We start from the raw sequence: 57364 nt of genomic DNA, 5'->3' as shown, positions 1-57364 counted from the left end.
GAGGAGAAGCCGCTGACGACAACCCGGGCGGGGTCGACGTTGTGCCGCTGCTTGGCGTAGTTGACCATGGAGATGATGCCGTCGGAGTCGCTCCCGCCCCCGCGCCGCAGCCCCTGCGGGGAGTAGACGTCGAAGCACTTGCTGCTGCGCGTGACCTCGGGCAGCACGATGATGTAGCCGTACCGGTCGGCGGCGGTGACGTAGTCGCGGCCGTTGCCGTTGAAGATCGCCGGCCCGGAGCCGCCGCAGTAGTGGATCAGCACCAGCAGCGCCGGCCTGGGCGCGACGTTGTCGGGCACGTAGAGGTACATGTTGAGGCCGCTGGGGTTGTTGCCGAAGTTGGTGACCTGGGTCAGGGCCGCCGCCGAGGCCGGCTGCGCCGCCATCAGCACCGTCATGGCGAGCAGCGGCACGGCCGCGAGGGCCGCCACCGCCCTGAGAAGACGTTTCACGGACATGGGCTCCGATCTGGTGGGACGGGGATGGTGGTGGGTGGGGCTAGCTGCCGAGGGTCACCTTGAGGATCCGCTCGTTGCTGTTGTTCGGGACGCTGTCCTTGTCGCCGCCGGTGCTCGTGGTCAGCCACAGGTTCCCGTCGATGGTCGGCTCGACGGTGCGCAGGCGGCTGTAGGTGCCGACGAAGTACTGCTGCACGTCGGTGAGGGTGTCGCCGCTGATCACCTCCCGGTACATCCGGTTGCCGCGCAGGCAGGCGAGGTACACCACGTCGCGGACGATGGCGAGGCCGCTGCACGAGGCGTCGGCGACCGGGTACGTCCGTACCGGCGCGAGGTAGTTGGGGTTGGCGCAGTCGCCGACCGTGCCCTCGCAGGCCGGCCACCCGTAGTTGCCGCCCCGGACGATGATGTTGGTCTCGTCCATGACGTTGTTGCCGAACTCCTGCTCGAAGAGCCGGCCCCGGGAGTCGAAGGCCAGCCCCTGCGGGTTGCGGTGGCCGTAGCTCCACACCTGGTTGCCGAACGGGTTGTCCGTCGGCACGGTGCCGTCGGGGCGGATCCGCAGCACCTTGCCGGCCAGGTCGTTGACGTCCTGGGCGCGGTCCGGGGTCTGCCCGTCGCCGGTGGCGGCGTAGAGCATCCCGTCGGGGCCGAAGCGCAGCCGGCCGCCGTTGTGGTACTTGTTGCGCGGGATGCCGGTCACCAGCACCTGGAGGCTGCTCGTCTGGAGCGTGCCGTCGTAGCGCATCCGGACGATCCGGTTGTCGGTCGCCGTGGTGTGGTAGATGTACAGCCACCGGTCGGTGGCGAAGGTCGACGCCACGGCCAGCCCGAGGACGCCGCCCTCGCCGTTGGTGCCGGCGGCGTTCGGCACCGTGCCGATGCTGCGCTTGTTGGTGCCGTCGGGGTTCATGGCGACGACGTCGAACAGGTCGCGTCGCCCGTACAGGACGGTGCCGTCGGAGAGCTGCACCAGCCCCCACGGCAGGTCCCGCTCGGTGGTGACCACCGTCGTGCCGCAGACCGCGCTCGTGCAGGCCGAGCCGGTGCGTACGCTCACCGCGGCGCTGGCCGCCGAGGCGTTGCCCTGCGCGTCGCGGGCGACGACCGTGTAGCTGAACTGGGTGTTCGCGGCCAACCCGGTGTCGGTGAACGTGGTGGCGGGCGGGTTGGCGGCCGTGCCGGTGACGGAGCCGACCGTCGTGCCGCCGCGCAGGACGTCGTACCGGGTGACGGCGACGTTGTCGGTGGCGGCCGACCAGGTCAGGCGCACGTCGGTGCCGTTGACGGTGGCGGCGAGGTTGGTCGGCGTGCTGGGCCGCTGGGTGTCGACCTGGCAGAACGGCGGCGTGACGGTGAGGGTGGCGCTGGCCTGCGACACGTTGCCGGCGGCGTCCCGGGCGTTGACGTACCAGCCCCAGGTGACGCCCTGCGCGACGGTGAGCGTGGCGGTCAGCGTGCTGCCGCCGACGGAGGTGACGAGCTGACCGTCGTGGTAGACGTCGTAGTTCGTGACGCCGACGTCGTCACGGGACGCGGACCAGGTGAGCGTGACGGACTGGCAGGTCAGCCTGCTGCTGCGCAGGTTGGTCGGCGGGGTGGGCGGCCTGGTGTCGGCGGCGGGCCGGACGGCTGCGGCCGTCGACCCGCCGGCCGGCGGTGGCGCGGCGGCGGCGGGCGCGGCGGCCAGGACGGCGCAGGCGCCGGCCAGCAGGGCGAGGGTGGCGCGGGAGCGGGTTGGCACGTTGTTCGTCCCTTCCGGGGGGGGTGGAGCCTGGCGGTCAGTACGGGTAGCCGGGCACGTTGAGCCGCACGCTGTAGAGCCCGGAGTCGTTGGTCGGGCCCGAGGTGACGTAGAGGGTCCGCCGGTCGGAGCCGCCGAACGCCACGTTGGTGGTGCCCGAGGCGCCGGAGCGGACGGTGCCGAGCTGGACGCCCGTGGGCGAGTAGACGTGGACCAGGCCGTCGAAGCCCGACGCCCAGTACACGTTGCCGGCGCAGTCGACGGTCGCGCCGTCCGGGCCGCCGACGTAGTTGACGAAGACGCTGCGGGGGCCGGTGCTGCCGTCGGCCGCGACGGCGTACTTGTAGATCTTGTTCTCGCCGTAGGCGCCCACGTAGAGCGTCGCGCCGTCCGGGGAGAGCGCGATGCCGTTGGGCTGGCGCAGCGCGTCGTCGACCAGCGACACCTGGCCGCCCGAGACGCGGAAGACGCTGGTGCGTCCGCCCATCTGGTCGGCGCGGGCCCCGCGCTGGAAGTTGGGGTCGGTGAAGTAGACGACGCCGTCGGAGCGGACCGCCACGTCGTTCGGGGAGTTGAACGCCCGGCCCTGGTAGTTGGCGGCGACCACGCCGCGGGTCAGGTCGTCGATCCGGTACGACGAGACGCTGCGCTGGTCGTGCGTCGCGGCGACGAGCTGCCGCCCGTCGGGGCTGAGCGCGAGCCCGTTGCTGCCGGAGTTGGCCAGGAACGTGTCGAAGGTCGCCGGCGGGGTGAACCGGCGGATGGTCGACGGCTGGACCCGTTCCGGCCCGGTGGCCGCGCCCATGTCGGACACCAGCAGGTAGCCCCGGTCGGCGAGCCAGACCGGCCCTTCGAGGAACGAGAAGCCGCCCCGGATCTTCGCCGCCGTGACCGAGGTCGCCGGCAGCGGCGGGCCGTAGCTGGCGTCGGCCGGGCAGACACCGGGCGGCGCCCCGGGTGGCCCGGCCAGCGCGGTCGTGGTGTGAGCGCTCACATGGCCGGCGCGAAGAATCTGCGGGGGCGCGGCGGCGGCGCCCACCGGGACGGCGGCGGGCAGGGCGAGGCAGAGGCTGGCCAGCGCGGCGAGTGTGGGAGTCGGGACCATCGGGGACTCCGATCGGCGAGGGCCCGCCGCCGTTGGCGGGCGCGGGGTGGCGCGGCGACGGATCCGCCGAGTGGCTCCGGTGGTGGCGGGCGAGCCCGTCGGGCGCGATGGGGACATCGGGCAGCATAAGTCCTAATCCATCGATCCGCATGATTTGGTTGCCGCCAACTTCCCATGTGGGGCGGGGTGGGCCGCGGCGCTTGAGTTCGGTGAAATGACCCGGTAACATCGCCACACTTCAATGGATAGCCGTCGAGGTGGGCAACTTCCGTGTCCCGGCCGCCCGGACTGTCGTGGGTGGAATCGACGTTTCGGGGTTGCTCATCTACCCTCAGGGCACATCCGGTCCCATCTTTCGTGGGCCGGCGTCGGTTCGGCAGCCATGGGTGTCGTGTGTGGTCTCCCCGCCAGTGTGTGAGCGACCATGGCCGTGTACGGAGGGGTCGAAGCGTTGACCAGCGAAAAGGTGGCGCCTCCGGGCGTCGACACCACCCGGCCCAGCATTGCCCGGGTATACGACTACTACCTCGGCGGCAAGGACAACTTCGCGGTCGACCGGCAGGCCGCCCACATGGCCATGCAGGTCACGCCGGACGGTCCCGAGGCGGGGCGGGCCTGCCGGGCCTTCCTCCGACGTTCGGTCAGATTCCTGGCGGCCGAGGCCGGCATCCGGCAGTTCCTCGACATCGGCTCCGGGCTGCCCACCCAGGGCAACGTGCACGAGATCGCCCACGAGGTCGACCCGGACGCCCGGGTGGTCTACGTGGACAACGACCCGATGGCCCTCGCCCACGGCCGGGCCCTGCTCGCCGACGCCCGGACCACCACTGTGCTCGGGGGTGACGCCCGCCGGCCCGACGAGCTCTTGGCGCAGCTCACCGAACGCAAGCTGATCGACTTCGACCAGCCGGTCGGCCTGCTGCTGCTGGCGATCCTGCACCACCTCAACGACGATGACGACCCGGCCGGCGTCGCCCGGCGGCTCGTCGCCGCCCTGCCTCCCGGCAGCTACCTGGCCATCTCCCACTTCCACGACCCGGGCGAGGCCCAGCCGGAGGTCTCGGAGCGGGCGCGGGCGGTGGAGAAGGTGTTCAACGAGACCCTCGGCACCGGCCGGTGGCGCACCCGGGCGGAGATCATGGGCTTCTTCGGCGATCTGGAGCTGCTGCCGCCCGGGCTGGTCCCGCTGGCGGAATGGCGTCCGGACGGCGAGGAGGACCGCCAGCAGACCGCCACCTACCACACCATCGTCGGTGGGGTGGCCCGCAAGCTCTGAGCCCGTCCGGCGCCGCCGCGCGCCGGAAGTTCGTTCACGGTCCCGGCGGATGCCGACAGGGGCCGCCGACCCGCGCCGCGAACCGTGGGTCGGCGGCTTGCCGGAGCCCGTCCTGGACGTGTGGCCGCAGCTCGAACCGTCGCCAGATGCGCCCCACCGTCGAGGCGGACAGCCCGCTGTGCGCGGCCATCGACGCCCGGGACCAGCGGGCCGCCCGCTCCGGCCGCGCGCCCAGGGTGGCGGCCACCACCTGCTCCACCCGGACCGGCCCGATCGTCGGGGGCCGGCCGGCGCGCGGCGCGTCGGCGAGGCCCGGCAGCCCGCGCGCCACGAACCGGGACCGCCACTTGCCCACGGTCGGCGGTGACACGCCGAACCGGGCCGCGACCTCCGCGTTGCTCGCCCCGTCGGCGCAGGCCAGCACGATCCGGCAGCGCAGCGCGTACGCCTGCGTCGAGCGGGCCGCCCGGGCGCCCCGCGCCAGCCGTGCCCGCTCCTCGTCGCTCAGCATCAGTTCGGCCTTAGGCCGGCCTCTTCCCCCCATGCGGCCGATCGTACATATATGTAAACGAATTTGTGGCGCAGATATCCGGACGTCGCAGGTGGTGGGACGAATCGATGTCCCTTCTGGACAGCGTCAGCCCCCCTGGGTATGGTCCCGACGAGTTCCCAAGCGTGGGATTCGCTCGCTGCTGCAAGGTCGCGGTGGCCCGTGGAATCACATTGACATGGAGGCCGCTTCAGTGACTATGACCGATTTGCAACTGAAGATGACATCCATCTGCGCCGACGTGCTGAACCGTTCCACCCTCGGCCCGGACGAGGACCTCGTCGCGCTGGGCATGGACTCGGTCGCGGCGGTGGAGATCGTGACCCGCGTCGAGACGGCCTACGGGGTCGACGTCGTCGACGTCATCTTCGACAACCCCACGGTGAACCGCCTCTGTGACCTGGTGGGGGCCGCCGCCGGCAGCGACAGCACACATGCCTAGTCCGCTCGACGAGCCGGATCTCGCGGTCACCACGAACCTGCTCGACCTCGTCCGCGCCGCCGCCGAGCGGCACGGCGACCGCCCTTACCTGGTCCCCGCCGAGCCGGGCGGCCGGACGGCGAGCTTCGCCGACGTCCTGACCTTCACCCGGGGCTGCGCCGCCCTGCTCGACGAGCACGGCGTGCCGCCGGGCGGCCGGGTGGCGGTCGTCATGCACAACACCTCGCTGACGGCGCTGCTGTTCATCGGCGTCATCGCCGCGCAGCGCGTGCTCGTGCCGCTCAACCCGAAGTCGGGTCCCGGCGAGCTGGACGCGCTGCTCGGGCACTGCGCGCCCGCGCTGGTGCTCGCCCCCACGCCGGTCCTCACGAAGATCGGCCCGGGGCCGCGCCGGGGCGCCGTGGACGACGCCGAGGCGCTCCTGGCCGACGTGCTGGCGCGCGGCGCGGCGTACCGGGGGGAGCTGACCGCCCCCCGCGACGGCGGGACGGGCGACGCGGAGATCGTCTACACCTCCGGCTCGACCGGGGTCCCCAAGGGCGTCGTGCTGTCGCACCGCAGCCTGCTCGCCAACTCCCTGGCCATGGTGAGGTGGGCCGACGCGGGCCCCGACGACGTCTTCCTCAACGTCGTCCCGTTGTTCCACGCCGGTGGGCAGGGGTTCCCGACGCTCACCCCGCTGTGGAGCGGCGGCCGGTCGGTCTGCGTGCGGTCCGAGACGGCGCTGGTGCGGTTCTGGCACTACGTCGACCGGCACCGCCCGACATGGACGCTGGTCGTCAACGCCTACCTGGCCAACCTGGTGGAGCGGCCGGAGCGGCCGGCGGCCGGCAGCCTCAAGGGCGTCCTCGCCGGTGGCTCGGCGCTCGGCCCGGAGCTGATCCACCGCTTCGAGGACACCTTCGGCATCCGCGTCCACCAGGTCTACGGCATGACGGAGATGACCTCCCTGACGACGGTGGAGCCGCGCGACCGCCGGCCGGGGGAGCGCCGCAGCGCCGGGCTGCCGGTGCCGTTCGCCCGGGTGCGCGTGGTCGGCCCGGACGGGCGGGACGCCCCGCCGGGCGAGAACGGCGAGGTCCTGCTCAGCGGCCCGAGCATCTTCACCCGCTACGAGGCCGCGCCGGAGCTCACCGCGAAGCGGCTCGACGACGGCTGGGTGCGCAGCGGCGACCTGGGGCACCTCGACGAGCGCGGCGAGCTGTCCATCGTCGACCGGATCGACAGCATGGTCATCGTCAGCGGCGAGAACGTCTACCCCGCCGAGATCGAGAACGCCGTGCCCCACCTGGCGGGCGTCGAGGACGCCGTCGTCGCGGCGCTGCCGCACCCGGTCACGGGTGTGGAGCTGATCCTCGTCTACACGCTGCTGCCCGGCGCCGTCGCCGACGACGACGCCTGGCGCGCGACGCTGCTGCGGTTCCTGAGCCCGTTCAAGGTGCCGCGCAGGTTCGTCGCGCTCAAGGAGATCGGCGTCGACGCCTTTCCGCGTACCCCGCTCGGGAAGATCCAGCGGCCGGAAGTGCAGCGGCTGGCGGTCGACAGCCTCGCACCGATCCGGACCTGATTCGGGCCACCAGAACTCCACGCGATTCGGCGGGAATGCCGTAACGGTGCGGCAGATCCCATTATTTCCGGCCGGCACCATTCGGGCTTTAGTCGACAGGAGGTGGTTTGTCATGTCAGTCGAGATCCTCGACGACGAGGAAGTCGTGGTGCGCACCCCCGAAGAGTTCAAGCGCATGCCCCGGGCGTACCAGAAGGCGCTCATCAGCCAGGTCATGATCAATACGGAGGGCGAGCTCTCCGGCGGCGACGACTACACCATGATGTTCATCCCGCTGGCCCCCAACGCCGAGGAGCGCCAGGTGTGCGCCGAGCGGGCGGCGGAGGAGTACGACCACTACAAGATCGGCAAGCGGGTCCTCGCCGAGATCGGCATCGACACGACCTACATGGAGGAGCAGACGATCGAGGAGCGGCGGCTCTTCTCCGACAAGCGCCTGCACCAGTGCACCACGTGGGCCGAGCGCGGGATCTACTCCTACATCGGCGAGGAGAGCGCCCTGCTGATGATCAGGGAGTTCGCCGAGAGCAGCTACAAGCCCTGGGCCGACGCCGTCCGCACGATCATCCTCGACGAGAAGATCCACATCGCCCACGGCGCGCGCGTCTGCCGCAACCTGGCCACCACCGACGAGGGCCGCGAGCAGCTCCAGGCGGGCCTCAACCGCCTGTGGCCGGTGTTCCAGGGCCTCTTCGGCACGCCGGACTCCGAGCGCTCCAAGCGGGCGGTCCGGTTCGGCCTGCGCCGGACGACCAACCGCGAGGCCCTGGAGAAGTGGTTGCAGACGGTCACGCCCCGCATCCACTCCCTCGGGCTCGTCGTACCGGACTGACGGAAGGGACGACCGCGTCATGCCCACCCCTGTCGCCATCAATCCACGCCCGCCGTCCCGCAAGGAGGCCAAGGCCCGGCTCCAGGCGCTGCTCGCCGGCCGCCCCGACCTGGCCGCGCGGCTCGCCGCCGTCCGGGACATGGGCCTGCGGGTCACCGCGTCCGAGGTCCACCTGACCACCACGTGCAACATCCGGTGCAAGGGCTGCTGGTACTTCGAGGGAGGCTTCGACGCGGCCGTCCCGGAGACGTCGGACCCCGTCGTCATCTCCGACTTCGTCGACTCGCTCGCCGCCCGGGGCGTCACCCAGGCGACGCTCATCGGCGGCGAGCCCACGCTCGTGCTCAACCGGGTCGTGCCGTTCGTCGAGCGGCTCCCGTACGTCACGATCTCCACCAACGGGATCCGGCCGCTGCCGCGCGCCGGGTTCGAGGGCGTCGCGGTGGCGATCAGCCTGTTCGGCGGCGGCCCGCTCGACGACTCCCTGCGCGGCTACCGCCCGAACGGGTCGGCGTTCACCGGGCTCTTCGAGACCGCCCTCGGGCACTACCGCAACGACCCGCGCGTCATCTTCGTGTACGCGCTGTCGGAGGAGGGCCTGCGGTACGTCGAGCCGACGGTGCGGGCCATCCAGGACAACGGCAACCAGGTCACCTTCAACTTCTACTCCGACCACGGCAGCGACCACGCCCTGCGGATCGACAACGAGCAGCGCACCCTCGCCGAGGCGCTGCGGATCAAGGAGAAGTACCCGGAGACGGTGGTCAGCCACCCGTACTTCATCGAGACGCTGATCACCGGGCGCAGCCACTGGGGCGGCCAGTTCGGCTACGACGTCTGCCCGAGCATCAGCGTCGAGCACCCCGACCACGCCGACCGGATCGCCAACGGCAACCCCGTCCTGGACGGCTTCGCCGTCTACGGCGCCGACTACCAGACCCTCCAGTTCTGCTGCACGTCCGGCAACTGCGCCGACTGCCGCGACAGCCAGGGCGTCTACAGCTGGCTCCTGGTCAGCGCCAACCGGTTCCTCGACGACGTCGGCCGGCTGGAGACCTGGCTCGCCCTGGCGGAGAGCTACTGGCGGCAGTGGTACTGGGCGCAGCGGCACCACGCCAACTTCGCCCGCCGCGCGCCGCTGGCCGCGTAGCCGAGAACATCGACCGAAGGAGTGCCCCGCATGTCTTCCCCCTCTGCCCCGATCACCGAGTCCGTCGTCGCCGACCGGCTCCGCGTCGAGCTGATCGACCTCGGCGTCGACGAGGAGGCGATCACCCCGGACGCCAAGTTCGACCAGCTCGACATCGACTCGCTGGACGTCGCCGACCTGATGGCCATGGTCGTCAAGGAGTTCAAGGTGGAGATCCCGCGCAGCGAGCTGGCCGACGTCACCATCGGGCAACTCGTCACGCGGATCGTCGCGGGCGCGTCACATTGACCTCCCTGCTCAGCCTGGACAAGCGCCGCTACCTCGTCACCGGCGTCCTCAACAACGAGTCGATCGCCTGGCACGTGGCGGCGGCCCTGCAACGGGAGGGCTGCGAGGTCGTCCTGACCTCGTTCGGTCGGGTGGCCCGCATCACCCGCAAGGTGGCCGACCTGCTGCCGTCCCCGGCCGAGGTGCTCGACCTGGACGTCATGTCCGACGAGAGCGTCGCGTCCCTGGCCGAGCAGATCGAGAGCCGGTGGGGGCAGCTCGACGGCGTGCTGCACAGCATCGCCGCCGCGCCGCCCGACGCGCTGGGCCCGGGCTTCGTCAGCGCGCCGGCCAGCGGCGTGCTCGACGGGTTCCGGGCGTCGGCGTACTCCTTCCAGCAGCTCACCACCGCGCTCGCGCCGCTGCTCGCGCGCGCGCCGGGCGGCGGCGCGGCGGTCGGCCTGACCGTCGACTCCACCCGCGCCCTGCCCGGCTACGGCTGGATGGGGGTCTACAAGTCGGCGCTGGAGGCCGTCGCCCGCTACCTCGCGCTGCACCTCGGGCCGTCCGGCATCCGGGTCAACCTGGTCGCCGCCGGCCCGGTCGAGACCGTGTCGGCGCGCGGGGTGCGCACCTTCGCCGAGCTGGCCGACCAGTACGAGCGGTGGGCCCCGCTGGGCTGGGACCGCGCCGACCCGGCGCGCGTCGTCGGCGCGGTCCTGTTCCTGCTGTCGGACCTGTCCCGGCACACCACGGGGCAGGTGGTGCACGCCGACGGCGGCATGCACGCCGTCTTCGGCGGGGTCGGCGTGTCGCCGGCGACGGGCACCGGCGTGCCCCCCGCCGCGACGGCACCGGCGGGCGGGACGACGGCGTCGCGCGGCGAGACCGCGACCGGCTGACACACACTGCGGGGAGCGACCGTGCGTCTTGTCATCAAGGGGACCAGCGAACCCCTCGTGGGGGAACTCGACATACCGGCATCGAAATACCATGCCCACCGCGCGCTGATGCTGGCGTCGCTCGCCGACGGCACGAGCCGCATCCACGGCGCCTGCGGCGCCGGCCACGTGCGCCACACCATCGCCGCCCTGCGGGACCTCGGCACCTCGATCACCGTCGACGACGACACGTTCGTGGTGCGGGGCGGCCCCTACCGGCCGGTCCGCCCGGAGGTCTCGGTCGGCAGCTCCGGCACGACGCTCTACTTCCTGACCGGGCTCGCCGCGCTGGCCGGGTCGCCGGTCACGATCACCGGCCAGAAGTACTTCCGGCGGCGGCCCATCGGTCCGCTGCTCGACGCGCTGGCCGGCATCGGCGTGGAGATCGGGTCCACCGGCGGGCTCCTGCCGATCCGGGTCCCGGCCCGCCCGCCGACCGGGGGCCGGGTGGAGATCCCGGGCACCCTCTCGCAGTGGATCTCCAGCCTGCTGCTGGTCGGCCCGTTCGCCACGGGCCCGACCGTGGTCGACGTCGTCGGGCCGTTCAACGAGCGCTCCTACGTCGACCTGACCATCGCGATGATGCGGCGGTTCGGCCTGCACGTGAGCGTCGGCGCGGACGGGCGGCGGTTCGAGATCGAGCCGGGGCAGCGGGCCACCCCCGCCGAGATCCACCTGCCGCCCGACGTCGGCGCGGCGGCCTTCGGCCTGGCGGCGGCGGCCCTGCACCCGTCCGACGTCCTCTTCCGGGGGTTGCCGGCCGGCCCGTCGGGCGAGGTCGACCACCCCGAGGCCGACCTGCTGGACCACCTGCGCGAGATGGGCCTGCCGCTGCTGCGCGACCCGGCCACCGGCTGGACCCGGGTGCGGCACGACGGGTCCCGGCTGACCGGCGTACGCGTCGACTGCCGCGCCGTGCCCGACATGCTCCCGGTGCTCAGCGTGCTGGGGGCCCACGCCCGGGGCAGCACCGTCCTGGAGAACGTGGCGCACGTCCGGCTCAAGGAGTCCGACCGGGTGGCCGCGATGCTCCAGCTCAACCGGATGGGCGGGCGGGTGCGGCTGGACGCCGACCGGCTCGTCTGCGACGGTGTGGACCGGCTGCGGGAGGCCGACCTGTCGTCGTTCAACGACCACCGGGTGCTGATGGCCCTGGCCGTGGCCGCGTCCCGGGCCTCCGGCGAGAGCCGGCTCACCTACCCCAACGCCCACCGGATCTCCTACCCGCAGTTCCTCGACCAGATGAACGCGGTCGGCCTGAACATGTCCGTCGACCGGGCCCCGGTCGACAGGCCGCCGGCCGACCGGGAGCCGGCCCGCCCGGCGGCGCTGCCGTCCCCGGCCCGGCTGGCCGCCACCGGCCCCGCCGACCTGGTGCGCCGGCACGCCCACGCCCGCCCCGACGCCGCCGCCGTGATCGAGGCCGCCTCGCCGGGGCGGCCGGGCGGCGTACTCACCTGGGGGGAGCTGGACCGGCGCGCGGACGCCGCGGCGGCGCTGCTGCTGGAGCTGGGCGTCGCCCCGGGCGAGGTCGTCGCCTGGCAGCTGCCCAACTGGCACGAGTTCGTCGTGCTCACCCTCGCCACCCTGCGGATCGGCGCGGTCTGCTGCCCGATGATGCCGTTCTTCCGCGAGCGGGAGGTCGACGACCTGCTGCGCCGCTCGCGGGCGCGGGTGTTCGTGGTGCCCGCCGCCTTCCGGGGGCGCGACCACGTCGCCGAGACCGCAGCGGTGCTGGCCGCGCCCGGCGCGCCGGCCGTGGCGCACGTCCTCGTCGTCGGCGGCGACGGCCCGCTGCCGGCGGGGGGCGCGCTGTCCCCGGGTGCGGCGTCCCCGGGCCCGGAGCTGGCGGGCCCGGCGTCGCCCGGTGCGGCACCGGAGGCCGGCCCGGCCGCGCGGTGGCAGCGGTTCGGCGCGGCCCTCGCCCGGCAGCGCCCCGGCGCGGCGGCCCTTTCCGCCCGCCGGCCCGCCCCGGACGCCCTCGCCCAGCTCATGTTCACCTCGGGCACGTCGGGCCAGCCCAAGGGCGTGCTGCACCGCGCCGACACGCTGACCCGCGCGGCGGCCATGCAGGCCCGCCACCTCGGGCTCACGGCGGCCGACCGGTTGTACGTGCCGTCGCCCCTGGCGCACCAGACCGGCTTCCTCTACGGCATGTGGGTCGGCTTCGTCCTCGGCGCGCCGGTCGTGCTGGAGCCGGTCTGGAGCGGGCCCGCCGCCCTGGCCACGCTGCACCGCACCGGCGCGACCTTCGTCCAGGCCGCCACGCCGTTCCTCGCCGACCTGGTGGACGCCGTCGAGGCCGGCGGCGGGCCGCCCGAGGCGCTGCGCGTCTTCGTCGCCACCGGCGCGGCGGTGCCCCGCGCCCTCGCCGAGCGGGCCACCCGCACCCTGGGGGCGGCGGTGTGCGGCGCGTGGGGCTCCACCGAGTCCTGCCTCGGCACGCTCGCCGCGCCGACCGACGAGCCGGCCCGCGCCTGGGGCACGGACGGCCGCGCGCTGCGCGGCGTGCGGATCCGGGTCACCGGCGACGACGGCAGCGTCCTGCCCGCCGGCACCGAGGGCAACTTCGAGGTCGGCGGCGACTGCCTCTTCGCCGGCTACCTCGACCATCCCGAGTGGACGGCCGCCGCCCTGACGCCCGACGGCTGGTACCGCAGCGGGGACCTGGCGGTCATCGACGCGGCCGGGTTCGTGCGGATCACCGGCCGGGTGCGCGACGTCATCAACCGGGGCGGGGAGAAGATCCCGGTGGCCGAGGTGGAGCAGCTCCTGCACACCCACCCGGCCGTCCGCGACGTGGCGATCGTCGCGATGCCGGACCCGCGCCTGGGCGAGCGGGCCTGCGCCTTCGTCGTGCCGCAGCCGGCACCGGAGGCAACCGGACCGGCGGAGGCGGGACCGGTGGCCGGGCCGGCGGCGGCCGGGCCGGTGGCCGGGCCGGGGAGTGCGCCGGAACCGCTCACGCTCGACGGGATGCGGCGGTTCCTGGACGGGCGCAAGGTCGCCAAGCAGTACTGGCCCGAGCGGCTGGAGACCGTGCCCGAGCTGCCCCGCAACGTGGTCGGCAAGGTGCAGAAGTTCGTGCTGCGAGACCAGCTCAAGCAGATCATCAGCGAGGAGGCCACGTGACCGACGACGACGGCGAGGCGTTCGCGACGCTCGCCCACGAGGTCGAGGCGTTCGTCCGCGGGCCCGGCGAGGAATACGCCGAGACCATCGAGCGCACCCGGGCGGTGCCGCCGCAGCTCTGGGACGACCTGCGCGACCGTGGCTACCTGCGGCTGGCCGCCCCGGCCGAGTACGGCGGCGCCGGGCTCTCCTTCACGCAGTACCTGCGGCTGCTCGAACTGTTCTCCATGTCCCACGCGTCGCTGCGGATGATCGTGCACGTCTGCAACGGCGTCTGGCGGGCCATGGACCAGTTCGCCACCGACGAGCAGCGCAAGCGGTTCGTGCTTCCGCAGGTGGCCGGCGACCTGCGGGTGGCGTTCACCCTCACCGAACCCACCGCCGGCACCGGGGCCGACCTGCGCGCCAGCGTGGTCCGCGACGGCGACACCTATCTCCTCTCCGGCGAGAAACACCTGATCACCTTCGGGGTGAGCTGCGACTACTGGCTGCTGTTCGCCCGGCTCGCCGGCACCACCGGCAAGGACGGCACCGTCGCGCTCATGGTGGACCGGCACGTCCCGGGTGTCCGGGTCGAGCCGATGGCCGACACCATGGGGGTGCGCGGCACCGACCACGCCCACCTGATCTTCGACGGGGCCCGGGTGCCGGTGGCCAACCGGCTCGGCGAGGAGGGCGCGGGCCTCGCGGTCGCCCTCGGCGGCTTCCTCACACCCAGCCGCATCGGCGTCGCCATGACCTGCGTCGGCCTGGCCCGCCGCGCCCAGGAGCTCGCGGTCGCCCACGCGCGCCGCCGGGTCACCTTCGGCAAGCCGCTGACCGCCCGACAGGCGATCGCCTTCGCGCTCGCCGAGAACGCCGCCGACATCGAGGCCGCCCGGCAGCTCACCCTGCACGCGGCCCGGCGGTGGGAGGCGGGGGCCGCCGACGCGGACGCGCTGTCCTCGATGGCCAAGCTGGTCGCCGTCGACATGCTGACCCGGGTCACCGACAAGGCGTTGCAGGCGCACGGCGGCATCGGCTACTGGGAGGGCAGCCCCATCGAGCGCGTCTACCGGGACGCCCGCGCCCAGCGCTTCGAGGAAGGCACCAACGAGATCCAGAAGACGGTCATCGCACGAGAGATCCTGGCGGGGCAACGGTGACGAGCTACCACGGCAAGACCGCACTGATCACCGGCAGCTCCCGGGGCATCGGGCGGGCCCTCGCGCTCACCCTGGCCCGGGGCGGCGGCTCGGTCGTCGTCAACTACAAGAAGAACGCGGAGCTGGCCGACCAGGTCCGCAAGGAGATCGAGCAGCTCGGCGGCCGGGCGCTCACCGTGGCCGCCGACGTCGAGCAGCCCGAGGAGATCGACCGGCTGTTCGCCGCCGCCGAGCAGGAGTTCGGCACCCTCGACTACTTCGTCTGCAACGCGGCGGCCAGCTCGTTCAAGAACATCATGGACCTGAAGGTCCACCACCTCGACCGCTCGTACGCGATGAACCTGCGCGCGTTCGTGCTCGGCTGCCAGCACGCGGTGCGGCTGATGCCCGACGGCGGCCGGATCGTGGCCCTGTCCAGCTACGGCAGCATCCGCGCCTACCCCACGTACGCGAACCTCGGCGCGGCCAAGGCCGCGATCGAGGCGTGGGTGCGCTACATGGCCCTGGAGTTCGGCGAACGCGGCATCAACGTCAACGCGGTCAACGGCGGCATCATCGAGACCGAGTCGTCGCAGTACTTCTACGACGTGCCCGGGATGGCCCCGCTGTCCACGGTGCTGCCCAAGATCCCCAAGGGGCGGATGGGCACCGCCCAGGAGATCGCCGACGTCGTCGCGTTCCTGCTCTCCCCGGCGGCCGAGTACATCACCGGGCAGACCATCGTCGCCGACGGCGGCCTGTCGATCGTCTCGCCGCCGTTCGTCCAGGACCTGACCGCCCCCCTGACATGACGACCGGCCTGGAGCACGTGCTGCGCCCCGGCCGGATCGGCCGGCTGGCGCTGCCGCACCGCGTCGTCACCGGGGCCATGCACCTGGGCTGGGAGGCCCGCGACGACGGCGGCGCGGCGCTGGCGGCGTTCTACGTCGAGCGGGCCCGGGGCGGGGCCGGGCTGATGGTCACCGGCGGCGCGGCCGTCAGCCCGGAGGGCGCCGGGGGGCCGGGTTACGGCGTGCTCGACGACGCCCGGTTCCGGGCCCGGCTGCGGCGCGTCGCCGCCGAGGTGCGCGCCGCCGGGGGGCTGCTCGCCCTGCAACTGTTCCACGCCGGGCGGTACGCCCGGCCCCCGGCGGGCGGCCCCCACCCGGTCGCCCCGTCCGCCGTCTACAGCGCGTTCTCCCGGCACACCCCGACCGCGCTCGACGCCGCCGGCATCGCGCGCACGGTCGCGGACTTCGCCCGGGGGGCCGCCCACGCCCGCGACCTCGGCTTCGCCGCCGTGGAGATCATGGGCTCCGAGGGCTACCTGCTCGACCAGTTCCTCTCCCCGCTGACGAACCTCCGCGACGACGAGTGGGGCGGCGACCCGCAGCGGCGGTCCCGTTTCCCGGTGGCGGTGGTCCGGGCGGTGCGCGCGGCCGTCGGCCCCGACTTTCCGGTGATCGTGCGGATGACCGGCGACGACCTGCTGGCCGGCGGCACCACCCGCGACGACGTGCTGGCGTACGCCCGCGCGCTCGCCGCAGCCGGCGCGGACGCCCTCAACGTCGGGGTCGGCTGGCACGAGTCCCCGGTCCCCACCGTGCAGGCCGTGGTCCCGCCCGGGCACTGGGTGCCGGTGGCGGCGGCGGTCAAGGCAGCCGTCGGCGCGCTCCCCGTGCTGGCCAGCAACCGGATCAACCGGCTGTCGCAGGCCGAGGCCGTCCTCGCCGGCACGCCGCTGGACCTGGTGTCCATGGCGCGGCCGTTCCTCGCCGACCCGGCGCTGGTCGCCAACGCCCGCGCCGGCCGGCCGGTGAACGTCTGCGTGGCCTGCAACCAGGCCTGCATCGACCGGTCGCTGGCCGACGAGCCGGTGTCCTGCATGGTCAACCCCCGCGTCGGGCGCGAGCACGAGCCGGCGGCGAGGCCCGCCGCGTCGCCCCGCCGGGTCGCCGTCGTCGGGGCCGGCCCGGCGGGCCTCAGGGCCGCCCACGGGCTTGCGCTGGCCGGGCACCGGGTCACCGTGTACGAGGCCGACGACGAGCCCGGCGGCCAGTTCCGGCTGGCGGGCCGGGTGCCCGGCAAGTCCGACTACCTCGCTGCGGTCGGGTTCCTCGTCACCGAGCTGGCCCGGCTCGGCGTCGCGCTGCGCACCGGTCGCCGGATCACCGCCGCCGACCGGGACCTGCTCGGCGGCTACGCCGGGGTGGTCGTCGCCACCGGCGTGCTGCCCCGGCCCGCGTCGATCCCCGGCGTCGACCTGCCGCACGTGCTCGGCTACCCGGCGGCCTTCGCCGACGGCGCGCTGGGGGAACGCGTCGTCGTCATCGGCGGGGGCGGCGTCGCCGTGGACGTGGCGCACCTGGCCAGCCACCCGGCCGGGCCGGCACGGCGGGTCACGGTGCTGCACCGGGGCCGCCGGCTCGGCCCCCGGCTGGGGCGCTCGACGCGGTGGGCGGTGCTCGCCGAGCTGCGCCGGCAGCGGGTCGACGTCGTGCCCGGCGTCCGCGACCTGCGGATCAGCCCGGCCGGGGTGCACTTCGCCGACGCCGAGGGGCAGCCGCGCGTCGTACCCGCCGACACGGTGGTGATCGCCGCCGGGCAGGTGCCCGACGACGGTCTCGTGGCGACGGTGCGCGCGGCCGGCGTCTGGCACCACGTCGTCGGCGGCGCGCGGGACACCGCGGGGCTGGACGCGGTGCGGGCCTTCGCCGAGGGCGCGGCGGCGGCGGAGGCGTTCCGGCGCGCGCAGGACCGCGCCGGCCAACTCTTGGGGATCGAGGAACGGGTATGACCGTCGACGGGCCGGAACGTATACCCGCGCTCGGCGTGCTGCGGCGCACCGCCGTGGACCGGTGGCGCATCGTGCGGCTGCTGCCGCGCGCGGGCTGGGCGGCGGTGACCGCCGCCGTCGTCAACAACGTGCTGCTGGCCGCCGCGCCGGTGCTGTTCATCGTGATGACGAGCCTGCTCGTCGGGCGGCTGCCCGCCGCCGTCCGCGACGGGGTGGACTCGCCCGCGTTCGGACGGCTGGTGACCGCGTTCGTCGTCGCCGCCGCCGCGCTCAGCGCGCAGCAACTGCTGGCCCAGCTCCAGCTCACCACCGGGCTGCTGGTCCAGCGCCGCGTCGACGGGTGGGTCGCCGACGAGCTGATGGCCGCCGCGCTGAGCAGCCCGGGCATGGAACCGCTCGACGACCGGGCGCTGACCGACCGGCTCAGCGAGGCGTCCCGCGAGGTGGAGCAGGGCATCCAGAGCCCCGGGGCCGCCTGCGCCGGGATGCTGGCGCTGCTCGCCCGCTACGGCCAGCTCACCGGGTACGCGGTGGTCGTCGGCGTGGTGTTCTCCTGGCTCGCGGGCGTGGGCCTGCTCGCCGCCGTCCTGGCGTTCCGCCACGGGCAGCGCGGTGGCCTGCGCAAGTACGCGGCGATCTACGGCACGATCGTGGCCCGGGTGCGCCGGCTGACGTACTTCCGCTCCGTCGCCACCGGCAGGCCGGCGGCCAAGGAGATCCGCGTCTTCGGCCTCCTGCCGTGGCTGCGCGAGCAGTACGCGGTGGCCTACCTGGACTGGATGCGCCCGGTCTGGGCCGAGCGCCGCCGCGTCTACCTGCGGCCCTACTTCGGCTACACGGCCCTCGGGCTGGTGGTGCTCGTCGCGGTCCTCGCCGCGCTGGGCGTGGCCGGCGGGCAGCGGGACGTCGACCTCACCCGGCTGGCGCTGGTCATCCAGGCGGTCCTGGCGGCGATCCAGCTCGGCGAGTTCTATCCCGAGGCCGACGTGCAGACCCAGTTCGGCATGAACGCCTACCGCGCGGTCGACGAGTTCCGCGCCGGCATGCGGGCCCGCTCCGCCCCGGCACCCGCGCTCCCGCCCGCGCCGCGCCCGGCCGGGGAGCCGGGCCCGCCGCCCGCCGCCGGGCCGATCCGCTTCGAGTCGGTGTCCTACCGCTACCCGCACCGGTCCGCGCCCGTGTTCACCGACCTGGACCTCACCCTGCCCCCGGGCAGGTGCACCGCGATCGTGGGGCTCAACGGCGCCGGCAAGACCACCCTGGTCAAGCTGCTCGCCCGGCTGGCGACCCCGACGTCGGGCCGGATCACCGCGGGCGGGCAGCCCGTCGACGCCCTACCCGTGGCGCGATGGCGCGGCAACCTCGCCGTGATCTTCCAGGACTACCTGCGGTACGAGGCCAGCGCCGCCGACAACATCGCGCTCGGTGCCGCCGGACACGCCGGTGACCTCGCCGGCATCCGGGCGGCGGCCGAGGCGGCGGGCATCCTGGACACGCTCGACGCGCTGCCGCAGGGACTGGACACCCCGCTGTCCGGGCAGCTACGCGGCGGGGTGGACCTCTCCGGCGGCCAGTGGCAGCGGCTCGCCATCGCCCGGGCGTTGTTCGCCGTCCGCCACGGCGCGTCGGTGCTCGTCCTCGACGAGCCGACGGCCAGCCTGGACGTCCGCGCCGAGGCGCGGTTCTTCGACGAGATCATCGCCGCCACGGCGGGCGTCACCACGGTCCTCATCTCGCACCGGTTCGCCACCGTGCGCCGCGCCGACCACATCGTCGTGCTGGCCGAGGGGCGGGTCGCCGAGCAGGGCTCGCACGACGAGCTGCTGCGCCACGGCGGCCGGTACGCCCGGCTGTTCGAGTTGCAGGCGGCCCGGTTCCTCGACGACCGCCCGGACGGCGACGGCGGGCCGGTGGAGATCGGACAGGAGCGGAGCCCCGGATGAGTCGTGGACTTTTGTCGGCCGCCTGGTCGCTGTGGCGGACCTCGCTGCGTCAGGACCGGCGCAAGGCCGTCACGGCGCTGGTCCTCGTCGTCGCCGGCGCGGCGGCGTGGCCCCTGGTGGCGATCATGCTGCGCGTCCTGTTCGAGGCCGCGAACGCCGGGCGGCCGGTCGCCGCGAGCCTCGCCGGGGTCGCCGTGGCGGTGCTGCTGATCGCCGGCCTGACCCTCGGCCACTTCGCGCACATCGCCTACTTCGAGCTGTCGGAGCTGGACGTCCTGCACCTGCACCAGGAGCTGATGGACGCCACCAACGGCTCGGCCGGGATGGCCCACTTCGAGCAGCCCGAGTTCGCCGACAAGGTCAGGATCCTGGAGGAGGACGTCGAGCAGCTCCGCGTCGGCCTCCAGGCCGTGCTGACCGGCGTCGGCCTGGCCGTCGCCATGACGCTGACGACGGCGGTGCTCGCCTCGCTGCACCCGCTGCTGCTGTTGCTGCCGCTGGTCGCCGTGCCGCCGCTGCTGGCCGGCCGGTGGGCGGAGCGCATGGTCGACCGGTCGCGGGAGGCCAGCGCCGAGTCCACCCGCCGGGCCCTGGGCCTGTTCCGCCTCGCCACCCACGCCGCGTCCGGCAAGGAGCTGCGGGTCTTCGGCCTGGAGCAGGAGGTGCGCCGCCGGCACGGGGCGTTCCGGCAGGACGCCACCCGGCGGCTGTGGCGCACGCAGGCCGTGGCGAGCCTCGTCCGCATGCTCGGGCAACTGGCGTTCGCGGGCGGCTACATCGCCGCCGTGCTCCTGATCCTGCGCGACGCCGTCGCCGGCCGCCGGGGCGTGGGCGACGTCATCCTGGTCATCACCATCGCGGCGCAGGTCAATCAGCAGGTGGCCGCCGCGGTCGGCGTCCTCCAGGACCTCCAGCGGCTGCGCAGCGTCTACCAGCGGCTCGACGAGGTGCACGGGCTGGTCCGGGCCGGGGAGCGCGCCGACCGGCCCGGTGCCCTGCCCGCCGGTCCCGGCGACCCGACCGCCCCCGCCGGTTCGGCCGCGCCGGCGCCGGCGCGGCTGCGCCACGGCATCCGGCTCGTCGGCGTCGAGCTGCGCTATCCCGGCGGGGAGCAGCCGGTGCTCGCCGCGCTCGACCTGCACCTGCCGGCGGGCGCGACCGTGGCGATCGTCGGCGACAACGGCGCCGGCAAGACCACCCTCGTCAAGCTCGTCTGCGGGCTGCTGCGCCCGACCGCCGGCCGGGTGCTCGTCGACGGCGTCGACCTGACCGACCTGTCGCTGCCCGGGTGGCGGGCCCGGATCGCGGCCGGCTTCCAGGACTTCGTACGCCTCGAACTGCCGGCCCGGCGGACCGTCGGCGTCGGCGACCTGCCCCGGCTCGACGACGAGCCGGCGGTGCGTGCCGCGTTGGGGCGTGCCGGCGCGGACGACCTCGTCGGGCAGCTCGAAGCCGGCCTGGACACCCCGCTCGGCCGCGAGTACGCCGACGGGGCCGAGCTCTCCGGCGGTCAGTGGCAGAAGCTCGCTCTCGGCCGGGCGTTCATGCGCGACGACCCCCTGCTGGTCGTCCTCGACGAGCCCGCCGCCGCCCTCGACGCCGAGGCCGAGCACGCCATGTTCGAGCGGTACCGGCTCCAGGCCGCCCGGGTCGCCGCCGCCACCGGCGCGGTCAGCGTGTTCGTGTCGCACCGCTTCTCCACCGTCCAGCTCGCCGACCTGATCGTGGTGCTCGCCGACGGCCGGGTCGCCGAGCTGGGCTGTCACGCCGACCTGATCGCCGCCGACGGCCTCTACGCGGAGATGTTCGAGCTACAGGCGAGGGCGTACCGGTGACCGGGGCGGACGCCGAGGTCCGGCCCACCAGCCACAGCGAAGTCCGGAGGACCCGTCAGTGACCAGCGCGACGCACACCGCAGAGTTCGACCCCTTCTCCCCGAGCGCCATGGACGACCCCTATCCCGCGTACGCCGAGCTGCTGCGCCACGAGGAGCCGCTGTACCTGGCCGACCGCGACATGTGGCTGGTCATCCGGTACGACCACGTGCGCGCGGCGGCGAAGGACCACGGCGGGCTGTCCTCGGCCGAGGGGATCGCCTACCACCGGTCCACGCTGCCCGTGCTGTTCGGGCTCGACCAGCCCGACCACACCCGGATGCGCGGGCTGATCCGGCACGACTTCTCGCCCCGTGGCGTGCAGTTCTGGCGGCCGTTCATCGAGCAGGTCTGCGGCGAGCTGCTCGACGAGGCCGTCGCCACCGGCGACATCGACCTCGTCCAGCAGGCGATCATCCTGCTGCCCGTCAAGGTGGTCACCACGATCGTCGGGGTGCCCAGCGACAACCTGGCCAAGCTCAAGCTGACCGCCGGGGTGCTGGAGAGCTTCATCGCCAACGCCAAGGTCGGCGAGGACGCCCCGGACGACCCCGACGAGAACGCGCTGCGGCTGCGGGCCGCCAAGTCCGCGCTCTCCTCCGTCGCCGGCCTGTCCACGTTCCTCGGCGGGCTGCTGGAGGAGCGCCGGACGCAGCCGCCCCGCAGCGACGTGGTGTCGAAGCTGTTCGCCGCCGCCGAGGAGGGCGGGGTGACCGAGAACGAGATCCTCTGGCTCTGCCTCACCCTGCTCGTCGGCGGCCAGGAGACCATGACGCACTTCCTGGGCAACATGCTGGACGCGCTGCTGAACCACCCCGACCAGTTCCGCCTGGTGCGCGACCGGCCCGAGCTGATCCCGGCGACGATCGAGGAGACGGCCCGCTTCTACCCGCCCGTGCAGAACGTCTTCCGCACCGCCACGACCGACGTCGTCGTCGGCAACACCACCATCCCGAGGGACGCCCGGGTCGAGCTGTCGTTCGCGGCGGCCAACCGCGACCCGCGCAAGTTCCCCGACCCGAACGCCTACCGGATCGACCGCCGCACCGACGGGCACCTGGGCTTCGGGGCGGGCATCCACACCTGCGTCGGCATGCACCTGGCCCGCCTCCAGGCGGCGACGTTCCTGCGCCTGCTCATCGAGCGCACCGACGACATCGAGCTGATCGGCGAGCTGGTCAAGATCCCCAGCCCGGCGTTCCGGGGGCTCGACCACCTGCCGCTGCGCCTCACCCCGAAGGGCGGTCGCCCGTCCGCCGCGCCGGTGAACGGGGGGCACCGTGCGTGACGCGACCACCGGCGGCCCGCCGGAGACGGCCGTGCTCGACCTGCCGTTCGCCGTCGGCGAGGCCGCGTCCGGGCCGCTGACCTGGGCGCAGAGCGTGATGTGGGACGCGATGCAGTGGTTCGGCAAGGAGGCGAACCAGTTCAACATCGGCCAGCCCCTCGTGCTCGCCGAACCCGTCGGGCAGGCCCGGCTGCTCGCGGCCCTGCGGGGACTGGTCGAGGCGCACCAGACGCTGCGGACCCGGTACGTGGCCCGGTCGGGCCAGCCCCGCCAGGAGGTCCACGCCTCGGGGGCGTACGACGTCGTGGTGGCCGACGGGCACGACGACCCGGCGCGCGTCGCGGGGGAGCTGGCCGGGCGGCTGGCGGAGACCGCGTTCGACCACGAGGCCGAGTGGCCGCTGCGGGTCGGCTGCGTCGTCGACGGGGAACGCCGGGTCACCGCCGTGGCGCTCGTCGGGTCGCACCTGGCGTTCGACGGCTGGGCGTTCACCACGTTCGTCGACCTCCTGCGCGCCGGGCTCAGCGGCGACTCCGAGCAGCGCGGGCAGCCGGAGCCGGCGGCGGCCGCCGCTTTCGGGCCGCCCGCCGGTGTCGAGCCGTCGGCCGGCGTCGGCGTGCCGCAGGCGCTGGAGCAGGCCGCCTTCGAGGGCTCACCCGCCGGTCAGCAGCAGAGCCGGCTCGGGCTGCGGCACTGGGAACAGGGCCTGTCGACCGCGCCGGCCTCCATGTTCGACCTGCCGCGCGCGGCAACCGGCGACCAGCCCATCGAGCGGCACCTGCTCGACTCGGCGGCGGTCGCCGCGGCGGCGGCCACCCTCGCGGCGCGCACCCGCACGTCGTTCTCGACCGTGCTGCTCTGCCTCACCACGCTCGTGCTGACCGCCTACAACGGCCACGACACCGCCGTACTCAAGCTGATCACGGGCAACCGGCTCGACCGGCGCAGCCGCGACCTGATCGCGCTGAACACCCTGGACGCGCTGCTGGCGTTCACCGTGCCGCGCGACGTGGACCTGCTCACCGCCATCCGGCAGACCCACCGCCCAGCGTTCGACGCGTACCGCCGGGCGCAGTGCGACCCGCGCGCCGTCGCGACGGTGGTCGAGGAGACGGGCCGGCGGCGGGGCGTGTCGTTCGACCTCTCCACCTACTTCAACAACGGCCACCGGGGCAACGACTGGGCGGTCACCGGCCCGGAACCGGGGCCCGACCGGCTCGCCGAGCTGCGCGCCGGATCCCGCTACACGCGGCTGGACCCGTTGCCGCGCAGCGACATGAAGTTCATGGTCGCCGCCAGCAACGGCGGCGAGGGCGTCTGCCGCCTCGGCCTGCTGGTGGACACGACGTACCTGCCGGGCGCGCTCGGCGAGACCATCGTGCGGGGCATCGAGACGCTGCTGTGCGACGCGGTCGCCGAGGAGGTCGGCGTCGCCGAGATCCCCGGCCGGATCGGCCTCGCCCCCGCCGTGCGGGGCGCGGACTGGGTGCGTACCCCCGCCGGCTGGGTGCGCCCCGCCGACGTGGCGGAGCTGGTCCGCGAGGCGGCCGGGGGCGTCGAGGTCGCCGTCCTTGCCGACGGGCCCGCGCCGGGCACCGGGCTGACGGCGTACGTCGCCGACGCGTCGGCCGTACCGGAGGAGTTGCACCGGCGCGTGCTCGCCCTGCTGCCGGGCCGCACGGGCGTGGCCGCGCCCGACGGGTACGTCGCCTGCGCGGCGGCCCCGCCCGCCGGGGCCGGGCCCGACGCCTGGCGGGGCGCGCCCGTCGTGGCGCGCGGCCCGGGGCGGCCGGCATGACCGGCGGTGCCGTCCGGGCGACCGGCGGGAGGGCTGGCGCGACCGGCGGGAGGGCTGGCGCGGGTGGCGACCGCCGTGCGGACAACTGCCGCGCGGACACGGCGATTGATAGTCTGCGGTGGGTCGTTCGATGCCTGAGAAGTGGGGCCGTGGCGCGATGGTAGGGGGCGACGTCGTCATCACCGGCATCGGCGCCGTCACGCCGCTCGGCCTCGACCGGGAGAGCACCTGGCACGGCCTGCTGGCCGGCAAGTCCGGCGTCGGCGCGATCACCGCGTTCGACGCCGCCGACCTGCCCACCCGCATCGCCGCCGAGGTGCGGGGCTTCGACCCGGCGGCGCACTTCACCCCGAAGCGGGCCCGCCGGATGGCGCGGTTCAGCCAATTCGCGGTCGTCGCCGCGCGGGAGGCGGTCGCCGACGCGCGGCTGACCGTCGACCCCGAGCACGCCGACCGGGTGGGCGTGGTGGTCAACGCGGCCGTCGCCGGCTTCGACACCGTCGAGGCGGCCACCCGGGGGCTCCTCGCGCCCGTGCCGTCCGCGCCCAGCGCCCAGTTCGTGCCGTCCTCGCTGACCAACATGCCGGCCTGCGAGATAGCCATCGACCTGGGCGCGCACGGGCCCGTCAACGCCAGCGCCCTGGCCTGCGCCAGCGGCGCGTACGCGCTGCTCGACGCCCGCCGCCTGATCCTCGCCGGCGAGGCGGACGTGGTCGTCTGCGGCGGCACCGACGCGGCGATCACCCCGGCCATGTTCGCCGGCCTGGTGAGCATGGGCGCGATGTCCGAGCGCAACGCCGACCCGGCCGGCGCGAGCCGGCCGTTCGCCGCCGACCGCGACGGCTTCGTCTTCGGCGAGGGCGCGGTGGTGCTGGTCCTGGAGTCGGCCGGGCACGCCCGCCGCCGGGGGGCCACCCCCTACGCCACCCTCGCCGGTGGCGCGTTGACCAGCGACGCGTTCCACGTGAGCGCCCCCGCCCCGGGCGGCGTGCACGCCGCCGCCGCGATCCGGCAGGCCGTGGCCCGCTCCGGGCTGCGCCCCGACGACGTCGACTACATCTGCGCCCACGGCACCTCGACGAAGGCCAACGACCGCACGGAGACCGTGGCGATCCGCGCCGCGCTCGGCGACGCCGCCGACCGGGTGGCGGTCAGCGCGCCCAAGTCGATGCTCGGCCACCTGATCGGCGCGGCCGGGGCGCTCGGCGCGATGGTGTGCGCCATGGCGATCCGCGAGCAGGTCGTGCCGCCCACGATCAACCTGCACGAGCCGGACCCGGAGTGCGACCTGGACTACGTGCCGCACCAGGCCAGGGAGATGCCCGTGCGGGCCGCGTTCACCAACGCCTTCGGCTTCGGCGGGCAGAACTGCGTCGCCGTCTTCACCGCGCCACCGTCCCGAGGAGAGCCCAGATGACCGCCGAGTTCCGGTTGCGGCGAACCGACCACCCGACTTCCCCGCAGGCGCGGGAGGAGATCCTCGCCGACCCCGGGTTCGGCCGGCACTTCACCGACCACATGGTCACCGTGACGTGGACGCCCGACGCCGGCTGGCACGACCACCAGGTCACCGCGCTGGCCCCGTTCACCCTGCACCCCGGCGCGGCCGTCCTGCACTACGCGCAGGAGATCCTCGAAGGGCTCAAGGCGTTCCGCCGCGCCGACGGCAGCATCTGGCTGTTCCGGCCCGGCCTCAACGCGCGCCGGTTCGCCGCGTCCGCCGACCGGATGGTCCTGCCCGAGCTGGACGAGGAGACCTTCGTCGAGAGCGTCGCCGCGCTGGTCCGCGCCGACGAGGCGTGGGTGCCGCCGTACGGCGGGGAGCAGAGCCTCTACCTGCGCCCGTTCATGTTCGCCTCGGAGGCGTTCCTCGGGGTGCGGCCGGCGCAGCAGGTCACCTACTGCGTGATCGCCTGCCCGGCCGGGTCGTACTTCCCCAACGGGGTCACCGGCGTGACGCTGTGGATCTCCACGAAGTACAGCCGGGCGTCGATCGGCGGCACCGGGGCGGCCAAGTGCGGCGGCAACTACGCCGCGAGCCTCGCCCCGCAGCGCGAGGCGCTGGGGCACGGCTGCGAGCAGGTGCTCTACCTGGGCGGCGAGCAGCGCCGCGACATCGACGAGTCGGGCACCATGAACGTCTTCTTCGTGACCCGCGACCAGCAGCTCGTCACCCCGAGCCTCGGCACGATCCTCGACGGGGTGACCCGCGACAGCGTGCTGACGCTGGCCGCCGAGCACGGCCTCGACCCGGTGCAGCGGTCGATCGGCATGGACGAGATCCGCGACGGGCTCGCCGACGGCACGGTCACGGAGGCGTTCGCGGCCGGCACCGCCGCCGTGATCACCCCGATCATCGGGTTCAAGAGCGAGGAGTTCGCCGCCGAGGTCGGCGACGGCACCCCCGGCAAGTACACCCGCCAGTTCCGCACCCACCTGCTCGACATCCAGTACGGCCGGGCCGAGGACACCCACGGCTGGATGCACCGGGTCCTGTAGTGGGCACACCGATCGCGGTGGTCGGGATGGCCGTCCGCGCGCCGGGCGGCATCGCCGACCTCGACGCGTACTGGTCGGCCATCCTGCACGCCCGCGACCTCACCGGCGACCTGCCGGCCGACCGGCGCGACGCGTTCGGCGCGGCGTGGGACGGCATGGTCACCCGGGGCGGTTACCTCGACGCGGCGTTCGACTTCGACCCGAAGTTCTTCGGCATCGCGCCGAAGGAGGCCCGGGTGCTCGACCCGCAGCACCGGCTGCTGCTGGAGGTCGCCTGGGAGGCGTTCGAGCACGCGGCGATCCCCGTCGCCGCCGTCGCCGCGTCCACCGGCGTGTTCGTCGGCATCACCGGCCGGGACTACTGGCAGTGGCTCTCCGGCGACCCCAACTCCTACTGGACCATCGGCAACGGCCACGCCTTCGCCGCCGGCCGCGTCGCGTACACCCTGGGGTTGGGGGGTCCGGTGTTCGCGCTGGACACGGCGTGCTCGTCGTCGCTGGTGTCCGTGCACACCGCGTGCCGGGCGCTGGCCGCCGGCGACTGCGACGTGGCCCTCGCGGGCGGCGTCAACCTGGTCCTCGCCCCGGGCACCACCCGGGCGGTGGCGCAGACCGGCGCGCTGTCGCCGCAGGGCCGCTCCCGCCCGTTCGACGCCGACGCGAACGGGTTCGTCCGGGGCGAGGGCTGCGGCCTGCTGCTGCTCAAGCGGCTCGCCGACGCCCGCCGGGACCGCGACCGCGTCCTCGCCGTGATCGGCGGCACCGGAATCAACCACGACGGGCGCACGGCGACGTTCACGACGCCGAACGTGTCCGCCCAGGCGGGGCTCATCGACACCGTCCTCGCGGCGGCCGGCGTGTCCGCGCGGGATGTCGGCTACCACGAGGCGCACGGCACGGGCACCCCGCTGGGCGACCCCGCCGAGCTGGAGGCGGTCGTGGCCGCGCTCGGCCGCCGCGACGGCCGCCCGCTGTACGTGGGCTCGGTGAAGGGCAACCTCGGGCACACCGAGTCGGCCGCCGGGGTGCTCGGGCTGGTGAAGGCCGTGCTGTGCCTGCACCACCGCACGATCGCCCCGCAGGCCAACTACCGGGCGCTCAACCCGCGCGTCGACCTGTCCGGCACCGGCATCGAGATCCCGGCGGAGGCGGTGCCCTGGGACGACGACCGGCTGGGCCCCTGCGCGTCGACGAGCTCGTACGGGATGAGCGGCACCAACGCCTTCGCGGTGCTGTCCCCGGCGCCGCCGCCCGAGCCGGCCGCAGCGGTGCCCGCCCCGCGCGGCTTCCCCGTGTCGGCCGCCACCCCGGGCGCGCTCGCCGAGCTCGCCGGCCGGTACGCGGCACACCTGGCCGCCCTGCCCGGGGCGGACTACCCGGCGTTCGCGTCGACCGTCACCGGCGGCCGCACCCGGCTCAAGCACGCGGTGTGGGTCGAGGCGGCCGAGCCGGGCGGCGCGGCGACGGCGCTGGCGGCCCTGGCCGCAGGCGAGACCCACCCGGCCGTGCGGGCGCTCGGCGCGGACGAGCCGGTGCCGGCCCCGCCCGGCCGGGCGGTCGTCTCGCTGCCCGGCTACCCGTGGCAGCGTGGCACCTACCTCTCCGCCCCGGCCTGACCGCCCCAGCCGGCGCCTCCGCCCGGCTCGGGCCCGGTCGGCCTCGCTCCGGCCTCGCCGGCCACGTGGCCGCCGCCGGTGGGCGGCTACGCCCCGGCCCGGGCGGCGAGCGTGGCCGCCCGGGCGGCCCGCGACGGCAGCGCGAAGTGCAGCGTGGCCAGGGCGACCAGCCGGCCACGGTGGTCCGTGGCCCGCGCGTCCACGACCGCCGAGCGGCTGGCGAGGCTGACCACCTCCGCGGCGACCCGCAGCACGCCCGGCTCGGCCGGCTCCAGGAAGCTGATGCTGCTGTTGGCCAGCGCCATCGCGGGCGTCGGCCCGACCAGCACGTTCACCGCGACGAAGCCGGCCAGGTCGATCGCCCAGAACATCGCCGGCCCGGACAGCGCCCCGTCGATGCGGCGTTCGAGCCCGTCGGGCCCGGCGGCGCAGACCACCCGGCCGCCGTCGACCGCCTCCACCCGGAGCCGGTCGGCGCCGGCCAGGATCTCGGCGAGCCACGCCCGCGCCTCGTCGATCGCCATCACCGGTTGCCAGGCCATGGCCACACTATAAGTCGTGATCGATCTTTCCGGTCGTTCGGCGAGGCCGGGGTTGGGCAGCGGCCCGCGGTTTCTGTAACTATCCGTGGGGTGACGTTCACGGATGAGGTCGGCGTCCCGGGGGCGCCGGGATGACCGGTCGGCTGGGGGCCCTGCTGCGGCGGCACCGCGCGGCCGCCGGCCTGACCCAGGAGGAACTGGCCGACCTCGCGGGCGTCGCCGTGCGGACGGTGCGCAACCTGGAGCTCGGCCGCGTCGCCCGGCCGCAGCGTCGCACCATGCAGGAACTGGCCGACCGGCTCCGCCTCTCCGAGCCGGACCGTTCCCGGCTGCTCACCGCCGCCCGTGGGGGCGGGTGGGACGACGGGGCGGGCTCCCTCCCCGGTGACCTGGCCGACTTCGCCGGCCGGGCCGGGGAACTGCGCCGGCTGGCCGGCGCGGCCGAGGCGGCCGGGCGGGCCGGGGTCAGCCGGGTCGTGGTCGTCAGCGGCGTGCCCGGGGTCGGCAAGTCCAGCCTGGTGGTGCACGCCGCCCACGAGCAGGCGCACCGCTTCCCGGGTGGGCCCCTGTTCGTGGACCTGCGGGGCATGGACGACGAGCCGACGACCCTGGCGCAGGCCCTCGACCAGTTGCTGACCGCCCTCGGGGTGACCGCCGCACCGCCCTCCACGGATGCCGGGCTGACCCTCTGGCGCACGCTCGCGGCCGACCGGCGCGGCCTGCTGGTGCTGGACGACGCGCGGGACGAGGCGCAGGTGCGGCCCCTGCTGCCGGGTGGGCCGGGCTGGCTGGTGCTGGTGTCCAGCCGCAACGCGCTGGCCGGGCTGGTCGGGGCGGACCGGATGCCGCTGGGCGTGCTGTCCGACGCCGAGACGCGCGCCCTGCTCGCCGCGTCGGTGGGCGGCGGGCGGATCGCCGTCGACAGCCAGGCGGCGGCGGAACTGGGCCGGCTCTGCGGCGGGCTGCCGCTCGCCCTCCGGGCGGCCGTGAACCGGCTCGCGGTCCGGCCCGAGTGGAGCGCGCAGTGCTTCGTGGAGCGGCTCCGCGACGAGCGCCGCCGGCTCGACCTGCTGCGGGCCGGCGACATCCAGGTACGCGGCGCGTTCGAACGGTCGTACCGGCTGCTCGACCCGGCCGTCCGGCGCACGTTCCGGCTGCTGGGCGTGGCCCCGCTGGCGCAGTGCACCGCGCCGGTGGCCGCGGCGCTGTCCGGCGAGCCGGTGCCGGTCGCCGAGGACCGGCTCGACAGGCTGGTCGACGCGGGGCTGCTCGGCGTCGGCACCGCCCCCGGCCGCTACGTCCTGCACCCGCTGCTGGCGCTCTTCGCCGCCGAGCGGCTCGCCGGTGACGAGGCCACCGGGGAGCGGGAGGCGGCCCGGTGCCGGCTGGCGGCCCACCTGCGCAGCCGGGGCGTGCTGGCCGAGGGGGGCGACCCCCTCAGCTGACCGGGTCGGCGCTGCCCGGTCGACGCCGCACCAGGCCGAGGGTGATCGCCTCGCGGGTCAGTTCGGCCTTGTTGCCGACGTCCAGCTTGGACCTGATCCGGGTGAGGTAGGTGTTCACCGTCGCCTCGGAGATGCCGAGCCGGCGGGCGGCCTGCGCGTGCGTCAGCCCCTGGGCGATCAGCGTCAGCGTCGCGGCCTCGCGGGGAGCGAGCGCGGGCCGGCCGGGCGGCCGGAGACGTGCCCGGTCGCGACCGAGGCCCGGCCCCGGCGCGCAGGCCGGGCCCCCGCCGGCCGGGCCCCGAGCGCCGCCGGCCGCCGGCCGCGCCGGGTCCGGGCCGGCCGCGCAGGCCCGGAGTCGGGCGGACAGCGTCGGGCACAGGTAGAACCCGCCGGCCGCCGCCACGTCGAGGGCGATCCCCAACTGGGTACGCTCGGTCGCGGTGCTCACCACCGACCGCGCGCCGGCCCGGATCGCGTCCAGCGTCGCGCCCTTCGCGGACTCCGGCACCATCACCAGGGTGGGGTGCCGGGCGCAGGACCAGCGGAGCACCTGCTCCGGCGGGTCGACCAGGACGACGACCGTCCCCGCCCCGGCCGCCACCTCGCTCACGGCGTCGACGGTGCGCAGGCTCCGCACCCGGTCGTTGCCGTCGATGAGCTGGCGCACCCCGCGCCGGGCCAGCGGCTCGGCCACCACCACACACACGTCGAACATCGCCCACCTCTCGGTGAGCAGTCAACTACGCTGCGGGTGGCGAGGCGAGGCAAGACGACCGGCAAGAACGCCCGTCACGCCGACAGGTAGCCGAGTTCCACCGCCCGCCGGGTCAGCTCCGCCTTGTTGGCGGCCCCGAGCTTGCGGCGCAGCCGCTTGGCGTACGTGTTGACGGTCTGCTCCGTGACGCCGAGGCGGTGGGCGACCTGCCGGTGGGTGAGGCCCTGCGCGATGCACCGCAGCGTCTCCACCTCCCGGGGGCCCAGCGACACCTCCGGCGCGCCCGGGGCCGCCCGCCCGCCGCCGTCGGTCCGGCCGCCGACCAGCGTCGCCACGCTCCGCGACAGGTACGACCCGCCGGTGAGCACCGCCGAGCGGGCCAGCTCCAGCTCGTCGACGCCGTCGCCGTCGCGCAGGACGGCCCGGGCCCCGGCGGCGAGCAACGCCAGCGGGTCGACCGTCGTGGCGCGGGGCAGCACGAGCAGCACCAGCCCGTCGGCGGTGAGCGCGGCGAGTTCCGGCCAGCGTTCGCCGCTCAGGCGGTCCCACCGGACGACGACCGGCGCGGGGCCGGCGTCGGGCGGATCGACGGTCGGCATCAGGTTGCTCCCGGGAAGGAGGGACGCCCGGACCCCGGCGGGTACCGAGCGCTACCGATGGTAGATGCCGGAGAAGTCCCCAAAATGACGGCTGTCCATGTCCCCCGCGCGCCGCGCACACTGTCCCCCCGTGGCGTCGACGTCGCCACCTCCCATTCCGGCCGTCCCGCCCGCGCCGTCCCGGCGTCGTCGCCTGCGCGGCCCGGTGCCGGCGTCCGACGCGGACCGGCGCGCGGTCGGCGTCGCCGTGGCGACAAGGGAGACGGATCACATGACTTCGAGGGAGCGCCCGATCGATCCGGCGGCACATCCGGGCCTGTGGCTGCGGTGCTTCGGCGGGTTCCGGCTGGAGCTGGACGGCGTCCCGGTCGGCTGGTCGGGCGTCCGGCCCCGGGTCCGGACGCTGATGCGCTACCTGGCGGCCGAGGCCGGCCGGCCCGTGCACCGGGAGCGGATCATGGCAGCGCTCTGGCCGGAGCTGCCGGAGCGGGCCGCCGTCAACAACCTGCACGTGAGCGTGTCGACCCTGCGCACCTTCCTGGAGCCCGGGGTGGCCCGGGGCGCGTCCCGGTTCGTCGTGCGGGACGGGGCCTCCTACCTGCTGGACCCCGGGCCGGGCGGCGGCAGCGACGTGCTGGCCTTCGAGGCGGCACTGGCCGTCGCCCGGCGCGCCGGGCCGACCGGCGACGCCACGGCGGTCACCGGGGCGCTGCGCGGCGCACTCGACCACTACACCGGTGACCTGCTGCCGGAGGACGGGACCGCCGAATGGGTGGTCGCGGACCGGGAGCGGTACCGCGCGCGGGCGACGGAGGCGGCGGCGCTGCTCGCGCGGGTGGAACTGGACCAGGGGCGGGCGCGGGCGGCGGCGCTGGCCGCCCGGCGGGCGCTGGAGCTGGACGGCTACCACGACGACGGCTGGCGGCTGCTCGTGGCCGCGCAGCGCCGGGCCGGCGACGTGGCCGCGTCCCGGCGCAGCCAGCAGACGTACGAGCGGGTGCTCCGGTCGCTGGGTGTGCCCCGCCCGGCAGGCGTGCGGCCCGTGCACGTCACGGCCGCCTGAACACCTCCACCTCGGCCAGCGCCACCTCCCGTCCCCGCTGTGCGCCGTAGCTGGCGTCGATGGTCAACCGGAGCCGGGTCACCCCGCCGACGACGTGGTGGAAGGTCTGCGGCCCCGGCCGGTCGCTCAGGCGTAGCTGCCGGGTGCTGCTCGGGCCGTCCCCGGTCCACAGGGTCAGCGTCAGCTCGGCCGGCCGCGCCTGCCGCACGAAGACGTCCTGCTGCGGCGACGCCCCGGTGTGCACGATCAGGTCCATCAGCCGGATCGGCGGGTCGAAGGTCAGCTCCACGTACTGCCCGGTGGCGGGCCGGTCGGCGGCGGGCGCCCAGTACCGGTTGTTCAGGCCGTCCACCAGGGACCGGGCGGGATGCCCGCGCGCCTCGCTGGAGGCCACCACGGCGCTGGGCAGGACGGCCTCGGGCGTCGTCGTGCGGTCGCGGACCGCGTCGACGGCCCGGGGGCCGAACCGGACCGCCGCCCAGGCCGCCACGGCGAGCAGAGCCAGGACGAGGAGCACCGCGAGCAGCCGGCGCAGCCCGCCCCGGCCGGGCCGCCGCCGGGGCCAGCGCAGGCGACGCCACCACGGCACCGCCGCCGCCGGGCCCGCCGGCGCGGCCAGCGGCCCGCCGCAGCGGCGGCAGAACGACCGGCCGGCCGGGTTGCCGGTGCCGCAGGCCGGACAGACCACGTCGTCGGGCGCGCCGGCGGCGTCCCCGGCGAAGTCGCGGACCACCGGCGCGGGGGCCACGGGCAGCCCGGGCCGCACCGCGCGGGGCTGGTCGGCGGCGGGCGGCAGCTCGGCGGGGACCGCCGCGGGCACCGGGCCGGGCCGGTCGGGCCCGTCGTCGTCGACGGGACGCACCGGCACGACGAGCGCGGCGGCCCGCCGCGCGGCGGTGTCCTCGGCGGCGGTGACGGGCTCGGCGGCGGTGTCCGCGCCGGGCCCGGCGGTGTCCCCGACCACGCTCTCCCCGGCCCCGGCCCCGCTCTCCCCGGCCCCGGTGTCCCCGACCCTGGTGTCCCGGGCGGCGTCGGTCGTGGTGTCCCGCGCCGCAGGCGCCCCGACGGCGGTGGCCGTGGCCGCCGGGGCGGGCGGCGGCACGGGGTCGTTCCAGGCGAGGAACGCGCCGCAGTTGCCGCAGAAACCGTCGCCGGGCGTCACCTCGGCGCCGCAGTTGTCGCAGGTCCTCATCGCGCCCCGCCCGTCGCCGCGCCGCCGTCGGGCGGCAGCACCTCCACCGTGTACGGCACGTGCGCCGGCCGGTTCGCCTCGATGACCGCCCGCAGCCGCGCCGCGAGGGCCGGGCCCGGCTCGGCGACGCGGATCCGCACCGTCAGGGCCGGCTCGGGGGAGCCGGGCAGCTCGCCGCCGGGGGTGGCCGACCAGGTGGTGCCGCCGCTCTCGACGATCTCCGCGGCGAGTCCCGTGGCCAGTCGCACCTCCTCGGCGAGCGCGGCGGCCGTGCCGCGTACGCGGTGCCGGGCGACCGCACCGGCGACCACCCGCCGACGGTCGTCGCCGGCCCCGTCGGGCGGGCCACCGGCGGCGACCCAGCCGCCCAGCCAGTCCACGAAGTCGGGCGGGGCCAGCGCCGGGTCGAAGTACGCCCACAGGCTGTCCAGGGTGGCGTGCACCGGCGCGATCACCTGGTCGTACGCGCCGGTCAGGCGCTGGGCCAGGTCGTCGGCGGCGTAGACGGCGGGCAGCCGCCGGCCCAGCGGATCGGGCGTGGCCAGCCCCTCGACGGCGGCGCGCATGCGTGCCCCCTCCTGCTCAGGCACCCGACCGGTGCTCGTCGACGCGGACCTGGTGCTGGTGGGAGAAGACGAGGGCGTGCCGGTCCAGCTCGATCCGGGGCACCTGCTCGCCCCGGCGGCCCGTCAGCGGGTCGGCGGGGAACATGCGTACCTCCTCGACGACCTCGACCCCCGGCAGCCGTTGCAGGACCCCGAAGACCTCGCCGGAGTGCACCTGTCGCCCGAACGGCCAGCCGGTCCCCTCCGGCCCGCCGCGCACCGGGTCGAGATAGCGGTAGAGGGTGGCCGTCGCCTCGGCCCGGAGCTGGGCCACGGCGGTGTCGGGGCGGGGGACGAGCCGGGCGACGACCGTGACGCCCTGGTAGAAGGGCGGCTCCACGACCAGCCGGGCCCCGATCGGGCGGCGGGCGTCCAGGTGCTCGGCGATGGTGGCGAGCATCCCGTCCGGGGGAACGAGGTCCTCGAAGTGGAGGCGGCCCTCCTCGTCGGCGACGGCCTCCGGCACCACCAGCAGGCGTACGCCGCCGGCCGCGCTGCCGTCACCGGCGGGCAGGCACCGGACCCGGGCGGCGGCCGGGCACGCCTGCCGGGCCAGCAGCTCGTAGTCGCGGGCGGTGACCGCCCGGTCCTGGGCCCGCAGCTGCACCGGCCCCCGCAGCCGGGCCTCCGCGACGGTCTCCCCGTCGACACCGCCGGTGGCGGGGGCCCGGTTCTCCACCCGCGACACGTACGGCATCGAGCTGCGCAGCACGGCCAGGGCGCCCCGGGCGACGTTGCCGCCGTGCCCGCCCCCGGTGCGGTAGCGCCGCACCCGGATCCGGGAACCGGCCGTCGGCACGGCACCGTAGCGGCGCAGGGTGCCGTCGGGCTGCCGGACCGCCGGACCGAACAGTATCTCCCCGGCGGTGCGGTCGACGACGACGTGCCGGTCGCCCGGCCCGGAGCCGCCGAAGGTCTCCACCTCCGTCCACTCCAGCCACCCGGTGCCGTCGCTGCTCTCCACCACCAGCGGGTGCTCGTCGGGGACGATGGGCGGCCGGGCCACCGTCAGCCGCTGGCCGGGCACCCCCTCCGCCTCGCCGACCTGCTCGCCGAGGACCGTCTCGGCGTGCACGGCGCCGACGGTGCCGCCGATCGTGGCCGCCTCCACCGAACGCACCGTCGGCGACGCGGCGTAGAACGGCTGGCCGGGACGGGCCGCCACCAGCCGGCACCGCAGCCAGCCGGCCCGCTGCCCGGCCACCACGGAGGTGACGTGGGCGGCGGGCACGTGCAGCACCACCTCGCCGGGCCGGTTCAGCCCGCCGGTGTCGTCGTGGTCGACGACGCACGGCGACCAGCCCTCACCCGTCCACGCCTCCCACACCAGCGGCGGTTGGCGCGGGTCGACGCCCACGCCCTCCACCCGGCTGTCCATCCGCAGCAGCACCGCGCAGGACGGCACGGCGGCGGAGAGGCCGACGAGCATGGCGTCGCCCACCGACGGGACGGCGGGGAAGCAGGACACGTCCCGGCCGTCGAGCAGTTCCTCCGTCCGGTCCGCCGGCGGGCCCTCGGCGGGGTGGCTGCGCAGCCGGGCCAGCTCGCAGGGCACCACCGCCAGGTCCGCCGAGGTGGTGAACACGACGGCCTCGTCGGTCTGGGTGCGTTCGGTGCCGACCTCCGTGCCGGCGCGCAGCACCACCGGCTGCGTCTGCGGGCCCGACAGCCAGAACGTGACGTCGCCCCGGGCGGCGGTGGGCGGGAACGGCCGCACCCCGATCAGGTCGAGGAACGCCAGGTAGTTCTTCTCCGGCACCCGGTTGAGCCGGTAGAGCAACTGGTCGACCATGTGGGCGAACGTCTCGACGAGGGTCACCCCGGGGTCGGAGACGTTGTGGTCGCTCCACTCCGGGCAGCGCTGCTGGATGAAGCGTTTCGCCTCGTCGACGAGCTGCTGGAAGCGGCGGTCGTCCAGGTTGGGCGCGGGCAGCGGCATCAGGCGGCGCTTTCCTCGTGGTTGCTTCCCCCGCGCGAGAGGGCGCTCTCCTCGTGGGAGGGGATGACATAGAACGGGAAGACCAGGTTGCGCGGGTCGTTGGTGCCCCGGATCGAGTAGCGGACGTCGATGTAGAGCAGGCCGGCGTCCTCGGCGTCGAAGTTGATCACCACGTCGGTGACGTCGATGCGCGGCTCCCACCGGTCCAGCGCCCGGCGCACCTCGAAGGCGATCCGCCCGGCGGTGTTCTCGTCGGCCGGGGCGAAGACGTAGTCGTGCACCCCGCACCCGAACTCCGGCCGCATCGGCCGCTCGCCCGGCGCGGTGCCGAGGATGAGCCCGATCGCCTCGACGATCTCCCGTTCCCGGTCCACCAGGGCGATCCCGCCGGTGGCGTCGGTGCGCAGCGGGAACGCCCAGCCCGCCCCGATGAACTGCTCGGCCACCGCCGCCTCACCCGCCGATCAGCACGGTCGTCGCCCCGGTGCTCACCACGGCCTTGCAACCGGTGGCGTCGCCGCGCCGGGCCGCCTGGTGCCCGCCGATCAGCACCCGGCGCAGCGGCGGCGGCACCGCCGGCACGATCCGGTTGGTCAGCAGCAGCAGGGCGTGCTGCGGCGGCTTCTCGCAGACGCAGACCGTGCCGACCACGGCGGCCGGCCTGCCGGCGATGAGCACGCTGGACACCCCGAGCAGCGGGGCGCCGGGCGTGCCCGGCGGCAGGGGCTGCCCGCCCGGCGGCCCGATGGTCCCCGTGGGCGGCCCCGGGGTGACCCCGGTGGCCAGGTGGCTGATCTTGTCACCGATGCGCGCGGCCGGCGGCATGAGCGTCCCTCCGGTCAGTTGAGCTTCACGAGTGGTGCCTGGATGTCGACCTGGGTGCCGCCGTCGATGCTCACCGACCGGCCCTTGAGGGTCAGCTCGCCCGCCCCGGCGTCGAGGGTGATGCCCCGCCCCTTCACCGTGACCTGCTGCCGGGCCTCGATCTCCACGCTGCCGTCGCTGTGCACCACCACGGCCGTACGCCGGTCGTCGAGGTGCACGGTCAGCCGGTCCCGGGCCGTGGTCAGCCGGATCCCGCGCGGGCCCGAGGGCAGCGCCGACTCCAGGAACTCGATCCGGTCCCCGCGACGCGAGGCCAGCGAGCGCCGGTTGATCCGCCCCGACGAGGCGTCCACCAGCGCGCCCTCGTGCACCGACGGCTTGTCCACCCCGTTGTAGAGCCCCCCGATGACGTACGGGCGGTCCAGCAGCCCCTGCTCGAAGCCCACGAGGACCTCGTCGTTGACCTCCGGGCAGAACACCCCGCCCCCGCCGACGCCGCCGAGCTGCACCGTACGCACCCAGTCCGTCTCGTAGTCCGGCGCGTCGGTCAGCCACGGGAAGCGCAGCCGCACCCAGCCCTGGCCGACCCGCTCGGGGTGCCGGCGGTCCACGTCGGCCTTGGTGTTGGTGACGATCGCGACGGCCAGCCCCGGGATCCGGGCCGCCCGCGCGGGGGCGGTGGCCCCCGTGGTCAGGCCCCACGTCGACCGGTCCTGCCGGCCGCTGACCGTCAGCCACGTCTCGTAGAGCTGGGCGGGGCCGAAGACGTGCCGGCTCGCCGTGATCGTGTACTTCCCCTCGAACGGGGCACCCACCTGCTGCAACGACAGCGGCACCCCGGCCCGCAGCCGGGGGTTGCCCCGGATCCCCACCTCCAGCTCCGCGAAGGCCGCCGTCACGTCGGCCGCCACCGCCCCGGCCACCGCCCGCGTCTCGGCCGCCGTCCGGTAGGGCACGTCCGCCACGCAGAGCCGGGCCGTGCCGAACGGCTGGGCGACCTTCGCCGGGGTGGTGCCGATCTGCACCTCGTCGCTGGCGTCGGTGGCGACCTCCGTGCGCACCGGCCGCTTCGCCCGCACGTCCCAGCCGCGCACCGTCACCCCGGCCACCTGACCGACGGAGGTGACGGTGGAGCGCACCGACAGCAGGTTCTCGTTCATCTCCACCACGAACGGGCTCTGCTCGGCGGTGACCCCCGCGCCCGGCGCGGCGGCGGCCCGCACCGAGCGGCGGAAGAAGAACCGGCCGTCGACCACCACCACCTCGGCGTCGTTGTCGACCGCGAGCATCTTGAGGAACTCCCAGTCGTCGACGTTCGGCTGGGTGACCGTCTCGTACACCGTGGGGGTGGGGTCGATCCGGCCCACCGGGATCCCGGCGGCGGCGGCGACCTCCCGGGCGATGTCGGAGGCCTTGCGGTTGACGAAGCTGCGTACCCGCTGCCCCCGCATCAGCCGGTGCGACAGGTCCAGGGCCCGGACGGTGGTGAAGGTGCCGACCCCGTCGTATTCCGACTCCAGCGTCACCACCTCCCCCGCGAACAGCGGCAGCGGGGCGGCGTCGCGGCCGGTGCGGACCCGGACGGTCACGTCCGTGCCGATGGTCACCCCGTTGTCCCGCAGGAACCGGCTCTGCTGGTCGCGGAAGCGCAGGGTCGCCGTGGCGGCCAGGTTCGTGCTGTCCTCCACCACCGCCGACACCAGCCGGTCGGCCCAGGCCCGGGGCAGCGTGCCGGGCAGGCCCACCACCAGGTTGTTGGTGTGGTCACCGCTGGACATCGAAGCCCTCCCCGGTACGCAGTTCCTCCGGCGCGGGCAGCAGGAGTTGGCGGCCGGGGCGCAGCCGCACCGGGTCGTCGATGTCGTTGGCCTCCGCGATGACCCGCCACGCGGTCGGGTCCCCGTACTCGCGGTGGGCCAGCAGCTCCAGGGAGTCCCCGGCGACCAGCCGGTGCACCCGGCGGGCGGTGCGGCTGCCCGACGTCGGGTTCTGCCCCGGGGTGGAGCCGCTGACCTCGTTGAGCGTCAGCGAGCAGGTCGCCCGCAGCGGGGTGCCGTCCGGGTCGAACAGGCTGTAGGTGGCGTTGACCTGGCTGACGTACGAGTAGAACGACACCGTCTGGAACTGCCCCCAGGCGAACTTCACCCACGGCGGGGACGGCGCCTTCGCCGCGATGCTCGCCTTGGTCGGCACGCAGCAGGTGAGCAGGGCGTCGACCCGGTCCTGGACGGTGCGGGAGTGGGTGTCCGTGGCGTCGAGGAAGACCTCCAGGCTCAGCGTCCGGGGCCCGGAGCCGCTGAACTCGGCGACCCCGACGTCCGCCGCCCCGCGTACCACGTGCGGGATCCAGCTCGCCGACTTGGTCAGCGCGAGCTGCTGCGGGTTGAACATGAAGGTGATCGGCCCGCCGAGGGCCCCGCCCGGCTGGTTCCCGCCCGAGGTGGGCGGCTGGTACCGCTGCAGGTGCGCCGCCACCTTGCCGGCCCGTGACCTCATCCGCCGACCTCCAGGAAGCCGTGGTACGCCAGCTCGATGCTCTCGCTGGCCACCTCCGAGCGGTTCGGGTCGAACGACGGCCCGGACCACCGCACCAGCACCACGTCGGCCAGGCCCCACTGCACCAGCATCGCCAGGTCGGGCCGGAGCGCCGCGATCTGCGCGGTGCCCCGGCGCACCCCGCTGGGCAGTTGCGCGAGATAGCTGGAGACCTTGGCGGTGTCCCGGGTCAGCGGGCGGGTCAGAGTGACGTTGGAGTAGCGCAGCCGCGACGGCAGTTGCCAGACGAACTCGTTGTTGCCGCCCTCCTGGTACTGCTCCAGCTCGACCTCACAGCCGAGCCCGTCGCAGCCGCTCCAGTCGCCCAGGTCGATGCCGTCGATCTGGAGCCGGAAGTGGACGCTCGTCCCCGGGTCGTCACCGGCCATCGCCGTCCCCCCTCTCGTGCTGATCCGTACGCCGGCTCATCGGGTGCCGTCCCGCCACCGGCCGGTCCGTTCCCGGGCGGCCCGCAGGTCGGCCCGGACCAGTCGGCCCACCGGCTCGACGAGGCGGTGGGCCAGGGCGTCCAGGTGCCGCCGGTCGAAGCCCCGCAGCAGGGCCTCCGGCTCCAGCCCGGGGTCCCGCTCCGGGGCGGTCCCGGCGGTCCCGGTCCCGGTGGTCGCGGTGGTTCCCGTGGTCCCGGTGGCGGTCCGCCGCTGGACGACCCCGGCCGCCGGTGGGGCGGCCCGCCGCGCGGGCCCGCCGTCCTCCGCCCGGCTCCCGGTGCCGGGCGTCGTCCCGGTGCCGGTCGCCGCGTCCGGTCGGGCCGTGGCCCGCTGGAGGACCGCCGGTGCGCTGCCGGAGGGGCCGGCCACCGTGGTCGTCCGCCGCGCCGGGCCCGTGGCGTCGTCCGGTCCGCCGGCCGCCGCCGGGCCCGCCGCCCGCCGCGTCGGCAGCGGTACGCCCGCGAAGCCGGCCGGCCGCCGCGACGTGCCCGGTGACCCGTGCGGTGCCGGGGTGGCCGGCCCGGCGAGGAGGAGCACGGGGGCCGAGCCCCGCCCGGCGCTCGATCCGCCGCCCGCCTGTTCGCCCGGCCCTCCCGGCGTGGCCCGGTGGTCTTGCCCGGTCCCGCCGAACCCGACCGGGCCGGGCCCGCCCGGTGTCCGACCGCCCCCGGCCCCGGCAGACCCGCCCCCGCCGGCCGGTCCCGGCCGGTGCCGACCGGCTCGGGCCGGGTTCCCCCCGCCGTGCCGTCCGTCGGCTGTGACCGCCGGACGGGGCGTGCCGCCCGTGCCGGCGCGGGGGGACCGCTGGACGGCGACCGGGCCGCCGGACGATGGTCCCGCCCCGCCGGAGGGCCCTGCGGAGGCCGGGCCGGGGTCGTCCGCGCCGCGCGTCCGCCAGGTCACCGGCACCCCGGCCCGCGCGCCGGCCGGGGCCGCAACGGCTGGCTCCGGTGCCCCGGTCACCAGGGACAGCCCGCGTTCGGCCAGCAACGGGACCTGGCCACCGGCCGGCGCGCTCCGTGCAGGGGAGGCGGGCGGCGCGTCCTGGGCAGCGGGAGCGGGCGGTGGGTCCTGCGGAGCCCGGGCCGTCGGCGCGGCGCGGGGCCGGGCCGGCGCGGGCGGCGGTGCGTCCTGCGGGGCGAACCCGGCGGGCGGTGCGATGCCGGCCGGCGACACGTCCTGCGGTGGCGGGGTGGGCGGCACGGCGCGGGCGGCGGCACCCGGGCCGGAGCTGCCGGCCGGGGCGACCGCCGTCGGCGGGCCGGCCGCGGCCCCGGGCAGGTGCGCGGGCCGCCACCGGAGCCGCTGCACCCCCGGCCGCGACGAGGCCCCGGCGGCGCCGCCGACCGCGCCGGCGAGCGCGGGCCGGACCGGCGCACGCGGCGGTCGGGGCAGGGCGCGGCCCGGGTCGTCCCCCGCGGCGCGACGCGGGCCGGCCGTCGGGGCCGGCGACGGCCGGGTGCCCTCCGCCGGGGTGGTCGGCGTGCTGGCCGGGGCCGGGAGCACGGGCGGAGGGGGGCCGCCGGCCGGGGCGGGGTGCGGTCGAGCGGCACCGCCCCCGGGGGCCACGACCGACGGTGCGTCGGGCGGGGAGGCCCCGCCCCGGGCGGCGTCGGGCGGGAGCGCGCCGGGGCGGGCCGGCGGGGTCGGGCGTACCACCGGGGGTGGACCGTCTGCGGGCAGCGACGGTCCCAGGCCCGCGCGAACGGGCCGGCGTTCCCCGGGGCCGGCCGACCGAAGCGGATCGCCGCCCGGCGGGGCGTCCGGGCCGGCGCTCGGGGCGGCCGGCTCCCGGGCGGCCGGCGTGCGCTGCACCGTCGGCGGGGGGCCGGAGGGCTTCCGGCCCGTCCGGCTGTCGGCGGTGGCACCGGGGACGGCCGGCCGTCCGGCCGCGCTGGGCCGGGCGGTCTCGGGCAGCGCGGGCAGTGGTTCGCCGAGGCCCAGCCGGCCGGCACGGCGCACCGGCGGCGGCCCGACGTGTCCCCGAGGAGCTCCACCGGGGACGGCGGCCGGCACCGGCCCGCCGCCCGGGGCGTCCGACGGGGGGTCGCCGGCGGGTGGGGCCGTGGCACCCGGTCGGCTGGACGGCGCGCTGCCGGCGGCACCGCCGGGCGGCGGGCCGGTGCGCTGGGCGGCGTCGGCGGGTGCGGGGTCGGGGGCGGCCGGAACGGTGCGGGTCCGGCCGCCGGTCGGTGCGGCGGGGCCGGCGGGGCGCGGCTCGGCGGCCGATGGGCCACCGTCTGTCGGAGGGGGAACGGCGGTCGCTGGCGCGGCCCGCTGGATCGTGACCGGCGGACGGGCCGGTACGGCGGGGCGCGGCGTGCCGGCCAGCCTGCGGAGCGGGCCCGGCGACGGCGCGCTGACCAGCGCCCCCGCCCGTGCCGCTGACGCGGTCGCGGACGGCTTCGGGGCCGCCGCCAGCGGCAGGCCCGCAGCGCCCGCCGGTGCCGCAGCCGGCTTCGGGGCCGGGGCCAGGGGTGGGGCCGCCGCCAAGGTCGGGGCCGACGCCGAGGCCGGCACCGGAGGCCGGGCCACCGAGGGCGCGGCCGTCGCCGGCTGCGGTGCCGGCGTCACGGGCGGGACCGGCGCACGCGGCGGCACGGTCGGCGCGTCCACGCCGACGGGGGCCGGCTCGGCGGCCGGGCGGCCCGCACCCGGGTCGCCGGCGGGGAGACCGGCAACCCTCCGCTGGACGGCGGGCAGGTGCGGAGCCGGCCGCCCGGCGTCCGGCCGAGCCGGGCGGGGCCGGGCCAGGTCGTGCACGACCCCGAGCGGCGCCTGGTCGCTGACCAGGTGGTCGAGCGGCGTACGCAGGGTCGGGTCGCGGTAGGTGGCGAGCCGGTCGGTGAACCGGGGCAGGTCGGCGACCTGGAGCGGCCCCGTGGACACCGCCCGCCGCAGCGGCGGCAGCGACCGCCACCCGGGATCACCGGCAGCACCGGTATCGGCGGTGGCGGTGGGCGGCGGCGTCGGCCCCGTCGGCGCGGCCGGGGCGGAGGACGGGCGGGCGTCGGAGGCGGGGCCCGCCACCCGGGCGCGGGTGCCGGCGGCCAGCCGCCGCATCCTGTCGCGTAGCCCCATCGCGCGTCACTGACCTTCGTTCATCCGGGTGTTGATGCGGGCGATCTCCGCCACGTACCGGGCCCGCTCGGCGTGGGTGAGGTCGAGGATCTCGGTATGCGGCCAGTGGAAGTGGTAGGCGACGTACGAGACCTCCTCGTGGAGCCGGTCGGCCCCGTACGTCACGATTCCCCCGGGCGACCACCGGCCAGGTCCACCTCGAAGACCGACTCGCACGCGGGGCAGGTGACCTCGGCGAGGGTGTGCCCCTCGGCGTTGATCCGCCGGTACAGGTCCTGGAGGAACGCCAGGTCGGAGGCGAAGAGGCGTTCGACGACCTCCGCCCGCACCTGGGTGATCGTGCCCAACCGGGTGATCACCAGGCTGAGCAGCACGATCGACAGGTACGCCGGGTTCTGCTTGACCCGCAGGTCCACCAGGGGCGCCAGCTCGTCGCGGGCGGTCGCCAGCCGCATGCTGCCGTCCCGGTGCACGGTGCCGTCCTCGTCGACGTACCCCCGGGGCAGTTGGAAGGTGAACTCCGTCTGGAGCCGGACGGGCGCGGCCGGCGCGACCACCGGCGCGGCGGCCTCCTGCGGGCCGGCGGCCGGGTCGACGAGGGTGTCGAGGCCCCCGGCCGAGACACCACGGCGTCTCATTGCGCGCTGATCTCCTCGTAGACCACGGTGACCTTCTCGGTCGCCGCCGTCGGGTCGCCGGCCTTCAGCCCCGGCCCCTCCCACTTGCTCACCCACGCGTTGGACAGGTCGAAGCGCCGCGTCTCGGACTTGTCGGCGTTGTTGAGGATGATGCTGATGTTCTGCCGGGCCGCCTCCACCGCGCCCTTCAGGAACGTCTCCTTGATCCAGTCGGTGAAGGCGCTGCTCTTGTCGAGACCCCGGGTGATGGTGACCTCGCCGGCCTTCCGGGCCCCCGGGATCTTCCGGATGATCAGCTCGCCGGTGGCGGTCACCGACTTGACCTCGATCGAGTCCAGCTCGACGGTGAGGCCACTGACCTCCTGCACCAGCTCCACCTGGATGCCGCCCAGCTCCACCTGGAAGCTGTGCACGATAAGGGTGTCACCACTGGCCATCGTGGCCGCCTTTCGTCAGGGTTGGCCCGGTCAGTCGCTGACCAGGCTGGTGCTGTCGGAGAACTGCGCCAGCCGGAAGACGACGAACTCGGCGGGCTTGACCGGGCAGATGCCGATCTCGCACACCACCTGGCCCCGGTCGATCACCTCCGGGGGGTTGGTCTCCTGGTCGCACTTGACGTAGAAGGCCTCGGCGGCCGTCGCCCCGAACAGGGCGCCCCGCCGCCACTCCTCGGTGAGGAAGGCGGTGATGTTGCGCCGGATCGTGCCCCACAGCCGCTGGTCGTTCGGCTCGAACACCACCCACTGCGTGCCGAGGAGGATGGACTCCTCGACGTAGTTGAACAGCCGCCGGACGTTGATGTAGCGCCACGCCGGGTCGGAGGAGAGGGTGCGCGCGCCCCAGACCCGGACGCCGCGCCCGGGGAACGCCCGGATGCAGTTGACCCCGATCGGGTTGAGCAGGTCCTGCTCGCCCTTGGTGACGTTGTTCTGCAGGTCGACCACGCCCCGCACCACCTCGTTGGCGGGGGCCTTGTGCACGCCCCGCTCGGTGTCGTTGCGCGACCAGAGGCCGGCGAGGTGCCCGCTCGGCGGCAGGAACACGGCCCGGCCGGTGCTCGGGTCGAACACCTTCACCCAGGGGTAGTAGAGGGCCGCGTACCGGGAGTCGTAGCCGGCCTCGTCCTGCCGCCAGGCGCGCACCTGCTGGGCGGTCAGCTCCGGCGGCGGGTCGAGCAGGGCCATCCGGTCGCCCATCTGCTCGCAGTGCGAGATCAGGGCGAGCTGGGCGGCCTTGACCGCCTCCAGGTCGACGACCCCCTGCTGGTACGCACCCATCAGGTCCGGCGCGGCGACCATGGTGATCTCGTCGATGGCCTCCAGCCCGGCCAGGCCGGTGCGGGAGTCGACGTCCCCGGCGAACTCGCCGGCGGTGAGGGCGGCCGGCACGGCGTCGCCGGGGGCGGTGGCCGGGGCCAGGGCGACGGTCTGGTTGGCGGGCCGGGCCAGCGCGTTGGCCGGGCCGACCTCCTCCATGGTGATCAGGTTGGACCGCTCGCGGACCTGGCTGACCACCGAGGTCTTGCTGTTGCGCCGGAACGAGCCGTCGTACTCCTCGACCGCCTGGCCGTCCCGGTGCACGACGAGCCGGAACCGGTCCTCGCCGGCCCCCTCGCCCTCGACGTCGGCGACCTCCACGGTGATCTCACCGCCGCCGCCGCCGGTCGGGAGGGCGGCGACCCGGAACGTGCCGAGCGCCGACGGCTCCCCGGCGGGCAGCGCCTTCTGCCCGCCCCGGCCGCCGGTCGTCCGGCCGGTCGACGGGTCGCCGATCCGCACGACGTAGCAGACGCCCCCGCCGTTGGCGAAGTACCCGTACACCGCGTGCGCCAGGTAGGCGCCCTCGACCATCCCGCCGAAGAGCTGGACGTACTGGCTCCAGTTGGTGACCAGGGTCGGCGCGTGGAAGGGCCCCTTCTCGGCGAACCCCAGGAAGGCGGTGACCGCGGTCCCGACGCCCTCGATGGGACGCGAACCGCTCTGCACCTCCTCCACGTACACGCCCGGGGACAGGTACGTCGGCATGCAAGCTCCTCTGCCAGGTCGGCGGACGCTGGCCAGCCTGCTCGGCCGGGGAGCCGGCGGGAAGGTCCCTACGGGCCGCGCGGGGGCAGACTCCCGCCCCGCAGGGGCAGGGGCGCCGGTGCCCGCCGGACGTGCGCCGTCCGGCGGGCACCGGGCAGGCAGCGGGCCCTGGGCCTGGCCGCGCGCACCTCGACCGGTCGTCCCGCCGGGGCTACCGTGAGACGCCGATGCCCGCCCGGGATCCGATGCCCGCGTGGCACGAGGAGGCCCCGACATGCGTCCCCCACGGTCCGGCCAGCGCTCCGGCTCCCGCGATGATTCCGAGCGGGAGCGGCGGCACCAGGTGCGCCCCGCCCCGCCCGCCGCCCGGCGCGTCGACGGGGCCGCACCGGCCGGCGTCACCGGCCCGGGGGAGGCGCTCAGCCTGCAACGGACGGTGGGCAACCGGGAGACCACTCGGCTGATCGAGCAGGAGCGGCACACGCACGGCGCGGGCTGCGGCCACGACGTGCCCGCCGTGCAACGCTCCACCCTTCCCGCCGTGCAACGCTCCACCGCGCCCGAGGTGCTGCGCGGCGGCGGCCGCCCCCTCGACGAGGCGATCCGCGCCGACATGGAGGCGCGGCTCGGGGCGGACTTCTCCGACGTGCGGGTGCACGACGACGCGGCGGCCCGCACGTCGGCGGCGGAGCTGGGCGCGCGGGCGTACACCTCCGGCAGCCACGTGGTGCTCGGCGAGGGCGGCGGCGACCGGCACACCCTCGCGCACGAGCTGACCCACGTCGTCCAGCAGCGCCTCGGCCCGGTCGCGGGCACCGACGACGGCAGCGGGCTGCGGGTCAGCGACCCCGACGACCGGTTCGAGCGGGAGGCCGAGGCGACGGCGTCCCGGGTGATGGCCGGCGACGCCGTCCACCTGGGCGGCGCGGCGGTCACCGGTGCGGTCGCCGCCGGCGGGCCGGCCACGGTGTCCCGCTCCGCCGATGCGGCCGGCCCGATCCAGCGGTGGTACACCGGCGAGGACCACGCCCGCCTGGCCGGCAACCGGAGCCCGGCCTACGACGAGCGCGTCAGGGACGCGACCACCCAGGCCGCCGTCGCCGACTTCGTCAACGGCCTGACCCGCAACCAGCTCGGCTGGTACGAGGACACCGACAGCATCCCCGGCACCCGGCAGGCCCTGATGGACGCCAGCCCCAGCCGCACCACCACGGATCCGTGGACCGACCAGATCATCCAGATGTGGCAGTGCGCGTCCTGCAAGAACGGCGTCGGCTACGCGGGCGTCGACCTCGGACACAAGGTCGACTGGCGGGCCTACCTGCACACGAAGGGCGTGCTGAACCTGGCCGAGGCCCGGGCGGCGTACAACGACCTGGACAACCTCCAGATCGAGTGCGCCACCTGTAACCGCAGCCACGACTTCGAGCGCAACTCGCAGGGCTCGTTCCGGGACGGCGGGGCGGCGTACTCGTCGGAGCGCAGCAGCGACCGCGACTTCGTGGTCTCCGACAGCGCCTCGCTGTCGGGCGGCTCCGCGACGGGCACGCCCCCGCGCACCGGGTCCCCGATGGACGAGGGCTGACGGCCCAGCCGGCGACACCGGCCGGGGCCGACGAGCCGGCCGGGGCCGACGAGCCGGCGAGCCGGCCCGGCCGTTTCCCGTCAGGCGCGCCGGGCACCCGCCCCGCCGCCCGGCGCGACCCGCCCGCCGTTCGCCGGCCCGGCCGGCAGGACCAGCCGGCCCAGCTTGCGATACTCGCGCCGGGCGGCGGCCGTCACCATCGCCATGGTCACCGGGCCGCCCGCCGCGGCGGCCAGGTAGCCGGCGCTGACCGCGCAGGCCCGGATGCCGCCCCCGCTCAGCTCGAAGTCCAGGGCGCACCGGTCCAGGTCGACGTCGGCGGCCCGGGGCAGCTCGGTGCCGAGGCACCGGTCCCACAGCGCCCGGCGCTGCGCCACGTCCGGCACCGGGAAGTCGACGATCACGTCGAGCCGGCGCAGGAACGCCTCGTCCAGGTTGGCCCGCAGGTTCGTGGTCAGCACGGCCACCCCGTCGAACGACTCCATCCGCTGCAACAGGTACGCGCTCTCCAGGTTGGCGTACCGGTCGTGCGCGTCGCCGACCTCGGAACGTTTGCCGAAGATCGCGTCCGCCTCGTCGAACAGCAGCACCCCGTTGACCCCGGCCGCCTCGGTGAAGATCCGCTCCAGGTTCTTCTCGGTCTGGCCGACGTACTTGTCGACCACCGTGGACAGGTCCACCACGTACAGGTCGAGCCCCAGGTCGGCGGCGACCACCTCGGCCGACATCGTCTTGCCCGTGCCGGAGTCCCCGGCGAACAGGGCGGTCACCCCGCGCCCCCGGCCCCCGCCGGGGCGCAGCCGCCACCCGCCCAGCACCTGCTCGCGGTGCCGCACCCGCAGCGCCAGCTCGGCGAGCTGCTCCCGGACCGGGGCGGGCAGGACCAGGTCGTCCCAGCCGACGGCGGGCTCCACCCGCCGGGCCAGCCGCTCCAGCGCCGCCGCGTTCTGCGAGCGCACCCCCGCCCGCACGTGCCGCGCGGCGACCCGGTCGACGCCGTCGAGGGCCGCGTGCTGCGCCGCCGCGACCGCCGCCCGCCGCACCTGGCCGGGTGTCAGCACGTACGCGGCCAGCTCCCGCTCCGGGTCGACGTCGGCGGCCAGCCCCACCGGCCGCCCGGCCAGCGTGTCCCGCCACAGCCGGGCCCGGTGCGGCGCGCCGACCGGGGCGGCGGTCACCAGCAGCGGGGACTCCTCGGCCCAGTCCGGATCCCAGCGCAACCGGCCCGTGAGCAGCACCGGCACGGGCAGCGCCGTGAGCCGGCGCAGGAGCCGGGCGTGGGCCGGGCCCGCCGCCGGGTCCAGGGCGTCGACCGGGCCGGCGACGAGTCCCGCCCGGCGCAGCCGGGCCTCCCGGACCACGGCGGCGAGGGACTCCGGCGGTGTCGGATCGCCGCCCAGCGCGTCCAGGTCGAGGAGCAGGACCGACCAGCCGGCGGCGGCGAGGGCGGCGCAGGCCAGCCCCTCGGCCGTCCCGCCGGGCTCCTCCCGCAGGTAGGCCAGCCGGTCACCGGCGCGGATCGCCGCCGCCAACCCGCCGACGGCCGACCGACCCCGCCCCGGCTCCGGGCCCGGCCCGTCGGGCGCGACCCCGGGCGGCCGGCGGAGCAGGCCGTCGGCCCGCCCGTCGACGGCGTCCGAGCCGAGCAGGTGACCGGTGACCCGGTCGGGGACCCGCAGGGTGCGGGTCAGGAAGGGCCGGTCGGCCTCCTCGACCAGGAGCAGGCCCCCGGCCACCAGCGGCCCGTCGGGGGTGAGCCGCGCCCGCCCCGGCCCGGCGACGGGGGCCACGCCGCAGAGCGACAGGGCCAGCCCGGTCGTGGCCCGGGGGCGGGTCACGTCGTCGTTGAGGTAGCCGTAGAGCTTCTCGTAGCGCCGGTCCAGGTCGGGCAGAAGCGCGATCAGCAGCAGCTCGACGTCCAGCGGGGTCAGCGCGAAGTCCGCCGCCAGCTCCGCCAGCGGCACCCGCGCGCCCGCCGCCCGGGCGCGGCCGGCCCACCGGTCGGCGGCCGCCACCGCCTCGGCGGCGATCTCGTCGGGGGCGGGCGGGGCGGGACCGTCCACGAGCCGCCAGGCGTCGTCGTCGGAGACCCGCAGCCCGCGCAGCGGGTCGTCCGGGGCCGGGTCGGCCGCCCGCGCGGTTAGCACGGCCCGCCGGACCCGCTGCTCCACCAGGAACAACCGGGCCCGCAGGTACGCGGTGCCGGGCGGCTCGGCGCGTCCCGCCTCCGGGCCGGCGACCGAGGGGCCGCCGGTCGGCGTCTCACCCGCCGGGCCACCGGGGCCGGGGCGGGCATCCGTGCCGCTCACGGAGCCCCCGGCGGCACGTCGGGCATCCGCGTCGACGGTGGCGGTCACCGGCGGTCGCCCCGGATCGGCCCGCCGGTGCCCTGCCGGCGCTGCCGCTCGGCGGCGGTGCCCCGCGCCCGGCGTATCCCGACGGGGGCGACGCCGTCGGCGGGATCCGGGTGGCGCAGCCGCCGGGCCTCCACCTCCACCGCCGGCCCGCCGCCGGTCCGGTCCCCGGCGCGCAGCCGGAGCCCGTCGGTGACGGGCTGGGCGGCGAAGGTCGCGGACGCCGCGATCGGCGTGGTCACCACCAGGTCCAGCGACGGCTTCAGCGAACCCCCGAGGGCCGACCAGATGTCGGCCAGCCCCCGGTCCCGCGACGGCGGCACCGCGACGCTCATCGGCACGGTCAGGCCCAGCGCGGCCAGCCCGCCGACCATCCGGGACGGCGGCAGCACGTCGTGCACGACCAGCCCGGCCAGCAGCACCGACAGCAGCCGGTGCTCGTCCTGCGGCTGCGCCGTCCACGCCGTCACCAGGTACGACAGGGCGAAGTACCGGGGCGGGCGGTGCTCCGCGACGACCGCGCCGGCGGAGTCGTACTCCTCGACCCGGCCCTCCCGGCGGTGGGTCAGCTCCTCGCGGACGTCGTAGAGGAACAGGTTCACCGTCGGGGCGTTGCGCCGGGCCTCCCACTCCCGGGTCGGCGCGTCGAAGGCGAGCTGCACGTCGGTGCCGGCGAGCATCTCGTCGGTCAGCAGCGCGTGCAGCGCCTCGTCCACCTCGTGGATCATCGTCGTCCCCTCACCAGCCGCGGAACAGCAGGCCGGGCGGCTGCTGGGCGGGCAGGACCACCCGGAAGTCGGCGCGGACGGTGCCGAAACCCGGGCCGGTGGCCAGGATCCGGCGGGGCCCGAGCTGGTCGCGCGGCACCACCAGCAGCTGCGCGGCGAACGTGCCGTCGGCCGCCGGCACGGCCGGGTTCGCCGCCGAGGTCAGGCCGACGTCCCAGGCCAGTCGCACCGGCACGCCGGGCGGGAAGTCGATGCCTCGCACGGAGGTGACGAAGCCGGGCGGCCCGATGGCCGGCACGGCGACGATCCGGGGTTGCAGCACCCGCAGCGGCGCCTGGGCGGCGTCGTCGAGACCGCCGTCGGCGGCCACCGTGCCGCGCACCGTCGTCGCCGTCGCCTCGTCCGGGGCCAGCACGAACTCCAGGGACCGGCCGGCGCCCGGGGCGAGGTCGGGGACCGGGCAGGAGGTCGCGGAGCACCCCGCCGGCCGGGTGCGCACCGGCACCCCGGCCGGCAGGGCGGGGGTGATCCGGACCCCGGTCGCCGGCCGGCCGCCGGTGTTGCGGACCGTGTAGGTCACCGTGACCGTCCCACCCACGTACGCCGGGACGGGATCGACCGTGACCGTGATGTCGAGGCCCGCCGGCGGGGGGCCGGTGGGCGGCGGGCCCGTCGGCGTCGGGGTGGCCGGGGGCGGGGTGGTCGTCGGCGGCGGGACCGGGACGACCGTCACCGGCACCGACGCCGTGTTGTCCGAGGGCCGGGCGTCGGCCGTCCAGCCCCCCACCGTCCACTCCAGCGGGTACGTCCCGGCGGTCACCCCGGTCAGCTCCACGCGGACCCGCACCGTGTTGCCCAGCCCGACCGGCCCCAGGTCACAGCCCGGCGGGGCGAGCTGGCAGGAGCCCACCTCCGGCGTCAGCGCGGTGACCCGGACCCCGGCGGGCACCCGCAGGTCGAGGCGGACGTTCGCCGCCGGGGTCGGCCCCCGGTCGGTCACCGTCAGCGTCAGCGTGGTGCGTTCGCCGACCCGCACCGGTGCCGGCGGCTGCTCGACGGCCGTGGCCAGGTCCACCGACCGCTGCCAGGTCGGCTTGCGGTGCCGGCCGGGGAACTCCCAGGTCAGCCCGTCGAAGACGGCGGTGCCGAAGTCGTACGTCTTGACGTACTCGGGGCTGGCCGGCTCGGTGTACCGGCGCGAGTTGAAGGCGAGCCGGTGCCCGTCCGGCGACCAGGCGACGTCGCGCGGCCGGTGCGGCCCGTCCGGCGGGGCGACCAGCGGGCCGGCGCAGCCCACCCCCGGGGTCTGCGGCGCGAGCACCTGGCAGTCGTCGCCGTCGGCGCCGGTGACGACCAGCCCGTCGGGGCCCCGGCCGAACGCGATCCGGCCGCCGTCCGGGGAGAAGCTCGGGCCGTAGTCCGCCCCGACACACCCGGGGCAGCCGGCGTCGGTCAGGTCCCGCTGCCCGCTGCCGTCGCGGGCGTCGACCGTCCAGACGTGACTGTCGGCCGCCGCCCCGTCCGGCTGCCCGCGCACCAGGGCCAGCCTCGACCCGTCCGGCGACCAGGCCGGCTGGCTGTCGGAGCGGTCCGGGTCGCCGCCCGACCCGACGGTGAGCAGGTGCTCCCCGGTGGTCACGTTTGCCACCACCACCCGGCTGGGCCCGCCCGGCCCGGCGAGCGCGTACGCGACGCGGGTGCCGTCCGGCGACCACACCGGGTCGGTCTCGATGTCGGTGTCCCCGCGATCGGCGAGGGGAAGCAACCGGGGATCGCCGCCGTCGGCGTCGACGATCCAGAGGCGGGACACGCGGTTGCCGCCCACGGTCTCGAACCGGTTCACCACGATCCGCCGGCCGTCCGGCGAGTAGTCGGGGCGGGCCGTCCACGGGTCGCCGTCGACGGGCCGCCACAGCAGGTCCGGGTCCGTCGCCGCCCCCGGGTCCTCGCGCAGCACGGTCAGCCCGAGGTCACGGGGGTCGGTGGCGTCGGGGCGGACGTCCTGCAACGTCACCGTGTACCGGTCCGGCGCGCTCGTCCGGCTGACCACCAGCACCGGCGTGCCCGCACCCGGCGGGACGTACCAGGCGGGGTCGCCGACGAGGCGGTCCTCGGCGAGGCGGAGCACCGCCTCGCACGGGCACCAGTCGGGGCGCGGCACCCCCGTGTAGACGAGGTCGGCCGCCCCCCGCGTGCCGTCGGTGGTGGTGCGGCTCAGGAACGCCAGGGTCGTCCCGTCCGGCGACCAGCTCGGCTGGTGACTGTCCCACGACGGGGCGAGCAGCAGCCGGTCGTCGCCCCCGACGGTGTTGATCAGGTGGATCTGCCGGGCGTCCGGGTCCTGCGGCGCGGCCGTGTACGCGATCCGGTCGTGCGTCGGGTCCGGGTCCCACGCCGGCTCCCCGGCCCCCTCCGGCCGGGCGGTCAGCGCGGTCACCGGCCCGCCGTCGACCGACGCCCGGTGCACCTGCGGCACGCCCGCGTCGTCGCGCCGCTCGAACGCCAGCGTCGTGCCGTCCGGTGACCAGGTGGGCCGGCGGTTGTCGTTGGTGCCGTCGGTGACCTGCCGCAGCCCGGTGCCGTCGACGCCGACCACGAAGATGTCGTGCCAGCTCCCCACGCCCTCCCGGGTCTGCTCGAACGCGACCCGGGTGCCGTCCGGCGACACCGCCGGCGAGCCGGCCACCTGCGCCGGGTCGTCGACCAGGCAGGTCGGCTCCTCCGCGCCCCGGCGCACCCAGAGCTGGGCCAGCTCCGACGCGCGCCGGCTGACCCAGACGACCACGTCGCCCGTGGCGGACACCTCGTCGTCGAAGTGCGCCGGACCGCCACCGAACAGCGGCGGCGCGGTCGCCTCCGCCCCGGTGCCGGAGACCACGCCGATGCTGCGGTGCCCGGTGCCCAGGTAGGCCACCCGCAGGTCGGTGACCGGCGGCAGGTCGGCCGGCTCGGCATACGACGCCCGGTCGGGCGGGACGGCCAGCGCCCACGCGCCCAGCAAGGCGGCGACCGCCGTCGCGGCGGCGACGAGGGGGGACCTTCGGGTGGGACGCAATCGACACCTCGACGGGAGACGGCGGGCGGCCACGTCGCGCACGGCCCAGAGGGCCATCGTGGCCGCCCGCCACCGCCGGGCACAGGGACCGCCGGCCAGGGACGGGGGCAGAACCTCCGCCGGTACGGGCAACGCCCGCCGCACCGGCGGCACCGGTCCCCCGCCCGGCCGGACCCCGACGAGGCCCTGACCCGGGCGCGGTCAGATCAGGTCGTGCCGCAGCGCGTACGCCACCGCGTGCGCCCGGTTGCGCAGGTGCAGCCGGGTCGTCATGCCGTGCACCACGTTCTTCACCGTCCGCTCCGAGTACGACAGCTTCGCCGCGATCTCCCGCGTCTCGAACCCGTCGGCGACCAGCCGCAGCACGTCCACCTCCCGCGAGCTGAGCCCGCCCAGGCTCAACCCGCGCGGGTCGAGGACCTCCCGCTGGAGCCGGCGCATCTGGTTCAGCAGCCGGCCGAGCAGGTCGGCGGGGACGCTCCCCTCGCCCCGCGCCGCCGACAGGATCACCTCGACCAGGCGGCCGGCGGACGCCTCGCCACGGCGTACCACCCCCACCACCCCGCACTCGACGGCGGCCGACAGCTGGGCGTCGTCGATGGTGGCCGGCACCAGCACCAGCCGGTTCTGCTCCCGGCGCAGCCGCCGCAGGACCTGCGCCACCGGCGGGGTCAGGCTGTCCACGACGACCAGGGTCACCGCCGCGTCGGCGGCCTCCGCCTGGGCCAGGACCCTGACCTCGGGACGACCGGTGAGCTGGCCCGTCACCCCCGTCCACGAGATCGGATCGGTCGCGTGCACGTAGACCGGTATCCGCTGCATCCTCGCCTCCTCTCCCCGTGCCGACGGTCCGCGCGCCGCCGGCACGGCGAGTATGGGTGCGCTGTCTTTGCGTGTACTTAACGTCGCCCGGCGGGCAGCGACCTCTGCCCGTCGTCGTACCCCGATAGCCCCTGACAGGCCCCAGTGGCGCTCCTACGCTCCAGCAGATGCGCGCATCGGCGAATCTGGCCAGCACCTCCGTGAGCGTCGCCCCCGGCGGCGAGGTCGAGGTCCCGGTCACCGTGCGGAACGCCGGTGACACGGTCGAGGCGTACCGGTTCGAGGTCCTCGGCGTGCCGGACGAGTGGGTGACCGTGCAGCCGCCCACCCTCAACCTCTACCCGGCGGGCTCGGACACCGTCACCGTCACCTTCCGCCCGCCCCGCTCCGCCCGGGTGGACGCCGGCGACCGGCCCTTCGGCGTCCGGGTGATCCCCGCCGAATACCCCGACTCCGCCGTGGTGGAGGAGGGCGTCCTCACCGTCGAGCCGTTCACCGAGCTGGCCGCGCAGGTGCAGCCGCCGTCGCGCAGCGGGCTGCGCGGGGCCCGCTACCGCATCGACACCGACAACCTCGGCAACCTGACCGAGCAGGTCGGCCTCGTCGCCGCCGAGGGCACCGACCAGGTGACGTTCGCGCTGCCCGCCGAGCCGGTCACCGTGCCCAACGGCACCCGCGCCGAGACCCCGCTGCGGGTACGCGCCCGCCGGCTGCTGTGGTGGGGCGCACCGAAGGAGTACCCGTTCGTCGTCGAGCTGCGCGCCTCGGACGGCCGGGCCCGTGGCCTCGACGCCGTCTTCGTCCAGCGGCCGGTCATCTCGGCGGGCCTGCTGAAGCTGCTGGCGGCGCTGCTGGCCCTGCTCCTGGCGTTGCTGGCCCTCTGGTTCGGGCTGCTGCGCCCGCAGGTGGAGACCGCCGCCCGGGAGGCGGTGGAGGCGGAGCAGGCCCGGCAGGTCGCGCGGGGCGAGCCGGTGCCCAGCGCCGCACCGAACCCGGCCCCGACGACGGCCCCGCCCGGCGCGGGCACGCCGGGCGGCGGCACCCCCGGCGACGGCAGCACCGACGGCAGCGGGGTGGGTGGCCCCGCCGGTGCCGGTGGCCTCGGCGGGGAGCAGTTCTCCGTCGCCATCACCTTCCGCACCAGCCCCAACGGCTCGGCGGAGCGCGGCTACACCGTCCCGGCGGGCAAGACGTTCCTGCTCACCGACTTCCTGGTCGACAACGTGCAGGGCGACGAGGGCACGCTGACGGTCACCGCGAACCAGGTGCGGGTCGTCACCTACGCCCTGGAGAACTTCCGCAACCAGGACTACCACTCCGTCACCCCGATCCGCGTTCCCGCCCGGGGCCGGGTGACCCTCACCGTGGTCTGCCGCCGCCCCGGCACCCCGGCCAACGCCCCCCGCGCCACCACCTGCCGCGAGTCGCTCTACCTCAACGGCATCCTCAGGGACAACCCCGACCCGGAGGACTGAGCCCCGCGCTCTCCGCCGCTCCCGTCGTACCAAGTGGGTCAGGCCCGGGTGCCCGCGGCCCGGCGGGCGCGCTCGGCCCGCCGCCGCACCTGCTGGTACGCCCCCGTCAGCCCCATCGCCCGGCGGACCTCGACCAGGGTGCGCCGCACCTCGGCCCTGGTCCGCTCCGTGCCGTCGACGATGAGCTGGTCGACCAGGCCGGGCTCGGCCTCGATCCGGGCCCGCCGCTCGCGGATCGGGTCGAGAAACCGGTTCAGCGCCACCGCGAGCTGCTCCTTGACCTCGACGTCGCCGACCCGCCCGGCCCGGTACCGCTCCTTCAGGTCCGCCACCTGCGCCCGGTCGGCGTTGAACACGTCGTGGTACGCGAACACCGGGTTCCCCTCCACCGTGCCCGGCACGTCCGCGCGCACCCGGTTCGGGTCGGTGTACATCCCCATGACCGCCCGGCGGACGGTGGCCGCGTCGGCGGAGAGTGAGATCGCGTTGCCCAGGCTCTTGCTCATCTTCCGCTGCCCGTCCGTGCCGACCAGCGACGGCGTCTCGGCGACGATCGTCTCCGGCACGGGGAAGACCTCCCCGTAGAGGTGGTTGAACCGGCGGGCGATCTCCCGGGTCACCTCGACGTGTGCCGCGTTGTCCTTCCCGACCGGCACCACCTGCCCCTTCACGCAGAGGATGTCGGCGGCCTGGAGGACGGGATAGCCGAGCAGCCCGTACGGCATCTCCTCCTTGCCGGCGGCCCGGGCCATGTCCTTGAGCGACGGCACCCGTTCCAGCCGGGGCACGGTCACCAGGTTCTGCAACAGGGTGTTCAGGTCGCCGACCTCGGGGATGGCCGACTGGAGGTAGAAAGTGGCCCGCGCCGGGTCGACCCCGGCGGCGAGGACGTCGGTGACCATCTCCCGGGCGTTGCGGGACACCGCGGCGATGTCCTCGCGGGTGTTGCGGGTGGTCAGCATGTGCAGGTCGGCGATGATGAAGAAGCTCTCGTAGCGCTGGTGCAGGCGCACCCGGTTGGCGATGCTGCCGACGTAGTGGCCGAGGTGCAGCCGCCCGGTCGGGCGGTCACCGGTGAGCATGCGTGCGACGGACATGGCGATGTGCCTTTCGTGCCGTGGAAGCGGTGGGAGACGCGCGGGCGCGCGCCGACCTCGGGCGAAGGCCCGTCGGAGGTCGGTTGGATCGGCTCGTCAGATCAGGGAGCCGGTGCGCCATCGCCCGCCGGCGCGGAACCGCATTCCGCCGGCACGCAGGACGTCCAGGATGCGCTCGCGGCCGTCGCCGGAG

The 57364-nt window shown here is 75.7% G+C and carries 48 protein-coding genes (2 of these 48 cut by a window edge); 22 read left to right on the top strand and 26 right to left on the bottom strand.

The features are described 5' to 3' along the window. The 3 genes in view from O7628_RS10890 to O7628_RS10880 are tightly spaced (at most 40 nt apart) and all read right to left on the bottom strand, a layout consistent with a single transcriptional unit that may run on beyond the window. Nucleotides 1-458: the beginning of a PHB depolymerase family esterase gene (locus O7628_RS10890; protein WP_278130060.1), read on the bottom strand. Its footprint begins 925 nt before the window's first position; 458 of the gene's 1383 nt are visible here — the first part of the coding sequence; it begins with the start codon at nt 456-458; its stop codon lies beyond the left edge, outside the window. A gap of 40 nt (nt 459-498) precedes the next feature. Further along, nucleotides 499-2202: a PQQ-dependent sugar dehydrogenase gene (locus O7628_RS10885; RefSeq protein ID WP_278130058.1), complete on the bottom strand. Its 1704-nt coding sequence runs from the start codon at nt 2200-2202 to the stop codon at nt 499-501. Between the two features lie 37 nt (nt 2203-2239). Next, nucleotides 2240-3307: an SMP-30/gluconolactonase/LRE family protein gene (locus tag O7628_RS10880; protein WP_278130056.1), complete on the bottom strand. Its 1068-nt coding sequence runs from the start codon at nt 3305-3307 to the stop codon at nt 2240-2242. A 451-nt stretch (nt 3308-3758) separates the two neighbouring features. Between O7628_RS10880 and O7628_RS10875 the strand changes: the two genes are divergently transcribed. Further along, nucleotides 3759-4583, top strand: coding sequence for an SAM-dependent methyltransferase (locus O7628_RS10875; RefSeq protein WP_278130054.1), 825 nt, complete (start codon nt 3759-3761; stop codon nt 4581-4583). Nucleotides 4584-4617: 34 nt separating this feature from the next. Here O7628_RS10875 and O7628_RS10870 read toward each other — a convergent pair whose 3' ends face one another. Next, a complete protein-coding gene (locus O7628_RS10870; protein ID WP_278130053.1) occupies nt 4618-5094 on the bottom strand; it encodes a helix-turn-helix domain-containing protein in 477 nt (158 codons plus the stop codon). Between the two features lie 259 nt (nt 5095-5353). Between O7628_RS10870 and O7628_RS10865 the strand changes: the two genes are divergently transcribed. The 17 genes from O7628_RS10865 to O7628_RS10785 all read left to right on the top strand — a co-directional run bounded on the left by O7628_RS10865 (nt 5354) and on the right by O7628_RS10785 (nt 28403). Then, the gene (locus O7628_RS10865; RefSeq protein ID WP_043960764.1) at nt 5354-5575 is read left to right on the top strand and encodes an acyl carrier protein; all 222 of its coding nucleotides are present in this window, start codon (nt 5354-5356) and stop codon (nt 5573-5575) included. Continuing rightward, a complete protein-coding gene (locus O7628_RS10860; protein ID WP_278130052.1) occupies nt 5568-7142 on the top strand; it encodes a class I adenylate-forming enzyme family protein in 1575 nt (524 codons plus the stop codon). The genes O7628_RS10865 and O7628_RS10860 overlap by 8 nt, the downstream gene beginning before the upstream one ends. Nucleotides 7143-7254: 112 nt before the next feature. Beyond that, complete coding sequence (locus O7628_RS10855; protein WP_176734421.1) at nt 7255-7974, top strand: Phenylacetic acid catabolic protein; 720 nt, start codon at nt 7255-7257, stop codon at nt 7972-7974. A 19-nt stretch (nt 7975-7993) separates the two neighbouring features. After that, the gene (locus tag O7628_RS10850; protein ID WP_278130051.1) at nt 7994-9124 is read left to right on the top strand and encodes a radical SAM protein; all 1131 of its coding nucleotides are present in this window, start codon (nt 7994-7996) and stop codon (nt 9122-9124) included. A gap of 30 nt (nt 9125-9154) precedes the next feature. Further along, the gene (locus O7628_RS10845; RefSeq protein ID WP_043960761.1) at nt 9155-9412 is read left to right on the top strand and encodes a phosphopantetheine-binding protein; all 258 of its coding nucleotides are present in this window, start codon (nt 9155-9157) and stop codon (nt 9410-9412) included. After that, the gene (locus O7628_RS10840) at nt 9409-10293 is read left to right on the top strand and encodes an SDR family oxidoreductase (protein ID WP_229405818.1); all 885 of its coding nucleotides are present in this window, start codon (nt 9409-9411) and stop codon (nt 10291-10293) included. The genes O7628_RS10845 and O7628_RS10840 overlap by 4 nt, the downstream gene beginning before the upstream one ends. A 21-nt stretch (nt 10294-10314) precedes the next feature. Continuing rightward, nucleotides 10315-13464: a 3-phosphoshikimate 1-carboxyvinyltransferase gene (gene aroA, locus O7628_RS10835; RefSeq protein ID WP_278130048.1), complete on the top strand. Its 3150-nt coding sequence runs from the start codon at nt 10315-10317 to the stop codon at nt 13462-13464. Beyond that, nucleotides 13461-14609, top strand: a complete 1149-nt coding sequence (locus O7628_RS10830) for an acyl-CoA dehydrogenase family protein (protein ID WP_278130046.1) — start codon at nt 13461-13463, stop codon at nt 14607-14609. The genes aroA and O7628_RS10830 overlap by 4 nt, the downstream gene beginning before the upstream one ends. Further along, nucleotides 14606-15400: an SDR family oxidoreductase gene (locus O7628_RS10825; protein ID WP_178066742.1), complete on the top strand. Its 795-nt coding sequence runs from the start codon at nt 14606-14608 to the stop codon at nt 15398-15400. The genes O7628_RS10830 and O7628_RS10825 overlap by 4 nt, the downstream gene beginning before the upstream one ends. Further along, nucleotides 15397-17385 carry an FAD-dependent oxidoreductase gene (locus O7628_RS10820; protein WP_278130043.1) on the top strand — a complete coding sequence of 663 codons (1989 nt, stop codon included), beginning with the start codon at nt 15397-15399 and terminating at the stop codon, nt 17383-17385. The genes O7628_RS10825 and O7628_RS10820 overlap by 4 nt, the downstream gene beginning before the upstream one ends. Further along, entirely contained in the window at nt 17382-19328 is a 1947-nt protein-coding gene (locus O7628_RS10815) for an ATP-binding cassette domain-containing protein (protein WP_278130041.1), read from the top strand. The genes O7628_RS10820 and O7628_RS10815 overlap by 4 nt, the downstream gene beginning before the upstream one ends. Continuing rightward, complete coding sequence (locus O7628_RS10810) at nt 19325-21163, top strand: ABC transporter ATP-binding protein (protein WP_278130039.1); 1839 nt, start codon at nt 19325-19327, stop codon at nt 21161-21163. Before O7628_RS10815 ends, O7628_RS10810 begins: the two co-directional genes overlap by 4 nt. 58 nt (nt 21164-21221) lie before the next feature. After that, on the top strand, nt 21222-22490 hold the full coding sequence (locus O7628_RS10805; RefSeq protein WP_278130037.1) for a cytochrome P450: 1269 nt from the start codon (nt 21222-21224) through the stop codon (nt 22488-22490). Next, entirely contained in the window at nt 22483-24288 is a 1806-nt protein-coding gene (locus O7628_RS10800) for a hypothetical protein (RefSeq protein WP_278130035.1), read from the top strand. The genes O7628_RS10805 and O7628_RS10800 overlap by 8 nt, the downstream gene beginning before the upstream one ends. Nucleotides 24289-24418: 130 nt before the next feature. Continuing rightward, entirely contained in the window at nt 24419-25705 is a 1287-nt protein-coding gene (gene fabF / locus O7628_RS10795) for a beta-ketoacyl-ACP synthase II (protein WP_278130034.1), read from the top strand. Further along, nucleotides 25702-26787, top strand: a complete 1086-nt coding sequence (locus tag O7628_RS10790) for a branched-chain amino acid aminotransferase (RefSeq protein WP_278130033.1) — start codon at nt 25702-25704, stop codon at nt 26785-26787. The genes fabF and O7628_RS10790 overlap by 4 nt, the downstream gene beginning before the upstream one ends. Next, a complete protein-coding gene (locus tag O7628_RS10785; protein WP_278130031.1) occupies nt 26787-28403 on the top strand; it encodes a polyketide synthase in 1617 nt (538 codons plus the stop codon). The genes O7628_RS10790 and O7628_RS10785 overlap by 1 nt, the downstream gene beginning before the upstream one ends. Nucleotides 28404-28489: 86 nt before the next feature. On the opposite strand, the gene O7628_RS10780 is transcribed toward O7628_RS10785, so the two are convergent. Then, on the bottom strand, nt 28490-28945 hold the full coding sequence (locus tag O7628_RS10780; protein WP_178066736.1) for a PaaI family thioesterase: 456 nt from the start codon (nt 28943-28945) through the stop codon (nt 28490-28492). Between the two features lie 131 nt (nt 28946-29076). On the opposite strand from O7628_RS10780, the gene O7628_RS10775 reads away from it, so the two are divergent. Then, complete coding sequence (locus O7628_RS10775; protein ID WP_278130027.1) at nt 29077-30390, top strand: helix-turn-helix domain-containing protein; 1314 nt, start codon at nt 29077-29079, stop codon at nt 30388-30390. On the opposite strand, the gene O7628_RS10770 is transcribed toward O7628_RS10775, so the two are convergent. Continuing rightward, nucleotides 30383-31105 (bottom strand): response regulator transcription factor, encoded by a 723-nt coding sequence (locus tag O7628_RS10770; RefSeq protein WP_278130025.1) that lies wholly within the window; start codon nt 31103-31105, stop codon nt 30383-30385. The two genes, O7628_RS10775 and O7628_RS10770, sit on opposite strands and share 8 nt — an antisense overlap. A gap of 74 nt (nt 31106-31179) precedes the next feature. Then, the gene (locus O7628_RS10765; protein WP_278130023.1) at nt 31180-31704 is read right to left on the bottom strand and encodes a LuxR C-terminal-related transcriptional regulator; all 525 of its coding nucleotides are present in this window, start codon (nt 31702-31704) and stop codon (nt 31180-31182) included. 271 nt (nt 31705-31975) lie between these two features. Here O7628_RS10765 and O7628_RS10760 point away from each other — a divergent pair, with 271 nt between their 5' ends. Further along, a complete protein-coding gene (locus O7628_RS10760) occupies nt 31976-32767 on the top strand; it encodes a BTAD domain-containing putative transcriptional regulator (protein WP_278130021.1) in 792 nt (263 codons plus the stop codon). Here the strand turns inward: O7628_RS10760 and O7628_RS10755 are convergent. Genes O7628_RS10755 through O7628_RS10695 form a run of 13 tightly spaced genes read right to left on the bottom strand, consistent with a single transcriptional unit; the run spans nt 32754 to nt 46055 of the window. Continuing rightward, entirely contained in the window at nt 32754-33959 is a 1206-nt protein-coding gene (locus O7628_RS10755) for a zinc ribbon domain-containing protein (protein ID WP_278130018.1), read from the bottom strand. The two genes, O7628_RS10760 and O7628_RS10755, sit on opposite strands and share 14 nt — an antisense overlap. Further along, the gene (locus O7628_RS10750) at nt 33956-34549 is read right to left on the bottom strand and encodes a phage tail protein (protein WP_278130016.1); all 594 of its coding nucleotides are present in this window, start codon (nt 34547-34549) and stop codon (nt 33956-33958) included. Before O7628_RS10750 ends, O7628_RS10755 begins: the two co-directional genes overlap by 4 nt. Beyond that, nucleotides 34542-36503, bottom strand: a complete 1962-nt coding sequence (locus O7628_RS10745) for a putative baseplate assembly protein (protein ID WP_278130014.1) — start codon at nt 36501-36503, stop codon at nt 34542-34544. Before O7628_RS10745 ends, O7628_RS10750 begins: the two co-directional genes overlap by 8 nt. After that, nucleotides 36503-36949 carry a GPW/gp25 family protein gene (locus tag O7628_RS10740; RefSeq protein ID WP_074474893.1) on the bottom strand — a complete coding sequence of 149 codons (447 nt, stop codon included), beginning with the start codon at nt 36947-36949 and terminating at the stop codon, nt 36503-36505. The genes O7628_RS10745 and O7628_RS10740 overlap by 1 nt, the downstream gene beginning before the upstream one ends. Before the next feature lie 7 nt (nt 36950-36956). Continuing rightward, nucleotides 36957-37328: a PAAR domain-containing protein gene (locus O7628_RS10735; protein WP_278130011.1), complete on the bottom strand. Its 372-nt coding sequence runs from the start codon at nt 37326-37328 to the stop codon at nt 36957-36959. Between the two features lie 14 nt (nt 37329-37342). Then, entirely contained in the window at nt 37343-39106 is a 1764-nt protein-coding gene (locus O7628_RS10730; protein WP_278130009.1) for a VgrG-related protein, read from the bottom strand. Next, complete coding sequence (locus O7628_RS10725; protein WP_074474896.1) at nt 39093-39824, bottom strand: LysM peptidoglycan-binding domain-containing protein; 732 nt, start codon at nt 39822-39824, stop codon at nt 39093-39095. The genes O7628_RS10730 and O7628_RS10725 overlap by 14 nt, the downstream gene beginning before the upstream one ends. Continuing rightward, the gene (locus O7628_RS10720) at nt 39821-40252 is read right to left on the bottom strand and encodes a phage tail protein (protein WP_043960744.1); all 432 of its coding nucleotides are present in this window, start codon (nt 40250-40252) and stop codon (nt 39821-39823) included. Before O7628_RS10720 ends, O7628_RS10725 begins: the two co-directional genes overlap by 4 nt. Before the next feature lie 36 nt (nt 40253-40288). Further along, nucleotides 40289-43393, bottom strand: coding sequence for a hypothetical protein (locus O7628_RS10715; protein WP_278130002.1), 3105 nt, complete (start codon nt 43391-43393; stop codon nt 40289-40291). A 6-nt stretch (nt 43394-43399) separates the two neighbouring features. After that, nucleotides 43400-43558: a DUF6760 family protein gene (locus O7628_RS10710; RefSeq protein WP_278130001.1), complete on the bottom strand. Its 159-nt coding sequence runs from the start codon at nt 43556-43558 to the stop codon at nt 43400-43402. Beyond that, the gene (locus tag O7628_RS10705) at nt 43555-44031 is read right to left on the bottom strand and encodes a hypothetical protein (RefSeq protein WP_074474899.1); all 477 of its coding nucleotides are present in this window, start codon (nt 44029-44031) and stop codon (nt 43555-43557) included. Before O7628_RS10705 ends, O7628_RS10710 begins: the two co-directional genes overlap by 4 nt. Then, on the bottom strand, nt 44028-44468 hold the full coding sequence (locus O7628_RS10700) for a phage tail protein (RefSeq protein ID WP_043960741.1): 441 nt from the start codon (nt 44466-44468) through the stop codon (nt 44028-44030). Before O7628_RS10700 ends, O7628_RS10705 begins: the two co-directional genes overlap by 4 nt. Before the next feature lie 30 nt (nt 44469-44498). Continuing rightward, on the bottom strand, nt 44499-46055 hold the full coding sequence (locus O7628_RS10695; RefSeq protein WP_278129998.1) for a phage tail sheath subtilisin-like domain-containing protein: 1557 nt from the start codon (nt 46053-46055) through the stop codon (nt 44499-44501). Nucleotides 46056-46329: 274 nt separating this feature from the next. On the opposite strand from O7628_RS10695, the gene O7628_RS10690 reads away from it, so the two are divergent. Further along, complete coding sequence (locus O7628_RS10690; RefSeq protein ID WP_278129995.1) at nt 46330-47640, top strand: DUF4157 domain-containing protein; 1311 nt, start codon at nt 46330-46332, stop codon at nt 47638-47640. Nucleotides 47641-47720: 80 nt separating this feature from the next. Here O7628_RS10690 and O7628_RS10685 read toward each other — a convergent pair whose 3' ends face one another. The 4 genes from O7628_RS10685 to O7628_RS10670 all read right to left on the bottom strand — a co-directional run bounded on the left by O7628_RS10685 (nt 47721) and on the right by O7628_RS10670 (nt 54599). Next, nucleotides 47721-49949 (bottom strand): ATP-binding protein, encoded by a 2229-nt coding sequence (locus O7628_RS10685; protein WP_278129993.1) that lies wholly within the window; start codon nt 49947-49949, stop codon nt 47721-47723. A 44-nt stretch (nt 49950-49993) separates the two neighbouring features. Further along, a complete protein-coding gene (locus O7628_RS10680; protein ID WP_278129991.1) occupies nt 49994-50722 on the bottom strand; it encodes a DUF4255 domain-containing protein in 729 nt (242 codons plus the stop codon). 10 nt (nt 50723-50732) lie between these two features. Continuing rightward, on the bottom strand, nt 50733-53777 hold the full coding sequence (locus tag O7628_RS10675) for a hypothetical protein (RefSeq protein ID WP_278129989.1): 3045 nt from the start codon (nt 53775-53777) through the stop codon (nt 50733-50735). A gap of 201 nt (nt 53778-53978) precedes the next feature. Continuing rightward, nucleotides 53979-54599 carry a response regulator transcription factor gene (locus tag O7628_RS10670; RefSeq protein ID WP_074474905.1) on the bottom strand — a complete coding sequence of 207 codons (621 nt, stop codon included), beginning with the start codon at nt 54597-54599 and terminating at the stop codon, nt 53979-53981. Nucleotides 54600-54766: 167 nt separating this feature from the next. Here O7628_RS10670 and O7628_RS10665 point away from each other — a divergent pair, with 167 nt between their 5' ends. Beyond that, a complete protein-coding gene (locus O7628_RS10665; RefSeq protein WP_278129986.1) occupies nt 54767-56074 on the top strand; it encodes a hypothetical protein in 1308 nt (435 codons plus the stop codon). A 38-nt stretch (nt 56075-56112) separates the two neighbouring features. Here the strand turns inward: O7628_RS10665 and trpS are convergent, their stop codons facing one another. Both trpS and O7628_RS10655 read right to left on the bottom strand, forming a co-directional pair. Next, nucleotides 56113-57171 (bottom strand): tryptophan--tRNA ligase, encoded by a 1059-nt coding sequence (gene trpS, locus O7628_RS10660; RefSeq protein WP_278129985.1) that lies wholly within the window; start codon nt 57169-57171, stop codon nt 56113-56115. 96 nt (nt 57172-57267) lie between these two features. Continuing rightward, on the bottom strand, nt 57268-57364 hold the 3' portion of the coding sequence (locus tag O7628_RS10655; RefSeq protein ID WP_278129983.1) for a hypothetical protein. Its footprint extends 86 nt past the window's final position; the window shows 97 of its 183 coding nt (coding positions 87-183); its start codon lies off the right edge, out of view — the gene reads right to left on this strand; its stop codon occupies nt 57268-57270.

It is taken from the genome of Micromonospora sp. WMMD956, from assembly GCF_029626125.1.
GTDB lineage: Bacteria > Actinomycetota > Actinomycetes > Mycobacteriales > Micromonosporaceae > Micromonospora > Micromonospora carbonacea.
The sequence above is the reverse complement of the archived record's forward strand: the minus strand, read 5'-3'. Positions and strand labels throughout refer to the sequence as shown.

What these genes read in the sequence shown, in the direction of transcription:
- O7628_RS10790 (WP_278130033.1), top strand. Translation starts at nt 25,702, where the DNA reads ATGACCGCCGAGTTCCGGTTGCGGCGAACCGACCACCCGACTTCCCCG.
- O7628_RS10870 (WP_278130053.1), bottom strand. Translation starts at nt 5,094, where the DNA reads ATGCTGAGCGACGAGGAGCGGGCACGGCTGGCGCGGGGCGCCCGGGCG.
- O7628_RS10850 (WP_278130051.1), top strand. Translation starts at nt 7,994, where the DNA reads ATGCCCACCCCTGTCGCCATCAATCCACGCCCGCCGTCCCGCAAGGAG.
- O7628_RS10695 (WP_278129998.1), bottom strand. Translation starts at nt 46,055, where the DNA reads ATGCCGACGTACCTGTCCCCGGGCGTGTACGTGGAGGAGGTGCAGAGC.
- O7628_RS10720 (WP_043960744.1), bottom strand. Translation starts at nt 40,252, where the DNA reads ATGGCCGGTGACGACCCGGGGACGAGCGTCCACTTCCGGCTCCAGATC.
- O7628_RS10665 (WP_278129986.1), top strand. Translation starts at nt 54,767, where the DNA reads ATGCGCGCATCGGCGAATCTGGCCAGCACCTCCGTGAGCGTCGCCCCC.
- O7628_RS10680 (WP_278129991.1), bottom strand. Translation starts at nt 50,722, where the DNA reads ATGATCCACGAGGTGGACGAGGCGCTGCACGCGCTGCTGACCGACGAG.
- O7628_RS10705 (WP_074474899.1), bottom strand. Translation starts at nt 44,031, where the DNA reads ATGAGACGCCGTGGTGTCTCGGCCGGGGGCCTCGACACCCTCGTCGAC.
- O7628_RS10820 (WP_278130043.1), top strand. Translation starts at nt 15,397, where the DNA reads ATGACGACCGGCCTGGAGCACGTGCTGCGCCCCGGCCGGATCGGCCGG.
- O7628_RS10715 (WP_278130002.1), bottom strand. Translation starts at nt 43,393, where the DNA reads ATGGGGCTACGCGACAGGATGCGGCGGCTGGCCGCCGGCACCCGCGCC.
- fabF (WP_278130034.1), top strand. Translation starts at nt 24,419, where the DNA reads ATGCCTGAGAAGTGGGGCCGTGGCGCGATGGTAGGGGGCGACGTCGTC.
- O7628_RS10810 (WP_278130039.1), top strand. Translation starts at nt 19,325, where the DNA reads ATGAGTCGTGGACTTTTGTCGGCCGCCTGGTCGCTGTGGCGGACCTCG.
- O7628_RS10745 (WP_278130014.1), bottom strand. Translation starts at nt 36,503, where the DNA reads ATGCCGCTGCCCGCGCCCAACCTGGACGACCGCCGCTTCCAGCAGCTC.
- trpS (WP_278129985.1), bottom strand. Translation starts at nt 57,171, where the DNA reads ATGTCCGTCGCACGCATGCTCACCGGTGACCGCCCGACCGGGCGGCTG.
- O7628_RS10860 (WP_278130052.1), top strand. Translation starts at nt 5,568, where the DNA reads ATGCCTAGTCCGCTCGACGAGCCGGATCTCGCGGTCACCACGAACCTG.
- O7628_RS10845 (WP_043960761.1), top strand. Translation starts at nt 9,155, where the DNA reads ATGTCTTCCCCCTCTGCCCCGATCACCGAGTCCGTCGTCGCCGACCGG.
- O7628_RS10815 (WP_278130041.1), top strand. Translation starts at nt 17,382, where the DNA reads ATGACCGTCGACGGGCCGGAACGTATACCCGCGCTCGGCGTGCTGCGG.
- O7628_RS10725 (WP_074474896.1), bottom strand. Translation starts at nt 39,824, where the DNA reads ATGAGGTCACGGGCCGGCAAGGTGGCGGCGCACCTGCAGCGGTACCAG.
- O7628_RS10855 (WP_176734421.1), top strand. Translation starts at nt 7,255, where the DNA reads ATGTCAGTCGAGATCCTCGACGACGAGGAAGTCGTGGTGCGCACCCCC.
- O7628_RS10865 (WP_043960764.1), top strand. Translation starts at nt 5,354, where the DNA reads ATGACATCCATCTGCGCCGACGTGCTGAACCGTTCCACCCTCGGCCCG.
- O7628_RS10700 (WP_043960741.1), bottom strand. Translation starts at nt 44,468, where the DNA reads ATGGCCAGTGGTGACACCCTTATCGTGCACAGCTTCCAGGTGGAGCTG.
- O7628_RS10760 (WP_278130021.1), top strand. Translation starts at nt 31,976, where the DNA reads ATGACTTCGAGGGAGCGCCCGATCGATCCGGCGGCACATCCGGGCCTG.
- O7628_RS10765 (WP_278130023.1), bottom strand. Translation starts at nt 31,704, where the DNA reads ATGCCGACCGTCGATCCGCCCGACGCCGGCCCCGCGCCGGTCGTCGTC.
- O7628_RS10690 (WP_278129995.1), top strand. Translation starts at nt 46,330, where the DNA reads ATGCGTCCCCCACGGTCCGGCCAGCGCTCCGGCTCCCGCGATGATTCC.
- O7628_RS10775 (WP_278130027.1), top strand. Translation starts at nt 29,077, where the DNA reads ATGACCGGTCGGCTGGGGGCCCTGCTGCGGCGGCACCGCGCGGCCGCC.
- O7628_RS10780 (WP_178066736.1), bottom strand. Translation starts at nt 28,945, where the DNA reads ATGGCCTGGCAACCGGTGATGGCGATCGACGAGGCGCGGGCGTGGCTC.
- O7628_RS10755 (WP_278130018.1), bottom strand. Translation starts at nt 33,959, where the DNA reads ATGAGGACCTGCGACAACTGCGGCGCCGAGGTGACGCCCGGCGACGGT.
- O7628_RS10770 (WP_278130025.1), bottom strand. Translation starts at nt 31,105, where the DNA reads ATGTTCGACGTGTGTGTGGTGGTGGCCGAGCCGCTGGCCCGGCGCGGG.
- O7628_RS10880 (WP_278130056.1), bottom strand. Translation starts at nt 3,307, where the DNA reads ATGGTCCCGACTCCCACACTCGCCGCGCTGGCCAGCCTCTGCCTCGCC.
- O7628_RS10730 (WP_278130009.1), bottom strand. Translation starts at nt 39,106, where the DNA reads ATGTCCAGCGGTGACCACACCAACAACCTGGTGGTGGGCCTGCCCGGC.
- O7628_RS10670 (WP_074474905.1), bottom strand. Translation starts at nt 54,599, where the DNA reads ATGCAGCGGATACCGGTCTACGTGCACGCGACCGATCCGATCTCGTGG.
- O7628_RS10735 (WP_278130011.1), bottom strand. Translation starts at nt 37,328, where the DNA reads ATGCCGCCGGCCGCGCGCATCGGTGACAAGATCAGCCACCTGGCCACC.